Genomic DNA, 57,671 nt, shown 5'->3' with positions numbered 1-57,671 from the left:
GTATCGAGTTAAGCTCTGGTGTGCAACAAGTGAATTCAGCCTTACAACAGATTAATGTGTCCACCACCCAAAATGCAGCGGGAAGCGAGCAACTAGCCGCAGGTGCCAAAGAGCTATCAAGCCAATCTACGCACCTCATGAAACTCATGTCCTACTTTAAAGTTGATGAAAAGATGAGTACAGCTAAAAAAGAAGTGTCAGCTGAGGACCTCATTAATTTAGATGAAAAGGTAATGAATCAAGAAGTTATGACTACTAAAACTAGTAAATCACAAACACCTACTATTGACCTTGAAGTAGAAGAATTAGAAAACTACGAACAGTTTTAAGATAGTCTTATATTCTCTTTAGAGCTCGTTTCATTTTATATGAAACGAGCTTTTTTTTGCGCTATACAAAAATAAATACAAGACTCATTTCCTTTATTTTTCATGAAATTTTAAATCATTTTAATATTATTTCATATTATTTGTTCACTCTTTGTGAACATTTATTAAACATTTAGCGTTTAACTTTTAGAACTAATAATTAAACATTAAAATATTCGTCATGATTTTATATCATTCTCATCCAGGTTACTATTAAATGCAAAGTTGTCGCAGCTGAATTTAATTAGATTAAGATCCCTTCTCTCTCAATAATTATTTATAACAACTGAAATTTCCAAATACTTTTAATCTTATGTCATGAAAAACGCATACTCTTTTTTTAACAGATTTATTATCATAACCATATTAGCCGTATTTACAAGCCCTATATTTGCACAAGAAAACCAAAATACAAAATCAGCCAGTTCTTTTGGTTTTTATACCGATCCACACTACCAATTCTTGAATACTCTTTTTCAGGAAATATTACAAGAAGGCCCACTTACCGTATTCTTGCCTACTAAAGATGCATTCGAAAACCTAAGTCAAGATCAAAAAGACTTGTACTTTCAACATCCCTATACCGAACTCATCGACCTACTCAAAGGACATATGGTTTCAGGTGTATATAACTCGAATAATTTAACTGATGGCACGAGTTTAAATGCGATCAACGAAAATCCACTCACCATTTCACATGAAGATCATAACATTTATGTGAACGATTCAAAAGTGGTTAGAGCTAATGTTTATTTAGGACGTTCAATAATTCACTTTATCGACCAAGTCATCCTTCCAACAACTACAGTTTACGATATCATTAAAGATAGTGAAGCGCATAACACTTTAGAGACAGCTATCAATGCAGCCGAACTAGATGGTGCTTTAATGGGCGAAGGTATGTTTACTGTGTTTGCTCCTACCGATGATGCTTTTAGCGCATTGCCAGCAGGAACAGTAGAAGCTCTATTGGAAGACCCAACAGGTGATTTAGCGCAAATTCTTCTTTACCATGTGGTAGGTTCAAAAGCCTTAAGCACAGACCTAAGTGATGGTCAGATGGTGGAAACACTGCAAGGTCAGGAAGTTGAAGTGGGTATTTTTAAAGGAAAAGTAACCATCAACGGTGCTGAAGTTGTAATGAAAGACATCGTTACTGATAATGGGGTGGTTCATGTGATTGATGCGGTAATCCTTCCTCCTGTAAACACATCGGTAGACAATGGTTTTGCACAAACTCAATTTACAGTTGCTCCAAACCCTGCTTCAACAACAACTCAGGTGACGTTTAACTCATCATACATTGATATGATAAACTTTAATATTTATGATGCCACTGGTAAAGTAGTGATGCAGAAATATAATTATTCATCAGGTGAGTATGTTGATGTTAGCTCACTGAGCAAAGGACTTTACTTTATCGTCATTAAAAACGAAAATATAAGTAAAACACAAAAACTGATGATTAGATAGTATCTATTTATAAAACCGACGGGAGTGTAAATTAAACTCTGTCTGATTCGATTTAATAATAGGTTCGAATACAAGGCTTACGAAGTAGTTTACTTTTTATACAGGCTTTAGGTAATAACAGAAAGCCCGCTACAAATTAATTGCAGCGGGCTTTTTTATGTTGTTTCGTAATCTTAAAACTTCATTGAAACACCTAACTTGGTTCCAAAAGTATTACCGCCACCAAACTCAAGGTTAACACCCCATTTGTTGCTCCAGTAATATCTACCTCCAATTTGAATACCTAATTGTAATGCGCTACCACCGTAATCGCCAACGCCTAAACCAGCATTAGCTCCTGCATACACATCCCAATCTGGTGTAATCTCTAATAAACGGTTAAAATGATAATCTCCTCTAAAATTAAATGTAATATACGAGTATTCGTCTAGTACAAAATTGACTTCAGGACCTATAGTTACATCATCATGCACAGCAAAGTCAACACCTGCATACAAAGGTATACCATGCGAATTAAAACCTAATCCCATATTTAATTGCTTGTCACCCTTAGATAATGGAGCTCCAAAACCTTGAGCGCTAACCATACCGCATACAAATGCAAGTACAACCAATACTTTTACTTTTTTCATATTCATAGTTTTTGTGATTATTTTAAAATCAAATTACAATTTAAATAATAAACGCTAGATAACGTAAATGATTATTCATTTTTGAAATATTCCACGAAATTAAAAAACAATTGAAAAAATCGGGGTATTTCCTAAAAAAAAATGCCTTCATTCATTTTTAAACCCACAATATGCATTCGAAAACCTATTACACATTTAAATCGCTTCAAAACAAGTCACCTCGTTGCTTTACCTCAACTCGCCAGAACGATGCGATGCCTCGTTTCAATAAAACCTTGTTTTTTTGCCCTTTCAATGATCATTACGATATTCGAAAACATAATCCGGTTAACCTACAATACACAACACCGTATAAAAAAAATAGTTTGTATCCTTTTAAAAGTATACTTTTGCCAAAAATTAAATTATGGCATCTCAAGATTATACTCAGCTATTAGAAAAACTACAAGAAAACAAAAAGTGGCCTTTGTTATATATGTTTAAGTTTATTGCTCCTAACGAAGAGGGGAAAGTAAAAGAGGTAGTTGCTTTACTTCCTAAGCATGGCAAGGTTTCGTATAAACACACCAAAAATTTAAAGTTTGTTTCTATCACCTGTAAAGTCAGCATGAAAAGCGCGCAAAGTATTATTGATGTTACGGCTGCAGTAAACAATATTGAAGGCATTATGTCCTTATAGAGTACTAGGTATTTTTTAGTTTATCCAATAATATATACATCCTAAAATAGATTCAGCGAATTACATTTTGACATTTATTCACCTTATTTAGTTACAATTCACAATACAAAGTGCGGTTTTTAATAATTAATTAATACTTTTACATCACACCCCGTTATTAATTAAAAGAATACTTTGAATAATTTTTACTCGCAAACACATTTAAAGCGAGAAGCTTTTTACAAAGGATTCTAATACTAGAATGATGTAAATGTTTTAACTATGGATGAAAAACCAAAGTATTGGCAGGACGTAGACAAAGATTGGAAGTTTTATTACGATGAAGGTAAATCGTATTTCAACACATGTCAAAAATTAATTAAAAAGCGTGGTAGTTTCGACAATGAGTTTATCTATAACCTTTCGGTTTTAGCTGGCGAACGATTAGCCTTGGGAATGTTACTAAGCTACGACTATATACCCGCTGCCACTTCATTATCGGGAATGCTAAGAGAAGGAGAAGAGCATTACAAACTCGACGCAGAGATTTTACAAGGAGCACGGTTTTTAAATAAGTTTCAAACCTTTTGTTCTTTAGAAGTTATTCCGTTTACACCCCCTAACGATTCTGAACTAGAAAAAATCGTTGATTATATCGGAATAATTGAAGGTTTCTGTGACCAAAATATAAACAAGGCTGTACCCGCATAAGTAGCCTTTAAGAAAACGCCAAATGCTGCGTAAATATGTGTTTGACGTTTTCTTATGAATATTGGATCAGGGATTTCATCTCTAAAACACTGACTTCATCTTCTTGCCTTGATGCCAAAAACCGAAGCAAATATAATCAAGGCTGTACTATCTTTCACGACTGAAAATGTTTTAACTCACTCTTATCGTTCCTCAAAAGCCTCAAACAAAAAACAATTCTTTATCTTCATTTTAAGTTGTTTTTCTGACTCATTGGCTAATGCCGCAGTAACGCCATTCAAACTTTTAACAAATACCTGTTTTAACTTTTTTATAGCATACATGTAATAAATCAGCTATTTATTTGCGCTAAAAATATTTACTTTTGCCGCAAATTAATTCTGATGGATTTACTAAGCTTTGCAGATTACGCAGGAACATGCGCTTTTGCTATTAGTGGCACCATATCGGCCACCCAAAAAAAATTAGACTTATTTGGCGCTACTTTTATTGGCTTTGTAACAGCCATAGGTGGCGGAACCATTCGTGATTTAATGCTCGGTAACACTCCTGTTACCTGGATTTTGGACAGCAAGTATTTTATACTCATTCTGGCCTCTATCCTATTTACACTGGTCTTTTATAAATACATACTTAAACTGAAGCAAACCTTATTTTTGTTTGATACTATTGGTATTGGCGTATTCACCATCATTGGTATTGAAAAGGCTTTATTCTTTGGTATTAATGCGCCTATTTCTATGGTGATGGGTCTTTCGTCGGCGGTTATTGGTGGTGTAATTAGAGACACCCTATGCAATGATGTTCCGCTTATATTCCATAAAGAGATTTATGCCACGGCTTGTATTATTGGTGGCTCGGTGTACCTAGTGCTTCAACATTTTAATGTAGAAACTCACTTTTCGCAGATAGCCACTATTTCTTCTATCATCATCATCCGATTACTAGCTATTAAATACAATTTAAGTCTGCCTAAAATCACTAATGCGCAGGAGTGAAAAAAGGAGAAACCGAAGAAGGGAACAAAAGGGCATTTTTCAATGAACAGTTAACAATTTACTATAAGCAATAGAGCATGAAGTCGTGACATAGAGCAAAACTGCAGAAACATAAAGATGTCGATCAAGCGCCAAAGGCGCGCAACATTTTATACTCCACCCCAAAAACAGCACATTTGCAAAAGAGCTGTTTTTACTCTCTTTACAATATGTTTATGATCAAAATCTCTTTTATGTAATATTTGTATTCTGTTTATACCTTGATGAAACAAAGTATAAACAGAATATTGAAGCATACATTTACTAAAATATTTTATTTTAAAAATAGCTCAATTACAGGTACCTCAACATTGGGTTTACGAACCGGAAGTTTAATTTTAACCCCGGTATCTCCTTCTTTAGCTTCATCCAGCCAAGCACCCTCTTTAGCTGTTACTTTTAATTCCGAAGCATCGTTTAACAATTGAGCATATTCAATTTTCCCTGCTAAACCGGGTAAGTAAATCGTTTTAAAAGGCCACTCCAATACATGAACATATAAACGATTAGTTTTGGGATTGTAGGTTAATATAGCCCTCACCTATCACGAAGACTACAATGACATGTTTCTACATGGACTATACTAATAATACAATTTTAATAATCCCCAATATTTTAATAAAACGAGTAAGATTATTGATGCAATAATAACTGATAAGGTATGCCATTTTCTAAACGACGATAAATTATTTCTTACCCATAAAATGGAAAAGATGATCGATAGTGCTATCAAGATTATTAAAATGACAAACGGCATTAATACTTTAGTCTGCGTCAATAAATCAGTTATAAATAAGGTTGAAATACCACTTTGAAATACGGATTCGGGCAAGGTAAACAACAACAGCACAAGAACTAAACTTATTGTACTTACTAAAATTACCAACAAGCGGATACGGTACTTTTTAATGCTACTGTCAGCACTTTTTAAAGACGCTAATTTGCCCTTATTGAAAGCAAATAATACGGGTCGTATTATAAAAGTACTTAAGAAAGACAAAAACATAAATAGTACCAGTACTTTTATGAAATGACTATTGCGAATAGTTAACCTCTGCATGCCTTTGGCATTTTTAGCAGCCACTTCATCTAACATTAACTTTAACTCTGCCTTAGGGTACCAAGTCCCTTTTGTCATTACGCCAGCTATAGATTTGGTGTTATTAATATCTTCAAGAGGGTTCTTCTTCAGTAATAACAAATCAGCATCCTTTCCTTTTTCAACAGTTCCTAACCTTGATTCATAGCCTACCATTTCAGCACACTTTCTTGTTGCAGACAAAAGAATTTGATACGGTGTTATACCAGCATCTTGCCAAATTACCAATTCTTCGTGCAGACTAAAACCTGCAATGATATATGGATTACTGGCATCTGTTCCTACAACAATATTGGCATTGTTATCTGCTAAAGTTTTAAGTAATTTGGTTTTTTGTACAAAATGTGCATCATAAGGTCTACCACTTTTCCACCATGCAACTGCATCCGGAGAGGCATATTTAATCTCACTGGGAGGATTGTGTTTTAAGGAATCCATCATTCCTAAATTTTTCAGCACCACTAAGGTAGGACAGTTCCAAGTACCACTTTTTAGTGTTTGTGTTATAATCTGCTCATCAGCATAATACTTTTCATACCCATCCAAGTGCTCAATGGAGCTTTGCCCTGAAGATAATACATGCTTGATATCAATAGCTTTAGGAACATGCCCCACAACTGACATGTCGAGCTCATTGGCTACCCTGATAATTTCATCATATACTTCCTTTGACAGTTTCCAATACACTTTAATAGCATCATAACCATCCTTTTTCATTTGAGATAAAGCATCAAATACCTGGGCTTTATCTCCGATAACATATGATCCGGGCCAGTAAGGCTTTACACCATCAATAATTGGGCTGGTAGTATACAACTCAGGTCCAATTAAACGCTTTTCCTTTATTTTTTTTCGAAGTTTCAAATGACTTGGAGCTCCAAACATATTTCTAACAAAAGTTACTCCGTTAGCCACATACAATATCCTATCATTTTCGTTGTTATAGTGCACATGCATATCGCATAATCCAGGTATCAGATATTGTTCTTTTCCTTCTATTATATGGGTATTTTCTGGAATGGTCATTTCCTCAAAAATCCCAATAGCTGCAATTTTGCCATCCTTTACTAATACGGAATGACCATGTAAAATGGAATCATTAAACATAGTTATAACATTTACATCCTTAAAAACGGTGGTGACATTTTCTGCAGATTTATTGCAGGATGAAAAGAGGAGCATAATGGCCAAACAAGATAGTTCAGCAGCTTTTATTATTCTAAATATTATATTCATAATTAGTGTAGTTAGTGAGGAGTGTAAAAGTAAACTGATTGTTACTGTTCAGCATAAAGAATAAAGACACAAGCATAAAAATGTGAGCATTTTACAATTTTCATACATTCTAGTTTATGGTAAACAATGATAAAAAAAGGTGCTATATTCTTTAAACTAGTTTAACAATAAGAATAATTCAGAACTTAATAATTATAAGTATCAATGAATAAACTCTTGTCTTTTGTCTTTATACTTTTGTCTTACTACTGAATAGTTACAACTGATTTATTATAGTCAGTAATCTTACTGATTTATAGCTCCGTTTTGAGAAGGGTATTTTTTCATATTTCGGAATACAAACCAAAGGATGGCTGATAGGATAAGAAGTACCATGCCGAAGAATGGTACTATAAAACTAACTTTTAAACCACCAGCGAGATAGTTCGGATTAATGCTTTCACTTCCCTTACTTTGAATAATGTCAAAAGCGGCTATAAGGCCAACCATTTGTCCGCTTATACCAATCAAAAATGCCAGACTGCCAAAAAACAGAATGCTTTCGTTTGTCTTTTTAAGTTTTTGAGGATTTTTATTAGAGCGGTACAAAATAACAAAGCGTACAGCTAAGACAATGACTGTTAACCACAAAAGGTAAACAAGGGCCATAAAAGCTGGGCCACCTTCATAAAAAAGTCTAGTTAAACTGGCTATACCGTCATGAAACATATTCATAATATTAAGTTTTTAGAAATTAACGATAGAACAATAGTAAAGATTCATGACAAGCTATAAGAATGAATTATGGAAACAACGCAAATGGCATCCTCAACAACAAATTTAAAACAATAAATAGCATTTTAGTTATTCAGGGTGTGTTTCGTGTTGTTGACATAAAATAGACTGCCGATGTAATAACAAAGCTAATTTCGTTCTATATTTGTTAATCGATTCAAAGTGTAAGCTATTAAATATTTCGTATTGCCGGTTTGTCACCGCCATGACATCGTCTGGTGAGCATTAAAACAAGATTGTTTAGTCGTAAAATTGCGATTTGTTTGAGAGCCTGACATAGGAAGGTTCGAGTTTTAGCGATTTAGACTAAAGAAGCGTAGTTTTAATAGTGAGCTAGGCGCAGTCTTGATTTTTTTTGCTTGCGTTTTTTGTATCAAGACAAAAAATGAAGTCAGGGTTTTAGGGATGAAATCCCTGAAGTATTAGGCATTTACAAAAGTAGTTCACCCCCTTGATTGGAATTTGTTTCTTATGACTATCAACAAAAACATAAAATCTAATATAAAAGAATTTCCATATTGGGAAATCATTTATTGGTCGCTAGCATCATTATTCATGTTTTTTGTTTTCAGTAACAGGCATTACGATATTCAAATTCGTACTAATGTATCTATTTTACTCTTGCTGATTAGTTTTGCCAATGCAAGGATTACCAATAAAGTTTTAATTCCTAGGTTTTTATTTAAGGGCAAAAGAGTGTTGTTTATGTACCTACTCTTTACTCTATTTATTATATCCTTATGGCTTATTAGCATTGCGCTCTTTTTAATCACTTTTTACAGCAATGTAGCCTTTACAAATATCATTTTACCTTCTTTCGAAGATGTTATTATTCTCCTGACAGGCACCTATTTAATAGCGCTGCTGTCCTCTGTTTTTTATTTTACGAAAGAATCTTTTCAATCGAAAGAGGAAAAATTAATTATTGAGAAAGAAAAAAATATACTCGAATTAAAATTCAAAGAAGTTCAACTACAATTGCTTAAAGAGCAAATTCATCCACATTTTATTTTTAATATGATGAACAACCTTTATGCCTTAGTTAATGAGAGCACTGCGCTTTCGAGGGAGGTAATTGTTCGTTTATCCGAATTACTGGAGTATATGCTTTACGAATGCAATACAGAACGGGTAGAATTAAAAAATGAAATACAATTCATCAATAATTACATTGAACTGGAAAGAATTAGACACGACGAAAGTTTTAATGTCAGCTTTGATTTCCCTGAAGATAAGGACGAGATAAAAATTGCTCCTTTGGTATTATTCCCTTTTGTTGAAAATGCCTTTAAGCACGGGTTAAAACAAGCTGACAATGATTTTATTAATATAGAATTAGAGATTACCACATCCTTAATTATATTCAGTGTAAAAAACAGTGTTCACAGTATTATTAATGGAATTGAAATCAAGAAAAGTAAAGGCCTGGGCTTAAAAAACGTTCGTGAAAGATTAGAATTAGTGTACCAAAATCATCAGGAATTACAAATATCATCAGGCGATAAGTTTTTTGAAGCCAAACTAAAAATTTTAAGGTAATGTCCGGAAAAGTAAAATATAAATGCATCATAATTGACGATGAACCGTTAGCGATAAAAGTGATTCAGGAACACCTGGAAAATTTCGCTAATCAGTTAGAATGTATAGGATCATATACCAAGCCAATGGAGGCAATAACGACTTTAAATAATGGAAGTGTCGATATTTTATTTTTAGATATCAATATGCCTTCTATAGATGGAATTGAATTTTTAAAAGCATTGGCAGTTAAGCCTTACGTAATTTTTACAACTGCCTACAGAGAGTTTGCTGTTGAAGCTTTTGAACTGGACGCCCTCGATTATCTTGTAAAGCCTATTTCTACCGGCAGATTTTTAAAAACGATAAATAAATTTCTGGCAATGAAACAGACTCAGTTTCAAAAACCAAAAGAGTTTATTCATATTAAGGCGGATAAAAAGAATTATAAAATTGCCACAGAAACCATACTTTATATTGAAGGTCTGGATAACTACATTAAAATTAAAACGACGACAAATAGCCTTATTTGTTACGATTCCTTATCGAGCATTGAAAAAGAATTACCACCACAGTTATTTCAACGTATCCACCGTTCTTTCATTATTAATATCAACAAAATTGACCATTACACATCATCGTATATTATGCTGGATGACCGGCAATTTACTATTGGTAGAAATTACAAAGAGCATGTATTAAACCATCTGGATAAACCATAAACACTTTATAGTATCGTATAATTTAAAACAAATGGTGGTTCTAAATAGGCAAACAAGTGCTATTTATTGGTTGAGTTGGCTTTAGCAGTAATAAAAAAGAGGCTACTGAAGAAGGCATTTTTAACTTTACAAAAGCCTCTTTTAAATTTCGTTTTAACTCTACACTAAAGCTAATTTTTAGATATCAGTTGCTTTTCTTCTATTAGGTTTAGCGTGTAATTTAATACGGTATCTATGTTACTTAAATAATGTTGGATATTAGTTGTCACATGATGATCGGGAATAATGCCTTTTTTGTTGCTTAAACTAGTAACAGTGGTTTTAACCTCTCGTGTGGCAACTCGTAAAAATGCGTTTGTATTGTCGAAGTTATAGAATTTACTAAAATCGTTACAAGTATACGTAGCTCCCGTTTCTTCGCCCACAATAATTCCCCAATCGTTTTCTTTAACCAAAGAGCAAAAATGACCAGTGGTTGACAAACACTTTCCATTTACCAATATGTATGGTTTATTTTTAAATCTATTGGCCTTGGATTGAATAGGCTTTTTTAATTTACGGTACCACCAAGCTATATCCTTATCAAAATAAGTATAAGGCTTATCGGCAATATACCCCAGCAGATAAGAACTACAAAAAGGATCGCCCCCACCATTATCTCTTACATCAATTATTAAGTTTTGAATTTGATTTTCATGGATGTTCTGAAAACAACTATCCACAAACGATTTAAAAATAGGAAGCTGTTTTTTATAATACTCAAAAGAACGAATGGTTAGTGTAGTAGTACTGTTTTCCAAATCGGTATCAAAACAAAGAGGCTTGTCACCCTTATCTAAAAAGGTTTTTGTTGGATGAAATTCCGTTGCCTGTGCCAGATGTATTTCTCCCATTTCTTCTTTATGTTTTACCTTAACGGTGAATGAGGTGGGGAAATTAAAATACATGGCACAAAACTGCGTGAAAAAATCATTGGCAATTTCTGCTTGAATGGCTCTATTGCATCCTTCACTTGGCAGATGCGTAAATATTGCCTTTTGTAGTGTAGCTATATCAACACCATTTATGCTTAGTATTTCATCACCAGCCTCCAGCTTATCCGCGTTAGTTTTAGCATCCATGATGTACAATTTTTCCTTATGGAACCGTACATTCATCGGAAAACGCATTGCTTTTGGAAGGTTTTGTAGTTGACCAGTCCAAACAGCAGAGTGCCCACATTGAACGGCTGCTACTACTTTTTCGCAAATCCATATAAAACGCCCTAAACTTATTGAATCATTAATTTTATTGTATTGATCCTCAATCAGTATACTTAAAGAATCTTCGCTAATAAAAGCATAAGGTTTAGGATGTTTCTCTACCAAAAGCTCAACCATTTGTTTGTAATCTTCCTGGTAAGCCTGCAAGGGAAAAACCGTGGTAATAGTTGCCGTTGAACTAAAATCATTTGCTTTTTTAGAGCAAGATAGTAGTGTAAATACGCCTAGAAATGTAATAAGTAAGAGTTTCATAATGTATAATTTGATTTTAAAATTAAGTTCTTGTTATCTTTCGATACGTGTAATTGATGGTATCAAACTTCCTTCTTCTCATTCTTTAAAAGAGTATAATTGCACTTTCCCTTCTTGCCAAGTGCAAGCAACCTAAATTTTAGAGGAGTGATATTAAATATCTGTTTAAAAGAAAATTATTTAATAAATTATTAGACATAGCTACGCCACGCTGACTGATGAACCATAGCTTCAGTCAAGACAAAATTTGTAATAAAATGTCTTAAGAATTATAGATAAGTATTAAGTCTGCTTCTCTATCTTTTTTTCTATCAATAGCGAGAATATAAACCATAATAAGAGCGAGAATAAATAAATCAGTATTCCGTATATGATAACGATCATAGTAGCTTTTATTCCCCCAAATACATTTTGAGCTGTAATCTCTATACCTTTTGCAGTTATATCTTCAATAATATCAAACATGGACATGAACCCAATTAAACTGCCAAAAACTCCCATTGTTAAAGTGAATAAACCTATGTCTTTCCCATATCTAAGCTTACGTAGGCATACTTCCTTATCTATTTTTTTAGAGATGTAAGCAACAACAAAATAGTAAATAAGCCAGGCAGTCGTTATTACTAACAAAATTGTTAATAAGCCCATAAACTCTAGTCCTCCCTTGATAAATAGCTCTTGCATATATTCATTTTTTCATGGTTTAAAACTACTGCCAAAGTATGCGTGACGAGGGAAAAAACCAAGGTTGAATCCGCTTCTAAAATGGTTATTTATCACCTCTAGCTAGTAATTTTAATATATTTGCCCAAATTAGACAGAAATAGTAGAAAAGAATGAATAAATATTTAAAAAAACCTGCTTACCATATTGCTTATTGGATTTTTGTCGTACTTGTTTTAAGTCGAGCATTTGCATTATCATGGGGAAATAGTTCTGCAGCATTTTACTTTGTGTGTATGCTACTCCCAATTGTTTTAGGAACCTCCTATTTTTTTAATTATTTCCTTGTTCCAAAATATTACCTCACTAAAAGATACAAACGTTTTGCTTTATATACTTTTTCTACGGCTGTTGTATCGGTATACCTCGAAGTATTAGTATTGACTTTTTCGTATATATTTCTGGTAAACCTTAATTATAACGACCTAAACCCTAATGCTGCTAAAATAGGGCTTTTGCCAGTTGTATTGTATTTACTAGTATTAATAGGTTCGTTTCTCTTAATGATGAGTCAAATATCTGAAAACCGACAAGTCATTCAACAACTTTTGGAGGAAAAAGAAAAAATGAAAAAATCGTTTCTTGAAATAATGAGCAAGCGTAAAATGACCAAAATAGCCTACAACGACATTATTTACATTGAAAGTGCCTCCAATTACATTAAGGTTGTTACAGTTAATGATACTATAGAAAGTAAGGAAAAAATTAGCACTCTGGCCAACCGCTTACCCGATATGTTTTTAAGAATACACCGCTCTTTTATCATCAATACTGAAAGAATTAAAGAATGTTCTTCCGACAGCATTGTTGTTGATACGGTTAGGTTAAACATTGGACGGAGCTATAAAAAAAGTGTGAAGGAGAGTTTAAATGGATCAATCTTAACAAGTGCATCAGTTAAGTGATTAGTTAATAGAAGAAAATACCAACACAAATTAATAAGTTTAAAACTTGAATAATGCCGAAAATTAAACTAAACTGGCATTTATTAAAAAAACATGAAACACCTCTAAAAACTACTCTTACACAACAAGATAAGTATTCAGAGAGTTTCATTTAACCATAAAATATAAACAGATGAATAAACTAATCATTGGATTTCTTTTAATTGCCTTTACTTCGTGCTCATCAGACAAACTAAGTAAGTTATCTATAAATTGTATTTGCAGGGTTTCGGAGCATTCTGTGTCGAGTACAGATGAGAAGGACGATAATATTAAAGAGTTTTCGTTTACTAATAGTCCGTTATTTAATCACGGAATTGATAAACAAGGATTTGCCCTCAGTTCAGCCATTTTAATTAATAACGAATACGAAATTGATTCTACCTCGGTAATTAAAATTAGCTTAATAAACGATAAAGAAGGAAAAAAGAAGACTTTTGAATACTCGTTTACCTCAAAAGAGATTGAAGAAAAATCTACTAAGTATTTTCAGATAGAAGCCTTAATAAATGAGTTTGTTAGTAATATGTATGCTAAAAACTACTCTGTATGTAAAACGCTAACCAACTTTGAAACTAAAGATGAAGAGTTTCATGAATTGATGAGTAAAGTATCTGAAGGATTGGATGAAGGATATATTGATACAAGAATTTTGAATTATTCAGTTGGGAGATTGGGTTATGAAATTCATGGAGGAATCTGGACCAAAAGCAAAAAACTGAATTTGTTCCGTATGCAGTTTGAAGCCATCAATGATGATGTGAAAATATCGTTTTTTAATTTTTAAAATGAGCTACAGTTCTCTGTCCTAAATTCGCCCACTATTCATCATTTCAGTATAATATGCTGAAATGAGTAGGCACCTATCAAAAACTTTAAAAAACAGCGGGCAGAGAACTTCAACCATCATCCAGCCAATTATCTAGGGAACTTATAAATATTTAATTATATTTGAAATTGACATAAACTAAATCATTTAATCCAACCATGACTATCCTATCGCCTATTAAATCAAAAAACACCTTGTTATTATTTTTCTTAATCGCTATTTCAATTAAGAGTTTTAGCCAACAAGAAGTTAAACTTTTTTATAATGCCCAATGGGAAATTACAAATCCCGAATTCGCAAGCTACATACGTAAAGCAAGTTACGACCTTAATAACTTTAAACTAGATGGTAAGGTAATAGATTCCGATACTCAAGGTAACATAATAGGAGAAGGAGAATATACTAAGGGCAAACGTAACGGTTATTTTAAATGGTATTATAAAAACGGACAAGTAAAAAAAGAAGGTGAAATTGTAAATAATAGGATGACTGGAACTTGGCGGTATTATTATTGGTCTGGGCAGCTTAAGCAAGTTATCTTAATAAAAAAAGGAAATATTAATAATAATTTTGTAGTAACTGATTTTTATGACAAATCGGGAGAACCATTAATAAGCAATGGAACAGGAAAGTGGATGGTTGATTCAGTTAAGTATAACCTGTTTAGCCATGATTGTATCTGCAGATTACATGGTACATTTAAAGACAGTGTAATGCATGGTACATGGAAAGCTGTTAGAATTAGTGATGGAAAGCTTATTCATAGTGAACAATACAGAAAAGGAAAATACATAAGCGGAATAAATAATTCAGGGTTTTCTAATGATTATGGAGTCCCAACCAGTGCCCTTTTACCAAAGTCACCATTTAATAACCATAGTCATTTTACAAAAGCGGAAAAATTTATTTTAGATGAAATAGCTTTTCCCACGACCTTAGTCGAAAATGATGTTGAAACGATATTCAGTACTGTAACAGGGGTAAAAGTTGAAATAAAGAATCGCCCTGCTGGCTTCAAATATGGCGATTACCAGTTAATGTCCTTTATCGGTCAGAATCTCAATTATCCAATTGGCGCACTTTCCAAAGGCATATCAGGTAAAGTTTACGTCTCCTTCACAATAGATTCAAATGGACAAACTAAAGACTATGTTGTCATACGAGGAGTAGAAGAATCATTAGATAAAGAGGCATTAAGAGTAGTTAAGCTAACCAAGGATTGGCTACCTAAAATTACCAACGGAGAACCTGTGGAATCTAAATTAACCATTCCTGTAAATTTTGTAAGAAAGTAGTTTAATATATTGACGCTTAATAGATTCTTACAAAGAATCATTGCTAAGCCCCAAATTAAAAATGTTAGTGTTAGTTGAGAATTGTCTTCTGCATTCTCTTTTGGGTGTAAATTCCGACGCAAACCGGTTGTGTATATAAAATGTAAGTGATGCACTAGGGTGTCGGGCCTTGCTCTATGGCCTTTGCGCTATATCTCTAGTGTCTTATTCCTTTTTTCATATTACATGCTGCTTATAAAATTATGCGGATAATCCGATAAACGTTTCTGATACGATAAAACAGACTCTTTTTTTATCACTCCATTTTCTATATTAATGGCCTGTTGAATGGTATTATTTTTCATCCATCCTTCTTTCCCTTCCAGTACCGATGGCAAATGAACAATTAATGCTGCCGAAATTGATCTTGAAGCACTTTCCCATAAATAACTTGGCGTATGATCTACGGCATAATAGTCTATATTATCAATCTGAATCATAGGTTCTTTAAAGGTAGTTGGCTTTGCAAAATAAAATCCCATACCTTCATCGCAACTCACATCTATAATCAAGCATCCAGGTTTTAATACGTCTTTTTCCTCTTCCGTAACAAAGTTCAATGGATGATCTGTATCCTGAAAAACGCCATTTATAATAATTTCAGATTCACTCATTAAATTTGCTAAAGGACGTACCGTTCCATCATGTTCTTCAATAACCAGCCTGGCTTCTTTTTCTTTACCTTCGCGCAAGCGTACATAATGAACATCTAATATCTCTTCTCTTACTTCATGATCAGGTCGCTGAACACAGATGGTTATATCTCTAAATCCATGTGCTTTAAGTGCATAAATGGCTCCTCTACTCACTGCTCCAAAACTAAAAATAATAACCTTGCGCTGATTACCGTAATGCCCATCAATACCCTTTAACTGCAATGCATGTATTACTCCACAATAACCCGCCATCTCATTATTCTTATAAAAAGTATGCCTTCCTATTTGTCCACTTGGTGCCCATACAAACATATCTTCAAAGGCAATAAGCGTTAACTTCCTATCTATAGCTGTTTGAGTAATATCAGTTTGCTGTGCACAATGTGGGTAGCCCCAAATCAATCCTCCTGCGCGTAATTCTTCTAAATCCGACAAAACGGGTTTAGCCATAATCACCGAACCAACATCTCTTAATAACTCTTGACGTGTTGCCACCCCACCAGATTGCGATTCAAAATATTGATCGCTTAAGCCAAACGGTTTACCATACCCTTCTTCAAAAATTAATTGTTTTCGAATATCTTCAGATAATCGCTCAAAATGTTCGGGGTGAATAGGTACTCTTCTTTCATCCTCTTTTCTTGACGTTCCAACAACTCCTAAAATCAGTTTTTTCATAACTAAGCCCTCTTGTTAATAGTGATATTAAACAATACTAGTAATGGCCAAACAACCTGTAATCCAATAAAAAACTATTCTCTAGGTGTTTGCTTATGACAACTAAGCTACAAAAATGAAGTCCTGATTGATTGAAATCAAAAGCGGTAAAAACCAGTATAAAGATAGTCTAATTAAACCAGTAAGTATGTATTAAATCAGGATAATAAAATGAATCAGAATAGCTCACTTACTACCCAATAATATTTATATTTAAACAAAAACCTTCCTCTGTTGACATACAGTTGTCACTCTACTACCCTATTTTTGAATTGAAACATAAAACAAACTAAAATGAAAGACAATCAAATTAACTATGTAGAGTTTAAAGCTCAAGACCTAGAAAGTATAAAAACCTTTTACAGCGCAGCATTTAACTGGAATTTTACCGATTATGGTCCATCCTACATAGCTTTTTCCGAAAGTGGCTTAGAAGGTGGCTTTGCCCAAAGCGATGATAAAATAAACAATGGCGCTTTAGTGGTTCTGTTCCATAGCAAACTTGAAGAAATTAAGGACAAAATAATGGCCTGCAAAGGAATCATTTCGCAAGATATTATTTCATTTCCTGGAGGTCGCAGGTTTCACTTTATAGACCCTGCAGGTAATGAACTTGGAGTTTGGTCAGATAAGTAGATCGTTATTGGGGATTGATTATTAGAAAGCACTTCCCTTAATGATGACACATTATTGATAAAACCAGGTACTAAGGTTTATTTTTATAAGATATGAAGGGGTTAAACTCCCTTCATAAAAGTCATCATCAAACTCAAATGCAGAGAACTACCTAAGGGATATGCCGAGCAGATTGACTCACCAAAATTAGAATTCTTTACCTAACATAAACGACAGAATAGGTCGACATTTATCATTACAGGCTGGGTAAAATTCTTTATTTACTTTATCTTCTGACTTGGTTGATTTACCCCACCAGAATTCTGCTATGGCCAAAGGCTTCATATCGTTTTCGAATGCGTATTGTAATAATTTTGGTGCTGCGCACTCACCTGCTCCTGCTGCAGGATTTCTATTGGCATAGACTTTAAAAATATCACGCATTTTTTTCACTTCCCCGTCCTTATTCTGAAATCTATAATTATCAAATAATTCTTCCTGTAATTTTACAGATTTATGTTTACGTAACTCCTTTATTTTATTGGCCTTAAGAATTGATTCTTCCGTATTTATATTTATTAGGTCCTTAATCTCTAAACCCATTTCAGATAGTTTGCTCATCCCTTTATTGATGAAAAAATCATTTGATGCCACATCGAAAACCGAAGGAACAAAGATATTAGGGTGAGATTCATCCTGAATTTTTCCTGAAAAAGTAGACAGAAAACCAAGATCTCCATATTTGTTTTTCACAACTAAAACACCAAACATTTTACCTTTGGCATTTCCTTCTTTATGCTCACAAAAACCAAAATTATGTTTCCATATGGATTGATGCTTCAACAAGTAAGCTTGAATTTGTAAAGCTGCAATCTTGCATATATCAGGAGTAACAAGTTCAAAAGGGTTATTTAACGTGTGCGGAACTAACTCTGAATGGATATTATCTATAAAAGGAATAAAACACTGCTCTTTCATTAATTGCAAATATAAACGAATCTATGAATTAAACCTTAGCTACATTCACTAAGCATCTATAGTATAGAAGTGAGTATTTCCTACTTCTCCATTATCATTTTTTTCGATACAGAAATATTTCTAAATTGTAATGAATTTGCTTATCCGTTGGCCGTAGCCTTGCACTTATAGTAGCTGTGAACGTATACTTATAAGGATAGCAGGGTGAAAAGAAATATAAGTTTCAATCAGAAATAATACTTGATGAATCAACTCTTTTTATATAATGGATTTGTTCCCCCTTGTGGCATTTATTGTGGAGTATGCCCAGTTTTTGTCCGCGATAAAAACCTTTGTTTAGGTGCTGAAACCAGTTGCAAAACAAAAAAGTGTAAAAGCATTTATGTATGCTGCATTGATAAAAAGAAGCTTGATTACTGTTATCAATGCAAAACTTATCCTTGTAGTAGATTTAAAAAATTCGCAAATACTTGGTTAAAACACGGGCAGGATTTATATAAAAATCAAGAATTACTCAAAGCTAAAGGTAAAAATCACTTTTTAATAGTAATGAATGCTTAAGACGATTTATATACTTTATTAAAACTTTTACTTATATAGTTTAATCCAATCTATAGAAAGCTCAAAATAACCTGATTGCCTATCTGAAATCAGCAAACCTATTTGTGCAATATCATCCGACTTAAGAACTGGTTTATCATCTAAGGTATAACCTCTAAAAGTAGGCTTAAAGTCGTTAAATGAAATATTATACTCCTTCCATTTATCTTTTTCGGTTTTTATTTTTGCCTGATATGCATAGCCATCAAAGTTTTTGTTAGTTCTAAAACGCAAGCTATACATACTACCATCTCCTTTTAAGCGAATAGATACTCCTTTAAAATCGCCTTGTTTTATAGAATCAATATTACTACGAACCGATGCAAAACCACCATTATTCTCGAGTGAAACAAAACCCTTAAAAGTGGCAGATCCATCACTATTCAATTGAATACTACTTTCCGACAATCCGCCCATTACACCATCATTAATCACTCGCCATTGCCCTGATTTATTTTCCGACTCAAAGTCGTAAACCGTGTATTGATCGTTAAAAGTTAAGAGTGCCATAAATATTAAAATTGTCGTTTTCATCCTTATAAATTTATATTCAACTATCCGATGTTACTCCCGAATAAAATTAATCATCTACCTAATTATAAATAGGCTAATCAGATTTGCATGCCACTTTCATGTATTAAAATCTAGTTTATCCTTCTTGTAACACCTGGATTTTTTTCATAACCATATTAGCCTCTGCAGCCATTTCATCACTAGCTCTTCTATTAATTCGAGATAATCTAAATGCTTCCTTGGTTAACTTTTGATACTGATTGTGTAGCTGCTCGACTTTCGTTTTCTTTTTAAAAAATTTAAACATGTTACTTTATTTTAAAAGATTATTAATTTACTGATTACTATACTTGTGTTATTAATATTACACTTTGTTTATCTTTTCATATATATAATTAAACATTTATTCTAGCAAAAGGTTTACTAAGTACGATGGATTTATAATTTTTTTAATAAGAACAATATGGATTTAGTAACACAAACCGTTTTAGGAGCAGCAGTAGGCGAAGCTGTTTTAGGCAAAAAGGCAGGTAACAAAGCCATTGTATGGGGCGCTGTTGGAGGACTAATTCCAGATTTAGATGTATTGATTACCCCTCTTTTTAGTGAAGTAGATGCTCTGTTTGTTCATCGTGGTTTTACGCACTCTATCCTATTTGCTTTTTTGTTAGCACCCATATTGGGTTGGTTGATTTATCGACTTCATCATAAAAGTGTAAATGCTAGCAGAAAAGATTGGAGCTGGTTAATATTTTGGGCCGCCTTCACACATCCATTACTAGATTATTTTACCACGTATGGCACGGGCGCTTTCCTTCCTTTTTCAGGTTATCGCGTTGAATTAGGTACTATTGGTATAGTAGATATATTTTATACTATTCCTTTTATAATAGCATTAATGGTTATTCCTTTTTTTAAGCGAACTTCTCTTTTTAGACGCAATATGATAATATCCGTACTTTACCTTACTACCTTTTATTTGGCAGGTACAGTGGTGAATAAACTGCATATAAATACCATCTTTAAAAAGGCCTTTGTTCAGCAACAGTTTGATGTAAAAAGCTTTAAAACATCTCCATTACCATTGAGTAATTTTTTATGGATGGGAATCGCAGAAATTGATACTGGATATCATGTAGCTTTGTATTCAAATTTTGATGCTCAAATACCGCAGAAGTTTATTTATATTCCTAAAAACAAACACAAACTGCAATCTTTTGAAAACGAAAAGGATATAAAGAAGTTAATTCGATTTACGAAGGGTTTCTATCATATAAATGAAGATGAAAATGGACTTTATTTAGCCGACTTACGATTTGGAAAAATGGGCATAAGCGAAAATGCCGACTTTATCTTTAAATTCTATATAAAAAATATGGATGGAAATCTGCTCATATTACAAAGTAAAAAAGCTAAAAAAATGGAAGCTTCTGCCTTTACTGATTTTATCAATCGAATAAAAGGTATTTAATGAGCCCGAAAGTAGGATTGATTTATATGCGATTTCTGCATATATTTAAACGGAGGATACAACATAACAATAAGTTTATCCTCTAAATTTCTATTTTACACCAAGCAGTATTAATATAGAAGACAATAACATGGCAACAACTCAAACTTTAAAAAAAGTAGGATTTTCAGTTTATCTTATCTTGGCAGTACTACTCACTCTTTTTGTATTTAAAGCAAATGACGAAACACAGCCAATTAAAGAACTATTTCAATTTGAATATTTGTTACCAGCACTTATGTACTCTTTAAGTACTGTATTACTATGTTATCTTATTTTCAGATTGTTTTCAATTTATGTGCACAGATACGTTTCATTTACTTTATCCATCCTCATTGGAGTTCCGCTAGGTTTATTTTTTATACAACAGTTTTTTATCATGATAACAAGAATGAGTATTTAGATTCTCATTGATGATGAATAATGGGCATGCAAAAAGAAAACAATTCTAGTCATAGAATAATAGTTGACCTAGATATCACGTCTATTCGAATGCAGAATAATTAAGATTGCGAATGTAATTGTAATTCAGATACAAAGAAAGCATTCATAACCAGACTCCTTTGAAATTTGAAGAAACTAAAAATAGTAAATAACGCTTTATAAGTGAACCACCTCGGGCAAGCCTCGAGGTATTAAACCTTTTGGCTGCACCAATAAAAACCTATCAAGAATTATCATCCTCAATAGGTTTTATCATTTTATTCATCCTATTCTATAAATACTCAGCTCTAGTTACTAAAAACTAGGCTATTATCCTCATGGTCAATCATTATCTTTTTATTTTTATCAACTGCATCTGCTAATATTCTTTTTGATAACTCATTTAATACTTGCTTTTGAAGCACTCGTTTGATAGGTCGAGCTCCAAACAATGGGTCGAAACCAGCGCTGGCAATAAATGAAATAGCTTCGGTACTGATATCTATTTGTACTTGTTTTGAGGCAAGCGTTTTCTTAATGCCGTTAAACTGAAGGGCTACAATTTCTTCAATCTCTTTTCTACTAAGTGGTGTAAACATGATGATATCATCTATCCTATTCAAAAACTCTGGCCTTATGGTACTTCGTAAAAGCTCAAATACTTCTTTCTTGGTTTTCTCTATTACTTCTTCCGAATTACTTTCTGATACAGCATCAAAATTCTTTTGTATCAAGTGACTACCCGCATTTGAGGTCATGATAATGATAGTATTTTTAAAATCCACTACTCTACCTTTGTTATCAGTTAAACGCCCATCATCGAGCACTTGCAACAATACGTTAAAAACATCAGGATGCGCCTTTTCTATTTCATCCAATAACACCACCGAATATGGTTTGCGACGCACCGCCTCAGTCAACTGACCTCCTTCATCATAACCCACATACCCTGGAGGTGCTCCTATCAATCTTGAAACTGAATGTCTTTCCTGAAATTCAGACATATCAATACGCGTCATCTTATTCTCATCATCAAATAAATAGGTAGCTAAAGCCTTGGCCAGTTCCGTTTTACCAACACCCGACATACCCAAAAATATAAACGAACCCACAGGTCGCTTTTCATCTTGTAAACCAGCTCTACTCCTTCTTATCGCATCCGAAACGGCTTCAATGGCTTCTTCCTGACCAACTACTCTTTTATGTAATTCACTTTCTAGATTCAACAATTTTTCCTTCTCGCTTTTGAGCATTTTAGTAATTGGAATGCCTGTCCATCGACTGACTACCCCAGCAACATCTTCTGAATCTACCTCCTCTTTAATTAAAGCATTCTCTAGTTGACGATCTTTTAGTTCCTGCTTGAGTTCTTCGATGCGCTCTTCAGCTACCTTTATTTTACCGTAACGTAACTCAGCCACCAAATCGAATAAACCTTCGCGTTCCGCTTTTTCCGCTTCAAATTTATAGTGCTCAATATCTGTCTTCTGTTTTTGAATATCATCCACAATAGATTTCTCCTCTTGCCACTTTGCACGAAAATCACTTTGTAAATCCTTCAATTCCGATAATTCTTTCACCAAATTTTGAAGCTTCAACCCGTCACCTTCTCTTTTGATAGCTTCGCGTTCAATCTCCAACTGCTTCACCTTACGGTCTAACTCATCCAACTCCTCAGGAACTGAATTCATCTCCAATCGTAACTTAGCTGCTGCTTCATCAATGAGGTCAATAGCCTTGTCTGGTAAAAACCTATCAGAAATATATTTAGTGGATAAATTAACCGCTGCAATGATGGCATCATCTTTAATTCTAACCTTATGGTGATTTTCGTAACGTTCTTTTAATCCGCGTAATATAGATATGGCACTAATGGTATCTGGTTCATTCACCATCACCTGTTGAAAGCGTCTTTCTAAAGCTTTATCCTTCTCAAAATATTTTTGATATTCACTTAAGGTTGTAGCACCCACGGCTCTCAATTCACCACGTGCTAAAGCAGGCTTTAATATATTGGCTGCATCCATGGCACCTTCTCCTTTTCCTGCACCAACTAAGGTATGTATCTCATCAATAAACATGACGATATCGCCATCGCTTGAAGTCACCTCTTTTACCACAGCTTTTAAGCGTTCTTCAAACTCTCCTTTATATTTAGCTCCAGCTATCAATGCACCCATATCTAAAGAGTAAATCAATTTAGATTTTAAGTTCTCTGGTACATCTCCATTTACAATTCGAATGGCTATTCCTTCCCCAATAGCGGTTTTTCCAACACCTGGCTCTCCAATTAGTATCGGATTATTTTTAGTACGTCTCGATAATATTTGAAGTACCCTCCTTATTTCTTCGTCTCTTCCAATCACAGGATCTAGCTTGCCCGAGCGCGCTCTTTCATTCAGATTAACCGCATATCTGTTTAAGGCATTGTAATTATCCTCCGCTGATGGAGAGTCTACCTTAGCTCCTTTTCTTAATTCCTGAATGGCCGCTTTTAAAGCCTGTTCTGTCACGCCTGCATCTTTTAATAAATTAGATACAGCATCTTTCACTTTAAGTATTCCAAGCATCAAATGCTCAACACTAACAAACTCATCGTTAAATTCTCTCAAATAGTCCTTAGCCTTCATTAATAGCTCATTAGCACTTTTTGACAAGTATGGCTCACCACCAGAAACTTTGGGATAACCTTCAACAATAGCTTTAAGTGGAACTTCTATATTTTGTGCAGATAACTTATTTAATAAATGTGGTATCACATTTTTATCTACCTGAAGAATTCCCATTAAAATATGTCCAGGTTCAATGGCTTGATGATTGAGACCCGTGGCAATTTCAATCGCCTTTTGAATGGCCTCCTGCGATTTAATTGTATATTCCTTTAAATTCATTTTTATTTTCTTTTTGAAAAATTCATTATAAACGTAACAAAACATTTGCCAGCCCGTAAACCACGCCATTTTGACCTTGTTTTGAAAATAATATATGCCATTTTTTCACCTAGTAATCCAGTAGTTTTTTAGGGTATAAGCTTTGATAAAAGAAAGCATTAATTATATTTGTTATCCGCTTATCGAAAAAAGAGGTAATTCCAAAACAACACTATTTGCCCTTGAATCCAATAACAAAGGCATTAAAAACAGATTTGACAAAATGAAAAACGTATTATTAAGTGTATTCTTTGCCATTTTAATTGTAGCCTGTGTTGCAAAAGAAGCGAAGGATAAAAAGAAAGAAAAAGCAGCTTGTTGCGAAACTTCTGAGAAAAGCACTTGTTGCGAAGAAAAGAAAACAACAGAATCTTGTTGTTCCGATCCATCGGATACTACAGCGTTAGCGATTTCGGTAGATGATCTTTTGGCTAGCCCTGAAAAGTATATAGACAAAAAAGTAGAGTTAACAGGACTTGTAATGCACACCTGTAAACAAACTGGTAAAAAAATGTTTATTGCAGGAAGCAACGATTCAATTTACATTAGAATAGAGGCAAGCGAAGAAATAAGTACTTTTGAGCCAAGTTTAGAAGGAAATAAAATTGCTGCTACAGGAATTGTAACCCTTGCTAAAAAGGAGCCACACATGCATGCTGAAGGTGAACCTTGTACTGCAGAGCAGAAAAACGACTACACCCTTACGTGTCAGAATTTTAAAACACTGTAAGAAATTAGCAATACAATATTTTGAAACCGGCCTTACAGCCGGTTTCTTTGTTTATAGACAATCTCAATTCAATTACATTAAAGTCTTTAAGCCATAGTTCCTGTATCGAATTAGTTTATTTTAACTGAAATTACAACTTCCTTAGTTCAATTTCTTCATATATTAGAGTTTTACAATGTTTAGCTTTTGAGAAAACAACCTACATACTTTAGTTATAGTCGTTATCATGTAATACCATTGATAATAACAATACAACTATTCCTGCTATGTTCGGCTGCTTCTGCACAAAACATTACAAACCCAACTGATACCTTAAGTAGTCCTGCATCTATTCAAAAATATTTAAAGCAACAGGCCGATAGTAGTTACGTATACAAAAAACTATACGAATGGCTTGTTACTTCTAAAAGTTCCAATGTTTCAAAACATGATTTAACCTTAGCTTTTGATAGAGCTAACCAACAGCAGAACAATAAAATTATTCGGGAGGTGAAAATTAAACAGGTTTCGCCCTTTGCTAAAAATATACTTGATACTGTTGGAGTTACGACCAACAACTTAGAAAAGAACCTAAATAAGCTCCGATTCGAAACCCAAACCAGTATCATTAAAAACAACCTAACCTTTAAAAATGGAGAGTTTTCTAAATATCAAAAAATTAGAGATAGTGAACGTATTTTACGTTCGTTGAATTTTATTACCGATGCTTTAATCATTGCTGAACCAGATAAAACAGATTCTACTTTAGTAGATATTTTGGTAATTACTCAGGATAGCTATCCATATGGTGTAAATACATCTTTATCTGCAACTAATGCAAGATTAGGAATATACAGTACGAACGTACTAGGTTTTGGATTAGAACTTGAACACAGTTTGAGTACAGTACCTACCGATAACCGAGATTTTGGATTTTATGAACATATCCGGTGGGAAAATATATATGGTTCATTTATCACCCTAGATGCAGAATGGAGTGATTTAAATAGGGCACATTATATAAATGTAGGGGCGCACAAGGATTTTTTTATCCCTGAAATAAAATATGCCGGAGGTTTTCATGTCAAAAAGAACCATAAAATTCACGATCCTGAATTTGAAGATGTTTATGATGATAATTACGATTATCTAATTCAGGATTTTTGGCTTGGTAAATCGATACTCATCAATGCTGAAAACTTTTTTGATAGATCGAATCTAACATTTATGGGGCAGACCATGATCTCCAATTATAATAACCTGAGCGATTCAATGATGCAAATGCCACATTACAAACCTAATTTGTATGTATTTGGCTCTGTATCCTTTTCTAAAAGAGATTTCTATAAAAACGAGCTGATATATAATTATGGAAGAACCGAGGATGTTCCTTATGGATTTAATGGCGCATTGAGTTTTGGATATAATCACAATAACGCAAAAAACAGACCGTATTTAGGTGCTCATTTTTCATTAGGAAAGGCGCTTATTCCAAATAAAGGCTTTCTGTACTTTGGTGGTGAATACCAGACATACTTATATAATGGGCATCCTGAAGATTCTAGAATAAAATTACAAACCAAGTACATTTCGTCCTTAAAAAATGTGGGTAGGCACCGATGGAGGTCGTTTGTATCATTGAACTATGTAATTGGCATGCACCATAGCAGACCAAACTATCTATTTATCAATGAAGCTAATGAAGGTATCAGAGCCTTAAGGAATTTTAATTTAAGAGGAACAACGAAACTGGTTTTCAACTCTGAGAATATTCTGTTTTCAAGTAAAGAATTGTTGGGGTTTAAAATGGCATTTTTCACTTTTTATGATATGGCTTGGCTATCCACCAATGATCAATTATTAGAAAGCAAACCCTATTTTTCTTTGGGAGGTGGAATCAGAATCAGAAACGACCATCTAGTATTTAACACTATACAGCTACAATTGGCGTTCTTTCCAAGAATACCACCAGAAGGAAGCCCTACTGATTTTAATCTTTCTGGAGAAAAAATTGGTCAGTTTAATCAATTTGGTCCTCGTAAACCATATGTAGATATTTACAAATAGAAAGGGCTACCAATCATGGCAGCCCTTTCAAATAATCTATTTAACCCTTATAAAAAATCGTTAAAGTAAGTAGTCACTTTTTGCATTAAATGAACACGATCTGCACCTCTTACATTATGCTCGTGTCGAGGATATACAAAATAATCGACTTGCTTTCTGTTTTTTATACATTGCTCAATAAAAACCATGCTATGCTGCCAAACTACAGTAGGATCAATAGCACCATGAATCACTAACAGACGACCTTCAATAGTCTGCGTACGATCATTTAGGTTGGTCATGGCATAACCTTCTTTATTTTCTTCGGGAGAATCCATATAACGCTCACCATACATTATTTCGTAGTATTTCCAATCGGTAACTGGTCCTCCTGAAACGCCAACTTTAAATACTTCAGGATACTTTTCCATAAGATTAATAGTCATAAAACCACCAAAACTCCAACCATGCACTCCTATCCTATCCGCATCAACATATGGCAAAGACTTTAAATACTTCACACCTTCCATTTGATCCGCAGTTTCCGCTTCACCTAACTGACGATGAATCACTTTCTCGAAATCACAACCTCTATCGGGTGTACCGCGATTATCCATGGTAAAGGCAATATATCCTTGCTGTGCCATATACAACTGCCACATACGAGCAGATCCTAACCAACTATTTTTTACCATTTGAGCATGTGGTCCACCGTAAACATAAACAACCACAGGGTATTTTTTAGAAGCATCAAAATTTGGAGGTAAAATCATACGACTATATAAATCAGTTTCTCCATCAACTGATTTTATTGTATCCATAACTATCTTACCTACTTCGTAACCCTTAAATGGATTTTCAGCCACATGCAATAAACGTGTATCTTTCTTTTTTACATCCAACACCTGAATTACACGTGGAGTAGATACATTTGAGTACATATCAATCACTTTATTGCCTGACTTACTAACAGTAATCGTGTGCACACCTTCCTCTGATGTTAATCTTTTCATCTTACCACTACTTAACGATACTTTATATAAGTTTCGGTTTAATACACCTTCGTCTTTTGTGGCAGTAATAAAGATATTTTTACCTGTCGTATCAAAACCATGTACCGATGTAACCACCCATTCCCCTTTGGTTAGCTGTTTAAGCAATCCTTTATTTATATCATAAATATATAAATGATTAAAGCCATCTCTTTCGCTCTGCCAAATAAACTGAGCACTTTTATTTGGAATAAATAAAGCGGGGTTTTCAGGTTCAACCCATCTATCGCTTTTTTCTTCGAATAACTCTTTTACAAAAGTTCCCTTTTTTGAATCATACATTTTTAATTGCATATGATCCTGACCTCTATTCAATTCGGCTATTAAGATATTTTGATTATCCGCACTCCAGGCGATATTTGTCAAGTACTTTTCTTTGGGTTCGCCCGTATTCATATAAACCAAAGATTGGTCTGTAATATTATAAACACCCAGCGTTACCTCATGACTCTTCATACCAGCCATTGGGTATTTAGTATTTTCCACTTCAGCAACTCTTTTATTTACGTTCACCAAAGGATAATCTGTCACCATAGATTCATCCATTCTGTAAAAAGCAACAGAAGTGCCATCTGGCGACCAGAATATGCCTTTTTGAATGCCAAATTCATTTCTATGAACAGACTGTCCTAAAACAATACCATCTTCTGATCCTTCCTCAATCAAAACAGCTTGCTGATCTTTACTTAATATGTAAAGGTTATCATCTTTAATAAAAATAGCTGCGGAAGATTCAAGGTTGAAATCGATATGTTTTGCTCCTTCCGGAAATTCCAAAGTATAATCAATCTTTTTACTTGAAACATTATAAACCACAATAGCCTGGCCATTATTAAACCAAAGTTTTTCGCTATTAATCCAATTAACACTCCATAACGAGGTAAGTGTTTTTAATTCCTTTTTAGATAAACTCTCATTAATATCCTGAATGGTGATTAAAAGATCTCGTTGCTCTTCACCAGTAACTATAAATAAGCTATCTGAAGTATTTAAAACCAGATCATCCGAATTCCCTAAAAACTTAATGTTTTTGTAACTTGGAATAAATTTTCTATAATTTTTACCCCCAGAAATGACATCTTCCAGACTTAATTTGTTATTGCTTTGTGCGCTAACTGATACAATATGCAGCAGCAGAATAAATGATAAGATTACTCTTTTCATAAGTTTATTTAATATTAGTAATTATTGATTAGGCACTAAATATGAACGATTTTTTTAAGAAAAAGAATAATAATTGGCAGGTTGCACATATTTTGTAGTGTTTTTTAATAAAAATAGCTATTTTAGACAGCAAATTAAGGGCATTTAATTACTGTATAAAGAATAATATATTGTAGTTTTATACCGTTAGAGTAACAGACCGTAATTTTCGAAATAATATTAGCACACTCAAAAAAATAAACGCGCCACTCATGAAAAAAGGACTTGTTTTAACCTTCATCATTATTTTAGCAGTAAATGTTTTCACACCTTCATTGGTTAATTCTCAAGAGGAAAAAACACAAGATTGTTCAAGCTTGATTACTTCACCATTTATTCCTAATGGACAACCTCTTAGAGCTTTTTTAACAGGTGACGAAGTGGCCGAATTTCATACTACATTTTTAAATGGAAGCATGTATAGATTAGCTGCTTGCTCTGGAAGAAACGAGCCTATCATTTTTTCGGTATACGATACCAACAGAAACCTATTGTTCTCCAACGACGAGCATAATAAAACTAATACTTGGGATTTTAAAATAACAGGTTCTGTAGAGTGTATTATTGAAGCTAAATTAGATACAAAACAAGCTACTTCAGGCATGGCATTGATGTATATCGGATTCAAAAGCATGCAAGAGAACTAAACCTACATAAGTTATAACGCGATATAGGTTATTTTTAATTAAACTAAAACAAAATGAGTGAGGGAATATTAAAAGCTTTAATACAACTTTTTGCTTTAATAGCTTTTCCTCAAAAAGACAACGAATCCAGACGTAAAATAGTAAGAGACTTCCTGGACCAGCAGCTTAATCAGCAGATGGTTGAAGAATATCTTAGTATATACGAATCGTATTATCAAGAGCACGTCTCCAAGTTAGCCAAACTGCAACAGCACGACAATACTCGTTCTAGTTTAACGTCTAATTCAGTTAAAGCTTTACGCATATCTAATGCCATCAACAAAGAGCTAACCCACTACCAAAAGCTCATTGTTATCATTCAGCTCATCGAATTTTTGAAATCAGGAGTTGAAATAAGCCATTTCGAAAAGGACTTTGTAAGCACTATTGCCCAAACGTTTCATATTAAAGATAGCGAATATGCTTTAATGGAAAGTTTCGTTATTGGTGATGCATCTTCTGAACTAGATGACACTAACGTCTTGGTCATCAATAACCAGGAAAAGAATGCCTATAAGAACACCAGACACCTATATTGGGAGCATGTTAAGGATGAAATATCTATTCTTAGAATTCGATCAGGAAGCTTATATTTATTAAAAATAGGCAACCATATTGACATCAACATTAATGGTCAATTATTAAGTTCAGATAGAATTCATGTATTAACACCTGGCTGCTCCATACGGAACAACCGCATTAACCCAATTTACTATACCGACATTGTTGGGACCTTTGCCAGCGATAATATTTCCACTCCAATTTCATTTTCAGTAGAAGCTATTTCCTATCAATTTAAAAATAAAGCCTATGGTGTACAACCATTAAGCTTTCATAGCGAATCTGGCAAACTGGTTGGAATAATGGGTTCAAGTGGAGCTGGTAAAACTACCTTAACCAACATATTAAGCGGTATATACAAACCATACACTGGCAAAGTACTGGTTAACGGTATTGATATACATGAAGAATCTGATAAAACCGAAGGTTTAATTGGTTATGTTTCTCAGGATGACCTTTTGATGGAAAACCTTACGGTATATCAAAACTTATTATATAATGCCAAACTATGCTTTGGTGATTACAGTGACTTTAAAATAAAAAAACGTGTCCTCGACCTCTTGTCCTCATTAGGCTTGGGTGACATTAAGGATATGAAAGTAGGCTCCCCACTTAATAAAAAGATTAGTGGAGGTCAAAGAAAAAGACTCAACATTGCACTTGAGTTAATGAGAGAACCTGCAATTCTTTTCTTGGATGAACCAACATCTGGATTATCTTCGAGGGATTCTGCTAACATTATGGACTTACTAAAAGAGCTTGCGCAAAAAGGAAAGCTTGTATTTGTAGTAATCCATCAGCCATCTAGCGAAATATTTAAAATGTTTAATCAGCTAGTTGTGTTAGATTCGGGAGGTTATTTAATTTATGATGGAGATCCTGTTGAAAGTATCAACTATTTTAAATCTAATATAAAACAGGCCAATAGAGAAGAAAGCGAATGTAACACATGTGGTAATGTTAATCCTGAGCAAGTTTTAAATATAGTAAGCTCTCAGGTGATTGACGAGTACGGTTCTTTTACCAAAAACCGAAAGATTGATCCCAAAGAGTGGAACAAACGATTTATTAACAACAAAGAAAAAACGAATTCGTCACAAGAAAAGATAAATGGCGATTTACCAAAAATCAACTTTAAAATACCTAACCGACTAAAACAGTTTATGGTATTTATTAAGAGAGATTTTCTTTCGAAATTATCTAATCGTCAGTATCTATTAATAAACCTATTAGAGACTCCTGTTTTAGCCTTATTATTATCTTCTATTATAAAATATTATAATGTTGATGCAGTTAACAATCAAGGTTATATTTTTCAGAACAATCCTAATATTGTGGTTTACATCATCATGAGCGTAATCATTGCACTCTTTGTTGGTTTAACCGTTAGTGCAGAGGAAATAATCAGTGATAGAAAGATATTAAAACGTGAAGAATTCCTTAACCTAAGTAGGTTTAGTTACTTAATATCTAAGGTATTTATACTCACGGCAATTAGTGCTATTCAAACTTTATTACTTGTTGCTATAGGTAATAGCATAATTGAAATTAAAGGTTTATTTTTTGAATATTGGCTGATATTATTTAGTGTATCTGTTTTTGCAAACCTCCTAGGTTTAAATATTTCGGATAGTGCAAAACAAGCGGTTAACATCTATATATTAATTCCATTTTTAATAATTCCGCAAATTATTTTATCAGGAGTTTTTATTAGCTACGATCATTTAAACCCTAAATATTCAAGTCCTAATAAGATTCCTTGGTATGGTGAAATTATAACTGCCAGGTGGGCTTTTGAGGCACTTACGGTGCATCAGTTTAAGAATAATAAATACGAAAAGGAGTTTTATCTTTATGATAAAATTAAAAGTGAAGCTTTTTTTAAAAAGGAATACTGGATTCCAGCACTTCAAGCTAAATTAGATTACAGTAAAAAAAGATGGCAAAATGACGATAGTCCTGGAAAACTTGCAGAAGCACTCTCCCTGTTATCTTCTGAAATCAGCAAAGAAGAGAATAGTGGCTTGTTAAAGACTGACACCCCATTTATTACTCATCTTAATACTAAGGATTTTAACGAACAGATATATACCGTTGTAAAAGCATATTTACAGACAAAAAAGACGGCTTATAGAAAATTATTTAACAATACGGATGATAAGCTTGACTTAAAGAAAAAGGAGTTTACAACAGACGTTGAAAGTCGGGAAAATTTCAATCAGCTTAAGCAAGATTATCACAATTTAGAGTTGGAGAGTTTTATGAAAAACACCAACAATATTTTAAAAGAGAAGATAATAGAATACAATGGAGCTCTTGTGCAGAAAGTAGATCCTATTTTCAAAGAACCACAAAAGAGCTGGGTTAAAGCTCATTTTTTAAGTCCATATAAGCGGTTTGGCTCTATTTACATGGATACCATCTGGGCTAACCTAATCGTTATCTGGAGCTTTAATCTATTACTATTTGCATCACTTCAAAGCGAACTTCTGAAGAAGTTATCCAACGTACTATCAGAGTTTTATAAGCGCATAAAAAAAGAGTAATACATCAAACATTACACTTGATATATTACTCTTTAAATATCGTCTAAAAAAACAGCTCAGCTATTCTTCCATTTCAATCATTTTAAAAGGAATATTTATGATGGATTGGTAATCCTCTCCAGCTTCAAACATATCCTCGTCATCCTCTTCATAATACCAATTCACTTCCACCTTATGCCCTTTTTTAAATAACAATTCTAGTTTTTTAAAAATATCGAGTATACACTTGGACGAACTTGTATTGAAGTATTCCAATTGAACATTTACAGCAGTTTCATCTTTACCAGCCCCATCATACTCCTCTAACCAATCGATTAAGGGCTTATAAAATTCTATTGAGTTCTCTGGTATTGATCTACCTTTAATTTCAATTACTCCTTTTTCTCCATCAAACCTAACATATGGTGTTTTTGGAGTTCCTTCTCTTACTATTGTTTCCATATTGGTAATACTATATGGTGTTTTTAACTAATATAAACGTCTAATGAAAAAAATATATGACTGTCGTTATACTTATAAAAGTAATACTCTAGTTTATTCCCTGTTTTTCTAACAATATCAAGCATGCCTAATCCGCCACCTCCTTTATCTGAAAATTCTCCATTACTCATGATATCCAGATACAACATACGAATCTCTTTATCGGTAAGGGAGTTTACTTGATCAATTCGGTCTTTAATAACACTTATTTTGCTTTTATCAACAAAGTTTCCTGTTGATATCCTGTAAAAGGAACCATCCTTACTTAGTATTATTACGCCAAAATTATGATTTTGAACCAGATCGAGGTCAGCTGGTGGTTTATCCACATGATGGTACAAATTCTGAAGGCATTCAACAAATACGTTATACACCTTTTTCCTAATCTTATTTTTTTCATTTTTAAGATTAAGACTTTTCTCAATTGTACCCAATGCTTCTGTTATCAGATCAGGAGTAATACTTCCATTGAAGTTTAGAACAACTTCTCCCTCCAATTTTTCGTTATACCACTCCTTTAAATCAAATGCCATTGCTTATTATAAAATTGCTTCACACAAATATATAAAAATTGACTATTCTTCAAACCTATTCAAACATCAATTTTTATAATAATTAAACTCAATACATGAATATATGCATTTTATTTTAAAACACAGTACTTTCTTAGATTCCTCCTCCTTCTACAAACAAGACATCACGAGGTTTAAACTGTACTAATTTTGAACCTGGCGCCACGTTATTAGTTACCCAAACATTACCTCCAATAACAGAGCCCTTGCCAATTACAACACGACCTAATATGGATGCCTGAGAGTAAATTACCACATCATCTTCAACAATGGGATGACGAGGAATACCTTTTATCGGATTACCATCTTCATCAATGGGAAAACTTTTAGCTCCTAAAGTTACTCCCTGAAATATTTTTACATTTTTACCAATGATTGAAGTTGCACCAATTACTACACCAGTACCGTGATCTATAGTAAAAGACTCGTCAATTTGAGCCTCAGGATTAATATCGATACCTGTCTCTGAATGTGCCATTTCTGAAATCATTCGCGGAATAATAGGTATACCTAACTTAAATAGTGTATGTGCAAAACGATAACTGGAAATTGCCCGAATAGCTGGATAACAAAATATTACCTCGCCATTACTTTTCGCTGCTGGATCCCCAAGGAATGCCGCTTGTACATCAGTAGTCAAAACCCTACGTAACTCGGGCAATGATGAGATAAACTTCTTGGTCAATTCAAAGGCTGCTGTTTTATGCTCACTTAGTTTCTCAGCATTGTTAGTTTCACATTGAAAGCATAAGCCTGCTAAAACCTGCAAATTCAACAACTCAAATAAACGTTCTGTGTTAACGCCCAAATAATAATGTATACTTTCCTTTCTTACAGGAGAATCTCCAAAATAACCTGGAAAAATAATTTCTCGGGCTAAATTGACTATTTCTGCCAACTTATCGCTCGATGGCATTGGATGTTCAAAAAAATGAGTGTGACATACCGCCTTGTATGACTCTTCACTAGAAAGCTGCTTAATGGTTTCTTGCAGTACTTCTGGATATTTGAAAGTGGTCATATATTTATCTTTTTATATTCTTCTATTAATGCTTTGGCATTTATCAAACGCTCCGCCCCTTTTCCTTCTACGATACGATAGTTAAAGCCATAATTATCTAATTCGTGTTGGTACGAATGAAACAGCAAACTTCTTATATTCTCATTTTCTCTTACTCCATCTGCTTCCCATTCTAAATCATCCTTACACAACAAGTACAAATCAACTGGTCGCTTTTTATATGCTGCTTCGAACCAACTTGGCATTTTTTTATATACATGTAAAAACCAAACTTTAGATACAATCAAATACGTATCGAAGAAATAATTCATTTCTAATTTTTCACACTGATCATACTGTTGAAGCTGGTACTGAACGATATTTACAACATCCTCATAATTATAAGGCCTGTTCAGCTTCTCAACATATGAACGGGCAATTTCTTCAACATACTCGCCATTATATTCCTTAGCCAACTGTTTAGCTAAGGTTGATTTCCCTACAGATTCTGGTCCGGTTAAAACAATCTTCATAAAAATACTTAAGCAACAGAAGTCTGTTTTTTATAATCTTGCAACCAACTAAAATAGCCCCAGACTGCAATTATTGTATAAATAAAAAATAGAATAGCAGTTACATATAAACCTTTGTAAACATACATTCCCATTGCCACAAAGTCAACTACTACCCATACAATCCACTGATCAATCATTTTTTTAGCTAGCATCCACGTAGCCACAAAACTAGCGGCAGTGGTAAACGCATCCCAATATGGCAAATCGGAAGCTTCAACATTAAGCAATGGAGGAATGTTTATTAACAAATAAGCCAACACTCCATACAGAATAACAAATGCAAAAAACAATTTTCCTGCCATTACATTATTTACTTTTATAATGGTAGTTTTAGTCCGACATTCTTCATCCTGCCTACTTTTCCACATTATCCAGCCTGAAATACTTACTACCAAGTAATAGACTTGCAAAGCCATATCTGCATATAATCTAGCATCATAAAAAACAGCCATATAAAAAGCCGATGTAATAATTCCCATCGGCCATAACCATATTTTTTGATTTACTGAAAAGTAAAGATAAACTAGGGCAGCAATAAAACCCACCCATTCTATCCATGAAAACTGTATATCAAACATTATTTTATCAAATCAAAATATTCGTTCTCCGTCGATAATAACTCAATAGCTTTATTATAAACCTCGGTTGTTGAGTTAATCGATTGAAAATACTCACTCGACGTCCATAAATTACGCGCTATTAAAGCTTTTATTTGCGCTTTAAGCAAAGGCATTGAATTCTCATGTAAATCCTCCACATCAGATTTAATATCTGCCTTCTTTCCTTCTTTAATCAGCTTCTCGATAATGTTATCATCCACAACAAAACCCTTTTGGTATGCATCATAATCAGGATAGTTTTTTACCAACTTATTACGATTATCATCCACATAACTGAGTATGTAACGGTTTAAAATACCATATGCCACCAAGTCTCTATAATAATCGGAATAACCACTAGTATCCGCAGGAACAAATAAATCGGGCATTACGCCTCCTCCTCCATAAACCAAACGTTGCTTTGTTTTGGTGTAATATTTATCCGCTTTATCTAAGTGAATGCTGTCTTTATTTAAAATCTCTCCATTATCATACCTTTGAAGCAACTCTTTTTGGTATGCTTCTATCCCATCGCTGTATGGCTTTTGAATACATCTTCCGGAAGGTGTATAATATTTGGCAATTGTTAATCTCATCATTGAGCCATCTTGTAGGTTTAAAGGACGCTGCACAAGGCCTTTCCCGAAACTACGCCTACCTAATACTAAACCTCTATCCCAATCTTGCACCGCACCTGAAACAATTTCGCTGGCCGAAGCAGAACCTTCATTTATTAATACGATTACCTTACCTTCTTCAAATAATCCTTTACTAGATGATTTATATTCTCTTCTCGGATTAGTTAATCCTTCTGTATACACGATTAGTTTACCATCTGGCAATAGTTGATCAGATACTTCAATAGCAGCATTTAAATATCCTCCTGGATTACCTCGCAAATCAAGAATCAAGTTACTCATTCCTTCATTTCCTAGTTTCTTTAAAGCAGTCTCTACTTCGGTATGTGTGGTAGCTGAAAATTGGTTTATTTTAATATAACCAATCTCAGGAGTGGCCATGTAAGATGCCTCTACACTATGAATTGGAATTTTATCTCGTGTTACCGTAAAGTTGATTAAATCCTTTACGTTTCTTCTTAAAATAGCGATGTCAACCTTAGTTCCTTTTTTTCCCTTAAGCTTAGTAAATACATCGGTATTTTTCAAACCGATTCCTGCCACGTTCTCACCATCTATTTCTAATATTCTATCTCCTGCTTGTATACCTACTTTCTCAGAAGGTCCACCCGAGATAGGTGAAACAACCATTAAAGTGTCCTGAAAAATATTAAATTGAATACCAATACCCTCAAAACTGCCGTCTAAAGGTTCGTTCATTTTAGCGACTTCTTCCTTAGTAATATATTGTGAGTGCGGATCTAGCTTACTCAACATCCCCACAATGGCATCTTCAACCAACTTTTCGTCATCAATCGAATCTACATAAAATGTAGAAATCAGCTTATAAGCTAACTGAAGCTTCTGCATGTCCTTATCAAACTTTTGCGCATTTATTGATAATGAACCAACAAAAATCATTATTAGAACAGCCCATATATATTTAGGAAACATACCTTCTATTTTATTCATGTTTTAATTATTTACTATCATTAGTCACAAAAAGTAATCAAGTAAATCAGATCATTAAATTTACTTGCTCACCTTAAAATTTAAAAATGTAACGTGTGAAAATTTATGTGAGTAACAAATATAAAAACAAAACAATGATTAGCTTACTATTTAAAACAAAAAAAGGCTGGAAAAGTTCCAGCCTCGTTTATATTATTCCCACTCAATTGTTGCAGGTGGTTTTGAACTTATATCGTAAACAACTCGGTTAACTCCCTTAACCTTGTTGATAATATCGTTAGATACTTTTGCTAAAAACTCATATGGTAAATGTACCCAGTCAGCCGTCATACCATCCGTTGAAGAAACAGCTCTAAGCGCTACCACTTTTTCGTAAGTACGCTCATCTCCCATTACACCCACAGAATTAACTGGCAGTAACATCACACCAGCTTGCCATACTTCGTCATATAAATCATTATCCTTTAATCCTTGGATAAAGATATGATCTACCTCCTGAAGAATATCCACTTTTTCTTGCGTGATATCTCCTAAAATACGAATAGCCAAACCTGGCCCTGGAAAAGGGTGACGTCCTAATAAAGATGGAGAAATACCCATAGCTTTACCTACACGACGTACTTCATCTTTAAACAATAGATTTAACGGCTCCACTACCTTAAGATCCATATCATCAGGTAATCCACCTACATTATGATGAGATTTAATAGTTGCTGAAGGTCCATTAACAGAAATAGACTCAATAACATCAGGATATATAGTTCCTTGACCTAACCATTTAACGCCATCAATTTTGCCCGCCTCTTTATCGAAAGTTTCAATGAAAACACGACCAATAATCTTACGTTTAGTTTCTGGTTCTGAAACACCTGCTAATTCGTCTAAGAATGCTTTTTTAGCATCAACTCCAATTACGTTAAGTCCCATATGTTTGTATGAGTCAAGTACATTTTCATACTCATTTTTACGTAACAAACCATTATCAACAAAAATACAGGTAAGATTTTCGCCAATAGCTTTGTGCAATAAAACACCAGCTACAGTTGAATCAACTCCTCCAGATAATCCTAAAACTACTTTATCATTTCCTAACTTAGCTTTCAATCCTGCTACTGTTGACTCTACAAACGAACTAGGTGTCCAATCTTGCGAACAGCCACAAATAGAAACAATAAAGTTATGCAGAATAGTTGCTCCATCCGTTGAATGATAAACCTCTGGGTGAAATTGCATCGCAAACGTAGTTTCACCTTCAATTTTATAAGCTGCAACTTTTACATCTTCCGTACTTGCAATAATTTTATACGAATCTGGTAAATTAACAATGGTATCACCATGTGACATCCACACTTGTGAATCATCCGGTACACCAGTCATTAATTCATTCTCTTTGTCGATAAAACATAGGTTAGCTCTACCGTATTCGCGAGTATTAGAAGCTTTTACTTCACCTCCGTATGTTTGAGCAAGATATTGCGCACCAAAACAAACACCTAATAAAGGTAATTTACCTTTGATGGCATCTAAATTTGGCTTTGGTGCTTTTTCATCCCTTACACTATAAGGGCTTCCTGAAAGAATTACACCTTTAACAGATTCATCCATTACAGGAATAGAATGATAAGGGTGTATCTCACAATACACGTTGATTTCTCTTACCCTACGGGCAATTAATTGGGTATACTGCGACCCAAAATCAAGAATAATTATTTTCTCTTGCATTAAACAGAGGCTTAATGGGTTTATAACTATAAAATTTGCGCAAAGATAGTTATTAAAATTAATAATAAAGAAGAATATTTAAGGTATACTGACCACATCGCCTTCATTTGCTACAAATGAATTTGAAAACTCTTGTTTTGCTTCATCTAATAGCAATGAAACATCTTTATAACGAGATGAAAAATGACCAATTAAAAGCTTACCTGCATTGGCTTTTTGAGCAATTAGAGCAGCCTGTTCGGCAGTAGAGTGATAAGTTTTTTTTGCCAATTTTGTATTATCTTTAGCAAAGGTAGCTTCGTGATATAATACATCCACATTTTTAATCTGATCCACTATACGCTCTGTATACTTAGTATCAGTACAAAAAGCATAAGAAAAGGTTTGTGGAGGATCTAAGGTGATATCTTCATTCGAAAACTTCTTTCCATCTTCATCAACAAAGTCGCCACCTTTTTTAATAGAAACCATTTCTTTTATGGATGGTTTATGTACAAAAACAAACTCCTTCTTCAACTTTCTTTCTTCTGGTTTTTGCCTGAATAAAAAACCAACTGTCGGAATTCGATGCCTTAATGGAATGGTTTCAACCTCCATGTTTTTATCAGCATAAATGACTTGCTGATCCTTAGGATTAAAGGCTTCAAAAATAACTTGATAAGGTAGATCTTTACAGAAATAATCTAACTGCGGTCGAAGTATTTTTTCTAAATCGGGATGTGCATGGATGTATAAGGGAATATTTCTACCTAACAAGCCTAATGTTGAAATAAGACCTATTAATCCAAAACAATGATCTCCATGCAAATGGGAAATAAAAATGTGATCAATTTTGGTGAATTTAATTTTGTACTTCCTTAACTGGCGCTGAGTTCCTTCACCACAATCGATTAAAAAAAACCGCTCAGATACATTGAGCAACTGAGCGGTTGGATATCTTTTTGAAGTAGGTAATGCAGAGCTACTTCCTAAGATGGTAACTGAAAATAATTTAGACATTGCTATTCAATAGCTTTCCTCATTAGTTCAACACCATCATCGGTATTTGGTGCAATGGTTAAAACAGAATCTAGCTGCGATACCGAAATTAATCGTTCTACCGCAGGCTGTAATCCCGCTAAAACAAATGCACCATCCGCATTTTTGCATAACCTATTAGCTACCAGAATAGCACTCAATCCAGATGAATCACAATAACTTGACTTACTCAAGTCCAAGAGAATATTTTTTTCTCCATTTCCAGATAATAAAACAAGCTCAGATTTTAATGACGGCGCAACGTGCGTGTCCAACTTCTCTTTCAAAATCTGAATTAGCGTAAAGTCATCTAATTTATCTATTTTAAAGTCCATCGATTAAAAAGATTTTTATTGAATACTATTCTTAAAAGTTAACTTAGTTTTTTTCGTCAGCTTCCATTTGGTCTTTCAACGCTTGTAAGCTTGAAATATCACCCAATGTAGTCTTTTCTAAGTTATCTTTCAACTTCTTCACACCTTTTTTAGTTGTTTTTGCAACTTCAGCTTTCTCTGAAGATTCAGCCGCTTTTTTCACATCTTCGAAAGTTCTTGAATGCGAAAGAATTATACGCTTAGATGCTTTATTAAACTCAATTACTTTGAAATCTAATTTTTCATCTACTTTAGCATTAGAGCTATCCTCTTTAGTCAAATGACGTGGAGTAGCGAACCCTTCAACACCATAAGGAAGTGCAATTACAGCTCCTTTGTCGAATAATTCAACGATAGTTCCTTCGTGTACTGAATCTACAGTAAATAGAGTTTCAAATACATCCCAAGGGTTCTCCTCTAACTGCTTATGTCCTAAGCTTAATCTTCTGTTTTCTTTGTCAATCTCAAGAACAACAACCTCTACCTCTTCACCAATTGCAGTGAATTCAGCTGGATGCTTGATTTTCTTAGTCCAAGAAAGATCAGAAATATGGATAAGTCCGTCAATTCCTTCTTCGATTTCAACAAATACACCAAAGTTTGTAAAGTTTCTAACTTTAGCTTTATGCTTAGAACCTACAGCGTAAGCTGTTTCAATTTTCTCCCATGGATCAGCTTTTAATTGCTTAATACCTAGAGACATTTTACGCTCTTCGCGGTCTAAAGTAAGAACAGTAGCATCTACTTCATCACCCACTTTTAAGAAGTCTTGAGCGCTTCTTAAGTGCTGCGACCATGACATTTCTGAAACGTGAATTAAACCTTCTACTCCTGGAGCGATTTCAACAAACGCACCGTAGTCAGCCATCACTACTACTTTACCCTTAACAGTATCACTTACTTTAAGCTCTGCATCTAACGAATCCCAAGGATGAGCCGTTAATTGTTTTAAACCTAAAGCAATACGTTTTTTCTCGTCATCAAAATCAAGAATTACAACATTTAATTTTTGATCTAATTGTACGATTTCTTCTGGATGAGTTACGCGACCCCACGATAAGTCTGTGATGTGGATAAGTCCATCAACACCACCAAGGTCGATAAATACACCGTAAGAAGTAATGTTTTTAACAGTTCCCTCAAGAACTTGTCCTTTTTCAAGCTTAGAAATAATATCTTTTTTCTGTTGCTCAAGCTCAGCTTCGATAAGCGCTTTGTGAGAAACAACAACGTTTTTAAATTCTGGGTTGATTTTAACCACTTTAAATTCCATTGTTTTTCCAACATACATATCGTAGTCACGGATAGGTTTCACATCAATTTGTGAACCTGGAAGGAAAGCCTCAATACCGAATACGTCTACAATCATACCACCTTTAGTACGACACTTGATGTATCCTTTGATAACTTCGTCATTTTCTAAAGCTGCATTTACACGATCCCAAGAACGTAATGCACGTGCTTTTTTGTGAGAAAGTACCAACTGACCTTTTTTGTCTTCTTGGCTCTCTACATAAACTTCTACTGTATCACCAATAGCTAGTTCTGGGTTGTAACGAAATTCGTTTCTTGAGATGATACCATCTGATTTGAAACCAATATTAATTACAACTTCTCTTTTTGTTAAAGCAATAACTTCTCCTTCGATTACTTCTTTTTCAGAAATAGTAGAAAGAGTTTTGTCATACATTTCTTCAAGATCTTGTTTTGAACCTGTATTTCCAAAAACTTCACCTTGCTCAAACTCATCCCAATCAAAACTTGCATCCGAAGTGTTAGCGTTTGACACTACTGCTTCATTTTTTACCTCAGGAGTTTCGTTTACTTCCTGAGCATTTTCGTTTACTTCACTCATTTAAAAATCAATTAATTACTAGTAGTTAGACATTATATTTGTAAAATTCCGTGCAAAAGTACGAATATTTTATCAGAAAATCTTTAGATAAAGTATTATTTTTTAACCGAATGATAGCTTTAGTAGTTCGTTATTAACATAGTCATTTACAAAAACACGCGCTCATAACTAGCTATTTATTACAAAAATTACACCATTGATAAACCTTTAAGGTGTATATTAAAAAACGCCTTCATTAAAATAATATGTCTATTTTCATATTTGTTAATAATTAAATTCTTTACATTTGAGTACGTATTTCATTATTCCGTATCATATACTTATATAATAATATACGTTCACATCAAATAATATAATTAATACAAACTGTATAAGCTACATTGAAAATACGTTTGTTTGGAAATTTGAACTATTAAAGCCTAAAAAATGAAGATCTCTATTGTTGGAACAGGATACGTAGGACTTGTGTCTGGAACTTGCTTTGCCGATGTTGGAGTTAATGTTACTTGCGTTGACATTGACGAAAAGAAAATAGAAAACCTTAAGAATGGGGTCATTCCAATATATGAGCCTGGATTAGAATCAATGGTTCATAATAATATTGAGAAGGGTCGATTATTTTTCACATCTAACTTAAAAGATTCTTTAGAGCAAACAGATGTTATTTTTATAGCGGTAGGAACACCTCCCGACGAGGATGGAAGTGCAGATTTGAAATATGTACTTGAAGTTGCTCGACAAATTGGTCGTTATATCGATCACTACACCGTGATTGTAACAAAAAGCACCGTACCTATTGGTACAGCTAAAAAAGTAAAAGCTGCCGTTACTGATGAGCTTGAAAAAAGAGGTGTTAATATCGATTTCGATGTTGCCTCTAATCCTGAGTTTTTAAAAGAAGGAAATGCCATTCAAGACTTTTTAAAACCAGATAGAATTGTAGTAGGTACTGAATCGGAACGCGCCGAAAAAATGATGAGCCGATTGTATAAGCCCTTCTTATTAAATGGCCACCCAATTATATTTATGGATATTCCTTCGTCTGAGATGACTAAATATGCAGCTAACTCAATGTTGGCTACTAAAATTAGTTTCATGAACGATATGGCTAACCTTTGTGAGATTGTTGGCGCCGACATAACCTCGGTTAGAAAAGGTATTGGCTCTGATGGCAGAATAGGAAATAAATTCATCTATGCTGGTGCAGGTTATGGAGGATCATGTTTTCCTAAAGATGTAAAAGCAGTTATAAAAACAGCCGATGACCATGGATATAAACTAAGACTACTGCAAGCCGTTGAAGATGTAAACAACGACCAAAAACATGTATTAGTTGCTAAAATAAAAGAACATTTCGGAACTAATCTAAACGGAATGACTTTCGCGCTTTGGGGATTATCATTCAAGCCTAAAACAGATGATATGCGCGAAGCGCCTGCATTGGTTCTCATTGAAGAGTTAAATAAACTAGGTGCCAAAGTTAAAGCGTACGATCCTGTAGCCATGGAGGAAGCCCAAAGAATGATAGGTGATACTATCGAATATGGAGACGATCCGTACGATGTACTTATTGATGCTGACGCACTGGTTGTTATTACAGAATGGCCTGAGTTCCGAATTCCGAATTTTAAAGTCATTGAGAAACTGCTTAAAAACAAGGTTATTTTTGATGGACGTAATATATATGACCCTGCTGAAATTGTGGAAAATGGTTTTTCGTATTACAGCATTGGACGTGGAGTTATGCAACCATAAGGAAAAATAATTATTTTATCAACGAGCTCACCCATTGTATGGATGAGCTTTTTTTTTAATTTCGCCTGTTAAAGTTGAAACATCGTTTTATGAAAAGAATTTTAATCACTGGAGGTGCAGGATTTATTGGTTCTCACCTATGCGAACGCCTTTTAAACGAAGGAAATGAGGTAATCTGTTTAGATAATTACTTTACAGGAAGTAAGCAAAACATCGTACACTTACTCGACAACCCATACTTTGAATTGATTAGACACGATGTTACTCATCCATATTTTATTGAAGTGGATGAAATTTACAATATGGCATGCCCTGCTTCGCCTATTCACTACCAGTTTAATTCTATTAAAACCATAAAAACATCCGTTATGGGAGCCATTAATATGTTAGGGCTCGCCAAACGAATTCACGCCAAAATTTTACAAGCCTCTACTTCTGAGGTGTACGGGGATCCAGAAGTTCATCCTCAAAAAGAAGATTATTGGGGGAATGTAAATCCAATTGGTATTAGATCTTGTTACGATGAAGGTAAAAGATGTGCAGAAAGCTTATTCTTTAATTATCATCAACAAAACAATGTAGACATTAAAGTAATAAGGATTTTCAACACCTACGGACCACGCATGAATCCGAATGATGGAAGGGTGGTTTCCAACTTTATTGTACAAGCTTTAAAAGGAGAAGATATTACTATTTTTGGTGATGGAAAACAAACACGTAGCTTCCAATACGTTGATGATTTAGTGGAGGGTACCATCAGAATGATGAATTCGAGAAATGACTTTTTAGGACCAGTTAACGTTGGAAACCCTAATGAATTTACAATGCTCGAATTAGCTCAACAAGTAATAGAATTAACAGGTGCTAAATCTAAGTTAACGTTTATGCCTTTACCAGCAGATGACCCAACACAAAGGCAACCCAATATTGAATTAGCTAAAAAAGAATTAAACAATTGGGAACCTAAAGTTCAATTGAAGGAAGGCTTAGTAAAAACCATTGAATATTTCGATAACGTACTTAAATCAGGAAATCACAGATAGCGAGTATTTGAGTTTGCTTCGCAAAAAACTAGGGCATTCGGCCGTAATTTTGCTTAAAACAATACTAACAGCTTAAAAAATTAAACTATTCTTTAATAAACCATCAAAAGTTTGTTAATAAGTTTAAAATTAATTTAGATGCCAAATAGTTTATTACTTTTGCAGCAAACTTAATTCTAACATTTTCTATAGATAATTAAATGGCTAATATTTTAATCACTGGTGGAAACGGTCAACTTGGTCAGTGCTTGGCTTCTTTTCAAGCACTATATCCAGAGCATGATTATACCATTACTGATGTTGATGATTTAAACATTTGTAATGGTGATGAGATAATTGAATTCACTAAAGAGGGTAAATTTGACTATTTAATAAATTGCGCTGCCTATACAGCTGTAGATAAGGCAGAACACGAACAGGTGGCAGCTAAAAAGATCAATGCTGATGCTGTTAAAAATATTGGCGTAGCTGCAAAGCTGAATAATTTTAAAGTAATTCATATTTCAACGGATTATGTTTTTGATGGCAGAGCATTTAAACCATACAGTGAAGATGCAGTCACCATTCCTGAATCATTTTACGGACAATCTAAATTATTAGGAGAAAAGTTCCTTTTAGAAGAACAGCCCGATTCAATGGTTATTAGAACCGCTTGGTTGTACTCTGAGTTTGGCAATAACTTTGTAAAAACCATGCTTAAACTGGGGCAAGAAAGAGAGGAATTAAAAATTGTTGCCGACCAAATTGGGTCTCCAACCTATGCTAAAGATTTAGCGGAAGTAGTGTTAGAAGTTATTACTAAAATTGAAAAGGATTCATTTCCATTTGAGCCAGGTATTTACCATTACTCAAACGAGGGAGTTTGCAGCTGGTACGATTTTACTATAAACATACATGAGTTGGCAGGCATCGATTGCAACATCTCTCCTATCGAGTCAAAAGAATACCCTACGGCTGCGCCAAGACCACATTATAGCGTGCTTGGTAAAAACAAAATTAAAGAAAATTACAAAATTAATATACCCTACTGGAGAACAAGCCTTGAAAAGTGCCTTAAGGTCCTAGTGGCTAAACAATAAAATCTTAATTATATAATAAAATGGAAAACCAAGATGTTTTAACATTGGTTACTGAAAAAGCAAACCAATGGCTTTCTGGAAATTACGATGAAGACACAAAAAAGCAAATTACAGAACTTCTGAACAAAGAAGATAAATCTGATTTAATTGATGCTTTTTATAAAGATTTAGAGTTTGGAACAGGTGGCTTAAGAGGTATCATGGGACCAGGTTCTAACAGAATGAACATTTATACTGTTGGTGCTGCAACACAAGGTTTAGCCAATTATCTAAATCAACAATTTTCTGATTTAGATGAGATAAAAGTGTGTATTGGTCACGATTGTAGAAACAACAGCGTAGAGTTTGCTCAAATTTCTGCTGATATTCTTTCTGCCAATGGCATTAAAGCGCTATTATTTGATGCCCTTCGTCCAACACCAGAAGTTTCTTTTGTAATTCGTGAGTTAGGTTGCCAAAGTGGTATCATTATTACTGCATCGCACAACCCAAAAGAATACAACGGTTATAAAGCATATTGGAACGATGGTGGTCAAATGATTGCACCGCACGACACCAATACCATTAATGAGGTTAAAAAAATCACTTCTGTCGACGAAATTAAATTTGAAGGAAACAAAGATTTAATTGAGGTTCTTGGCGAGGAGATGGACAATAAATATTTAGCAAAAGTAAAATCTATTTCTTTAGATACTGGTGCTATTGAAAGAAACAAGGATTTAAAAATTGTATATACTCCAATTCACGGAACAGGTGTAAAATTAATTCCTGATGCACTTAAAGCTTATGGTTTTACTAACATCATCAATATTCCTGAACAAGATGTGGTAAGTGGAGATTTCCCAACAGTGGTATCTCCTAACCCAGAAGAGCCAGCAGCTTTGCAAATGGCTGTAGATAAAGCTACAGAAATTGATGCTGATTTAGTGATGGCTTCTGACCCAGATGCTGACCGTTTAGGTATAGCATGCAAAAACGAAAAAGGAGAGTTTATTCTTTTAAACGGTAACCAAACTGCGTTATTATTAACTTGGTACATGGTAATGCGTTGGAAAGAAAACAATTTACTTACAGGTAAAGAGTTTATTGTAAAAACCATTGTTACCAGTGAATTATTAAAAGAAATTGCCGTTAAAAACGACATTGAATATTTTGATGTATATACTGGATTCAAATGGATTGCTGACAAAATTAAAGCTTACGAAGGCAAGAAAAAATACATTTGTGGTGGCGAAGAAAGCTATGGTTTCTTACCAGGAGATTATGTAAGAGATAAAGATGCGGTTGCTTCTTGTGCTATGTTTGCTGAAATTGCTGCATGGGCTAAAGATAACGGTGTTACTTTATTTGAGCAATTACAAAATATTTACCTAGAGTACGGATACTCTAAAGAAAAGATGATTTACATCGTTCGTAAGGGTAAATCAGGAGCAGATGAAATTCAGCAAATCATGAAAGATATGCGTGAGAATCCTCCAGTTGAATTAGCGGGTTCTAAAGTTTCTATCGTTAAAGATTACGCTGTATTAAAAGCCTTTAATAAACTTGAGGGAACTGATAGCGTTATCGATTTACCAGAAACATCAAATGTACTACAGTTCTTTACCGAAGATGGTTCTAAAATTAGTGTTCGTCCTTCTGGAACTGAGCCTAAAATTAAATTCTACTTTGAAGTACGTGGAGAAATGAACTCTCGTGATGAGTATTATGCTGCTGATGCAAAAGCTGACGAAAAAATAAATGCTATCGTTAAAGATTTAAAAATCGACTAATAATAACATTTGTTAATGATATTAAGAGGCTTTCCTATACAGGTTAGCCTCTTTTTTTTATTCCCTTGATAAAACTATTACATTTAATAAATTATTTTTGCTACAAAAGACGATTATCAACTTCTATAACTAAATAATTAATAACATGAGAAAATTAATTCAACTAACATGCATCGCTCTTATTTTAGGAGCAACAGCTTTAACCGCGCAAAAAACCAGCATTCAATTAAAGCTTAAAAAAGGAGATGTATACACCCAACAAACTGAAATGAACAATACGATGAACCAACAAATGATGGGGCAAAGTATTAATATGGATCAAAAAATGACTATGATTCATAACTTAACCGTTGTTGATGTTTTAAATACAGGAAATTTTGTAGTAGAACAAGCTTACGTGCAAGTAAAAATGGATATGGATATGAATGGTCAAAAGACAACTTTTGATACAGAGAACACAGAAAACACAAACCCTGCACTTGCACCATTAAACAAAATGAAAGAAGCTAAAATCCGTTTTGAAGTTTCTCCTAATGGTACTATTTCAAACATTACAGGACTCAGTGAAATGATGAATTCTATTTCTAGTAATAACCCTCAAGTTGGTGGTATGATTAAAAATATGGCTAACGAAAGTACATTGGCTGCAGCCTTCTCGTACCTTCCAAAAGAAAAAGTAGCAAAAGGTGACAGCTATACTAATTCTATAAAATTAAACGAAATGTTTGATATGGAGATAGCCAGCAAGTATACGGTTTCAGCAATTAATGGAAATGTAGTAAACTTAAATCTGGCCTCTGATATTAGCTTTGCCCCTGAAGAACCCATTACTCAGAATGGTATGAAAATGGACATTAAAGCAACTGGTAACCAAAATGGTACTTTTGAAATAAATAAAAAGGATGGTATGGCAACATCTTCGAGCATCAAACAATTGATGGATATGACTATGAGTATGAAAAACCCTCAAAATGGAGAAGACATTAACATACCTATGAAACTAAATAGCACAATATCCACAACCATAACTAAAAACTAATTCCTTCTGAACGTTGTCAATACTTCATACAACTTCGAAATTTGAATTTATATCTGAAACAACAGCCCGCGAAAACTATCCTTTCGTGGGCTTTTTCATTCAAAATACTCATCTTTAAAATTTACCAGATATAATTTTTCCGTACACCTTGTAAAAGCTGTGTAAAGCCATCTATAATAATCTCTGTTAATATTTTCATCAGGAACAAAGCCTGGATCTACAAAAACGTTTTTCCATTGCCCACCTTGCGCTTTATGACAAGTCATGGCATAAGCAAACTTTACCTGCAAGGCATTATAATACTCATTATTTTTAACCGCCTCATATTGCTTTCTTTTGGGAGATAATTCCGCATAGTCTTCCATTACCTCATAAAAAAACGTTTCTTGCTCCTTTTGCGACAAACCAGGCGTATCCAAACTCAAAGCATCCATCATCAGTTTAACATCCACCTCTAACTCTCTATAGTCCACTAACCTAATCACACAGTTAACAAATCTCCGTCCATATAGCTCCTCATAACCTCTAATCCTAACTACCTCAGCAATATCACCATTGGCAATAAAATCAACCTCTTTATTATTCTTTAACCAATGGTAGTTATTCTTTACCACCAATAAAATATCGCCAACCGTTAATTCCTCCTCTTTATACAGAACACTAGCTCTAATGCCTTTATTATATAAGTTGGTTCTTTTGTTCGATCTATTAACGATCAATGTCTCATCCATACCAACGGTATCATACGATACATTAATAGCTTCTATCAGCTCCTCTCCTGTCAATCTATTCACATCTGAATAATGCTCTACATCCAACTTAGGTAAATCATCAAAAATATCGCTAGATTCAATATCAAACCTTAAATCAGACGAGCAAGATAGTATTCCACTTTCATCAGACTGTCGAACCACATCAGAAAGGAAGCATTCCGTTACTGTAGTTGAATAATATGCTAAAGTATCTTTATCTAAAGCAGGACTTTCAGAATTGCCTACTGGAGGAAGCTGAGCTGAGTCGCCAATTAATACCAAACGACAGTTATTTCCTTCAAAAACAAAATTTAATAAATCCTCCAATAAGTTTCCTGTTCCAAAACTAGAGTACTCTCCTGAGAAACCAGCTATCATAGAAGCTTCATCCACAAAGAAAATAGTGTCTGGTTTAAGATTCTTACTAATATTAAAAGCACCAAAGCCATCATTGGCCGATTTTTGTCTATAAATAATTTTATGCACGGTATGTGCAGGATGTTTGGCATAACCCGAGAATACTTTAGCAGCCCTTCCCGTTGGAGCCATTAAAATTTGTTTAAAATTAAGCTCGGCTATGGCCTGAACAAAAGAACTCACTAACGAGGTTTTACCAGTACCTGCATATCCTTTTATCAACAACACAGGTTGATCTTTTTCATCCAATATAAACTCAGAAAATTTTTCGATAGCCTGCTCCTGAGATGCGGTTGGAACGTGCCCAAACTTCCCTTTTATTATGTCAACTATATGTTTATTTATCATTATTTTTATAAAATAAGCAAATGAAAATCCAAAATTTGATTTTTTTTTTAAATTTGTGCATTCAAACTAATACAAAAATCCATTAATAATGAAAACAGTAATTCAAATTGTACTTGTTATCCTAATAATCGGCCTTGGTTACCTATGTGTTGATAGTATTCAAAGACCTATTAAATTTAACAAAGAACATAAGTTACGTAGCGATGCAGTTATTGAAAACTTAAAAGACATTAGAACTGCACAGGTTGCCTATAAATCACTTTATGACAAATTTACTGGTAGTTTTGATACTTTGATCGATTTCGTTAAGCATGATTCATTAAAGTTGGTTAAAAAAGAAGGTAGTCTTTCTGATAGTTTATTAGAAGAAGGTTGGACTGAAGAAAAAGCCCTAAAGGTAGGATTAATTAAGCGTGATACTATTTTAGTAAGCGTACTTGATTCATTATTCGGAAAAGAGTATTACATCGACTCATTACGTTATATCCCATATACTGAGGATGAAGTTTTTGCTATGGGTGCTGGTATTGTTGAAACTGGATCAGGTGTAAAAGTACAAGTATTTGAAGCTAAAGTTCACAACAACGTTTACCTTAACGGTCTTGAGCAACAAGAAATTGACAACCTAAGTGACAAAACTTTAAAATTAGAAAGATATCCTGGAATTAAAGTTGGTTCGCTTACAGAAACAAATAACAATGGTGGTAACTGGGAATAATTTGTTTAGTTTATGAACAAACTTTCTGTTATCGACCCTAGTTTCGATATAAATATTACAACATCATATTTTTTATCCATCCAGTTGCAACTGGATGGATTTTCTTTTTGTGTACTCGACCCTGTCAGTAATGAATACATCCTATTTGAGCATCGTCCGCTAAACTTTAATGAAAATATATTAACAGTCTTAGAAAGCGAACTTGCCAGTAATGACTTATTAGTTTACCCCTACCAAAAGGTATTTGTTTTATATAATACTTTAGAGTATTCGCTGATTCCACAAGCTTTATATAACGAAGAGATGAAAAGCGAGTACTTACAATTTTGCTTTTCTAAACAAGAAGATAATCAACAAGTATTTAGCAATAAGGTTAAGATGGCAGATTCGGTTTGTTGTTTCTCTGCACCTGTTGAACTAACTCAAATTTTAGATAAGTACTATAAAAACATAAAATACTTTTGTCAAGCTACTTCATTTATCGAAACAGCTTTACTAAGTACTTCTGCCAATCAGTCTGCAAACCACGTACATATTAATATTCAACCATCTTACTTTGATATAATTGTTACTTCTGCCAACAATTTAAGAATGCACAACTCATTTAAATATCAAAACAGCAAAGAGTTTTTATATTTTGCTTTATTTGTATTTGAGCAGCTAAAGTTAGATACGAGACAAACCAAAGTTTTTGTAAGTGGCAACATTAATCGATCGAGCGAACTATACTCTTTGCTTAAAACATATATCAAACAAATAGAAATTAAAAACGAGTCGAACCATTTTAAGTTTGCAAGCGTTTTTAAAAATATTCCATTTCAAAATCATTTAAACTTATTTAATATACCTTTATGCGTATAGTAAGCGGCTCATTAAAAGGCAGACGATTCTCTCCTCCCAAAAGCTTTAAGGCACGACCAACAACTGATTTTGCCAAAGAAAATCTTTTCAACATTTTAAACAATACCATTGATTACGACGATTTAAAAATTTTGGACATATTTGGAGGAACAGGTAGTATTAGCTACGAATTTGCTTCCAGAGGTGTACCTGATGTCACCTGCATTGAAATGAACTTTAATCATTATAAGTTTATAAAAAAAACTGTGAGTGAGCTTGACTTGGAAGATACTGTAAAAGTAATACGTGGTGATGCTTTTAAATTTGTAGAGAAAACTGGCGAAAAGTTTGACCTCATTTTTGCAGATCCTCCATACGACCTTGTTGGTTCAGAAAAAATTCCAGACCTGGTTATCAAAAATGAATTATTAAATGAAGGTGGTCTTCTAATCTTTGAACATTCAGGCAAAGAATCATTCAATAGTCACCCCAACTTTATTGAGAATAGAGCAAACGGAAAAGTAATATTTACTTTCTTTAAGGCATAAAAAAAGAGGAGTGGTTGCTAAACTATCTCCTCTTTTTATTTTTATTAAAATTCAATTACGATCTTGGATGAAATTGAATCATTGTATTTTTTAAATACTCTTTATCTAAGTGAGTATAAATTTCAGTTGTAATAATAGATTCGTGACCTAACATTTCTTGCACAGCACGTAAGTTAGCACCACCATCAATTAAATGCGTAGCAAACGAATGACGGAAAGTATGTGGACTCACATTTTTCTCCATACCAATCTTTGCAACTAAATTTTTGATAATAGTAAAGATCATTACACGAGATAATTTTTTACCTCTTCTGTTTAAGAATAAGATATCTTCACTATCCACATGAATTTTTAAATTTCTTCTGTACTCACTCAAGTAAAGGTTAATCTCTTTAATAGCCTTAGTACTGATCGGTACCAAACGCTCTTTATTTCCTTTTCCTTCAATTTTAATAAAACCAGACTCAAAAAATAAGTTTGAAATCTTAAGCTCAATTAATTCAGAAACTCTTAAACCACAACTATACAAAGTTTCTAAAATGGCTTTATTTCTTTGCCCTTCTGGTTTTTTAGTATCAATAGCATTAATGATGCTATCAATTTCTTCTACCGATAAAATTTCTGGTAATTTTCTTCCAATTTTAGGTGACTCAAGTAAAGCCGTTGGGTCTCTATCAATTTTTTCTTCAATCAATAAAAACTTATAAAAAGATTTGATTCCGCTAATAATTCTAGCTTGAGTACGAGGACTAATGCCCTTTTCAGTCACCCACTCCATCATTTCCTTTAGGTTAGCTAAAGTTACGCCTTCTGGTCCTACTTCATAATTCTTTTCCTTTAAGAAGTGAACCAACTTGGTTAAATCGGTTACATAGGCATGTATCGAATTATCGGACAGACCTTTCTCAACCTTCAGATACCCTCTGAATTCTTCAATTTCTGATTCCCAAATCATACTAATAGTATTAAATTAATGTATAATGCAATATCTAGTAAATATAGATATATAAATTTATAGAGTCAAGTTTAATTTCATGTTTTTTATGTAAAAAAAACAATGATTCACAATAAAATTCAACCATGCATAACAATAGTTTAAATTAACTATGAATAACACCCATATAATTGTATATATGAACCTTACAACAAAACAAGCCATTTAACAAGAGTCATTACCTGTCATATAAAAAAAATAGTGAACACTATTCCACCTTATCATTTTATGACTTTTCCAAGTTGTTTTATCAAATCATAAACTTCAATTTATCACTTATCACAACTTGCTCTATTTAATAATAACATTACTTAAGGCATATATTTAATGATGAAAAATAGTTTTCATTCCCACCAAGGTTTAATCATTACTACATTTCCTATTCTCATAAATGTTAAGTTAAAAAATGTGAATGTTTCTAAACATTCCTCTATTAACACAAAGCTGCCACCAAAGCTACATACCTCTAATAATGTAACACTTAAGCACTGCATATCTTAAAATAATTAGCATGAACCATATCTAGACTAACTACAAATAATTATAAATGTCATGGTTTTTAATATTTGGGCTTAATTTGAGTTTAATTTCAAATAAGTTTTCAATACCTTTGTTGCCTGTTAAAAACAAGGACAAGAGGGGAAGAAGTACGAACAGTACAATTTAATTTAAATAATGAAGCTTTTAGTTTTAAATGGTCCTAACCTTAATCTTCTCGGCAAGAGAGAGATAAGTATTTACGGAGATCAAACATTTGAAAGTTATTTTTCTGAATTAGTAAGTAGATTTAGTGATATAGAACTACTATATTTTCAATCTAACAGTGAAGGAGCACTAGTAGACAAACTTCATGAAGTAGGATTTAGCTATGATGGCGTTGTTTTTAATGCTGGAGCTTACACGCATACTTCAGTTGCCCTTGCCGATGCCATTTCTGGCATTAATACTCCCGTTATCGAAGTACATATTTCTAATACACATAAACGAGAGTCTTTTAGACATCATTCTTTTTTATCTCCTGTTTGCATAGGTACTATTGCAGGTTTTGGCTTGGATTCGTACCGATTAGGAATTGAGGCTTTTATTAATAAAAAGAAATAAAGATATTTTTTGCCCAGTAAGAAAATTTGAAATAAATAATTAGTTGATGAAAAAATTTACAAAAATTGTCGCTACCGTGTCAGACATGAAGTGTGACGAAGAGTACGTAAGAAAGCTGATTAAGTCAGGCGTAAACGTAGTGAGATTGAACACTGCTCACATGGATTACGAAGGACTTTGCAGAGTAGTTAGCACAGTTCGCTCTATCTCTGAAAAGGTGGCACTTTTAGTAGACACTAAAGGTCCTGAAATTCGTACTACTGCTACTGAAGATGGAAACAAAATTTTAGTAGCCAAAGGCGATACTTTAATGGTGAAAGGATCACCAGAAACAAAATCAACAGCAGAGTGTATTTGTGTATCATACGAAGACTTTGTAAAAGATATGTCAGTAGGTGGCGATATCTTAATTGATGATGGAGAGACAGCGCTTAAAGTGGTTGAGAAAAATGACGATCACTTATTATGTACTGTTGAAAATGATGGTGAAATCGGTGGTAAGAAAAGTGTTAACGTTCCTGGAGTCCGTATCAACTTACCTTCTCTTACAGAGAAAGATATTACATTTATCGGATACGCTGCAGAGCAAGGAATCGACTTTATCGCTCACTCATTTGTAAGACATGCAGGTGATGTTGCTGATGTTCAAGCTGAATTAGATCGTCTTGAGTGTCCTGCAAAAATCATTGCTAAAATTGAGAACCAAGAAGGTGTTGATAATATCGACGAGATTATCGAATGTGTTTATGGTGTAATGATTGCTCGTGGTGACATGGGTATTGAAATTGCTCAGGAAAAAATTCCTGGAATCCAGCGTTCATTAATCAGAAAGTGTGTTGTTCGCAAGAAGCCAGTTATTGTAGCTACTCAAATGCTACACACAATGATTAAGAATCCTCGTCCAACACGTGCTGAGGTAACTGATGTTGCAAATGCAATTTACTATCGTACTGATGCTATCATGTTAAGTGGTGAAACTGCTTATGGTGATTATGGTGTTGAAGCGGTTCAAACAATGGCTTCTATCGCTGGTGAAGTAGAAGATGCTAAAGATAACCGTAACGATATTCCAGTATCAGACATGTCAAAAAGTAGAACTGCTTATTTAGCAGATACTGCCGTTAAAGCTTCTGATGATTTAAATATTAAAGCGATTCTTACTGATAGCTTTTCTGGAAGAACTGCTCGCTATTTAGCTGCTTTCCGCGGTAGAACTCCTATTTACGCATTATCTTACAATGCTAGAACAGCAAGAGAGTTAAGTCTTTCTTATGGTGTTTCTCCACGTATTATGGAAAAAGGTGGTTCTAAAGAAGAGATTTTAATTAAAACTTTGAACAAACTTAAGAAAAAAGATATTCTTACAGATCAAGACCAAGTTGCATACTTAGGTAGTAGCTTTGGAATTGGTAACGGAACTTCTTTCCTTGAGATTGTAACAGTTGAAAATCTTCTTAAAAAAACAACTGAAGCTCTAGGTAAATAATTTACCCAAGAGAAAATTATATAAAGGCTAAACTCAATATTTGGGTTTAGCCTTTTTTTGTGCCCTAATACCAGCAACCAGCATGCAAGTGCTATCTTCTTTCACTTAGTGCAAAATAAAGCTCTTTAAACAACTTATTGATTGCATTGCACATATTCAAACAACATCAATCATAAACTAACCTATAACTTATATAAGACATATTACAAAGTGACAGATCGATTAACAAAAAGGTTTCGACTAGAATTTTAATTCATCTCTTTTTTAATTGAAAATTGTTTTAAACAAATGGTCTGTATTTCTAACACTAATCTTTCCTATTTTATTCTACAGCAATAAAACTTATACCTAGGAGAAAAATGAAAACCGTTCATATTAAAAATATGATCTTTTCAAGATTATTTAATCGCCAATAAGTGTCCTTACTAACAGAAAAAAAATCAAGAATAATTATCCTATTCTTACCTCAATTGATTCCTTCATTAATCCTCTTAAAAAAAAGATAAAAAAAATGCACTTTTTTATCACACCATAAACAACTGTATTGCAGACTAGTATTGACGCACACCCTTTCGTACGCAACGAAAAGAATACAAAAAAAACGCTCACCTATTGCATAATGAAAAAGAAGCTCTATCTTTGCATCGCTTTCAGAAAAAATGATACCATTTGGTCTGGT

At 33.7% G+C, this 57,671-nt stretch carries 51 protein-coding genes (1 of these 51 running past the window's edge); 27 read left to right on the top strand and 24 right to left on the bottom strand.

From position 1 onward, the window contains the following. A protein-coding gene (locus A8L32_RS03105) for a methyl-accepting chemotaxis protein (RefSeq protein ID WP_066627679.1) crosses the window boundary here: on the top strand, positions 1–329 show its end. Its footprint begins 1,765 nt before the window's first position; the window shows 329 of its 2,094 coding nt (coding positions 1,766–2,094); its start codon lies off the left edge, out of view; its stop codon occupies positions 327–329. Positions 330–686: 357 nt separating this feature from the next. Continuing rightward, the gene (locus A8L32_RS03100; protein WP_066627677.1) at positions 687–1,841 is read left to right on the top strand and encodes a fasciclin domain-containing protein; all 1,155 of its coding nucleotides are present in this window, start codon (positions 687–689) and stop codon (positions 1,839–1,841) included. A 173-nt stretch (positions 1,842–2,014) separates the two neighbouring features. On the opposite strand, the gene A8L32_RS03095 is transcribed toward A8L32_RS03100, so the two are convergent. After that, positions 2,015–2,473: a hypothetical protein gene (locus A8L32_RS03095; RefSeq protein ID WP_066627709.1), complete on the bottom strand. Its 459-nt coding sequence runs from the start codon at positions 2,471–2,473 to the stop codon at positions 2,015–2,017. Positions 2,474–2,879: 406 nt separating this feature from the next. On the opposite strand from A8L32_RS03095, the gene A8L32_RS03090 reads away from it, so the two are divergent. The 3 genes from A8L32_RS03090 to A8L32_RS03080 all read left to right on the top strand — a co-directional run bounded on the left by A8L32_RS03090 (position 2,880) and on the right by A8L32_RS03080 (position 4,840). After that, complete coding sequence (locus A8L32_RS03090; protein WP_066627675.1) at positions 2,880–3,152, top strand: DUF493 family protein; 273 nt, start codon at positions 2,880–2,882, stop codon at positions 3,150–3,152. A gap of 261 nt (positions 3,153–3,413) precedes the next feature. Beyond that, positions 3,414–3,842, top strand: a complete 429-nt coding sequence (locus A8L32_RS03085; RefSeq protein WP_066627674.1) for a hypothetical protein — start codon at positions 3,414–3,416, stop codon at positions 3,840–3,842. 383 nt (positions 3,843–4,225) lie between these two features. Continuing rightward, on the top strand, positions 4,226–4,840 hold the full coding sequence (locus A8L32_RS03080; RefSeq protein WP_066627671.1) for a trimeric intracellular cation channel family protein: 615 nt from the start codon (positions 4,226–4,228) through the stop codon (positions 4,838–4,840). 313 nt (positions 4,841–5,153) lie between these two features. Here the strand turns inward: A8L32_RS03080 and A8L32_RS03075 are convergent, their stop codons facing one another. From A8L32_RS03075 to A8L32_RS03060, 3 genes are all read right to left on the bottom strand, one after another. Next, complete coding sequence (locus tag A8L32_RS03075) at positions 5,154–5,420, bottom strand: hypothetical protein (protein ID WP_066627668.1); 267 nt, start codon at positions 5,418–5,420, stop codon at positions 5,154–5,156. Between the two features lie 42 nt (positions 5,421–5,462). Next, positions 5,463–7,214 carry an amidohydrolase family protein gene (locus A8L32_RS03070; protein WP_083631156.1) on the bottom strand — a complete coding sequence of 584 codons (1,752 nt, stop codon included), beginning with the start codon at positions 7,212–7,214 and terminating at the stop codon, positions 5,463–5,465. Positions 7,215–7,499: 285 nt separating this feature from the next. Further along, positions 7,500–7,928: a MotA/TolQ/ExbB proton channel family protein gene (locus tag A8L32_RS03060; RefSeq protein WP_066627652.1), complete on the bottom strand. Its 429-nt coding sequence runs from the start codon at positions 7,926–7,928 to the stop codon at positions 7,500–7,502. Positions 7,929–8,459: 531 nt separating this feature from the next. Between A8L32_RS03060 and A8L32_RS03055 the strand changes: the two genes are divergently transcribed. Further along, the gene (locus A8L32_RS03055; RefSeq protein WP_066627649.1) at positions 8,460–9,527 is read left to right on the top strand and encodes a sensor histidine kinase; all 1,068 of its coding nucleotides are present in this window, start codon (positions 8,460–8,462) and stop codon (positions 9,525–9,527) included. After that, a complete protein-coding gene (locus tag A8L32_RS03050) occupies positions 9,527–10,228 on the top strand; it encodes a LytR/AlgR family response regulator transcription factor (protein WP_066627645.1) in 702 nt (233 codons plus the stop codon). Before A8L32_RS03055 ends, A8L32_RS03050 begins: the two co-directional genes overlap by 1 nt. A gap of 170 nt (positions 10,229–10,398) precedes the next feature. On the opposite strand, the gene A8L32_RS03045 is transcribed toward A8L32_RS03050, so the two are convergent. After that, a complete protein-coding gene (locus A8L32_RS03045; protein WP_066627642.1) occupies positions 10,399–11,742 on the bottom strand; it encodes a S41 family peptidase in 1,344 nt (447 codons plus the stop codon). Positions 11,743–12,024: 282 nt separating this feature from the next. After that, positions 12,025–12,426, bottom strand: a complete 402-nt coding sequence (locus tag A8L32_RS03040; RefSeq protein ID WP_066627639.1) for a MotA/TolQ/ExbB proton channel family protein — start codon at positions 12,424–12,426, stop codon at positions 12,025–12,027. Positions 12,427–12,578: 152 nt separating this feature from the next. Here A8L32_RS03040 and A8L32_RS03035 point away from each other — a divergent pair, with 152 nt between their 5' ends. From A8L32_RS03035 to A8L32_RS03025, 3 genes are all read left to right on the top strand, one after another. Next, entirely contained in the window at positions 12,579–13,370 is a 792-nt protein-coding gene (locus A8L32_RS03035) for a LytR/AlgR family response regulator transcription factor (protein WP_066627637.1), read from the top strand. A 172-nt stretch (positions 13,371–13,542) separates the two neighbouring features. Then, a complete protein-coding gene (locus A8L32_RS03030) occupies positions 13,543–14,196 on the top strand; it encodes a hypothetical protein (RefSeq protein WP_066627633.1) in 654 nt (217 codons plus the stop codon). 200 nt (positions 14,197–14,396) lie between these two features. Further along, a complete protein-coding gene (locus A8L32_RS03025) occupies positions 14,397–15,533 on the top strand; it encodes an energy transducer TonB (protein ID WP_066627630.1) in 1,137 nt (378 codons plus the stop codon). Positions 15,534–15,754: 221 nt separating this feature from the next. Here A8L32_RS03025 and A8L32_RS03020 read toward each other — a convergent pair whose 3' ends face one another. Then, positions 15,755–16,906, bottom strand: coding sequence for a N(5)-(carboxyethyl)ornithine synthase (locus tag A8L32_RS03020; protein ID WP_066627627.1), 1,152 nt, complete (start codon positions 16,904–16,906; stop codon positions 15,755–15,757). A 333-nt stretch (positions 16,907–17,239) separates the two neighbouring features. Between A8L32_RS03020 and A8L32_RS03015 the strand changes: the two genes are divergently transcribed. After that, positions 17,240–17,581 carry a VOC family protein gene (locus tag A8L32_RS03015; RefSeq protein ID WP_066627619.1) on the top strand — a complete coding sequence of 114 codons (342 nt, stop codon included), beginning with the start codon at positions 17,240–17,242 and terminating at the stop codon, positions 17,579–17,581. A 186-nt stretch (positions 17,582–17,767) separates the two neighbouring features. Here A8L32_RS03015 and A8L32_RS03010 read toward each other — a convergent pair whose 3' ends face one another. Next, positions 17,768–18,538, bottom strand: a complete 771-nt coding sequence (locus A8L32_RS03010) for a hypothetical protein (RefSeq protein ID WP_066627618.1) — start codon at positions 18,536–18,538, stop codon at positions 17,768–17,770. 243 nt (positions 18,539–18,781) lie between these two features. On the opposite strand from A8L32_RS03010, the gene A8L32_RS03005 reads away from it, so the two are divergent. Further along, positions 18,782–19,099, top strand: coding sequence for a DUF3795 domain-containing protein (locus A8L32_RS03005; RefSeq protein WP_071797437.1), 318 nt, complete (start codon positions 18,782–18,784; stop codon positions 19,097–19,099). A gap of 27 nt (positions 19,100–19,126) precedes the next feature. Here the strand turns inward: A8L32_RS03005 and A8L32_RS03000 are convergent, their stop codons facing one another. Together A8L32_RS03000 and A8L32_RS23375 are read right to left on the bottom strand one after the other, a co-directional pair. Then, positions 19,127–19,672 (bottom strand): CIA30 family protein, encoded by a 546-nt coding sequence (locus tag A8L32_RS03000; protein ID WP_083631155.1) that lies wholly within the window; start codon positions 19,670–19,672, stop codon positions 19,127–19,129. 115 nt (positions 19,673–19,787) lie between these two features. Continuing rightward, positions 19,788–19,958 (bottom strand): Lacal_2735 family protein, encoded by a 171-nt coding sequence (locus A8L32_RS23375; RefSeq protein WP_143525003.1) that lies wholly within the window; start codon positions 19,956–19,958, stop codon positions 19,788–19,790. Between the two features lie 156 nt (positions 19,959–20,114). On the opposite strand from A8L32_RS23375, the gene A8L32_RS02995 reads away from it, so the two are divergent. Next, on the top strand, positions 20,115–21,122 hold the full coding sequence (locus A8L32_RS02995; RefSeq protein ID WP_066627612.1) for a metal-dependent hydrolase: 1,008 nt from the start codon (positions 20,115–20,117) through the stop codon (positions 21,120–21,122). A 770-nt stretch (positions 21,123–21,892) separates the two neighbouring features. Here A8L32_RS02995 and clpB read toward each other — a convergent pair. Beyond that, positions 21,893–24,475 carry an ATP-dependent chaperone ClpB gene (clpB, locus tag A8L32_RS02985; protein WP_066627705.1) on the bottom strand — a complete coding sequence of 861 codons (2,583 nt, stop codon included), beginning with the start codon at positions 24,473–24,475 and terminating at the stop codon, positions 21,893–21,895. 262 nt (positions 24,476–24,737) lie between these two features. Between clpB and A8L32_RS02980 the strand changes: the two genes are divergently transcribed. Beyond that, positions 24,738–25,244 carry a hypothetical protein gene (locus A8L32_RS02980; RefSeq protein ID WP_075590023.1) on the top strand — a complete coding sequence of 169 codons (507 nt, stop codon included), beginning with the start codon at positions 24,738–24,740 and terminating at the stop codon, positions 25,242–25,244. 237 nt (positions 25,245–25,481) lie between these two features. Further along, entirely contained in the window at positions 25,482–27,290 is a 1,809-nt protein-coding gene (locus A8L32_RS02975) for a hypothetical protein (RefSeq protein WP_075590022.1), read from the top strand. 47 nt (positions 27,291–27,337) lie between these two features. Here A8L32_RS02975 and A8L32_RS02970 read toward each other — a convergent pair whose 3' ends face one another. After that, positions 27,338–29,485, bottom strand: coding sequence for a S9 family peptidase (locus A8L32_RS02970; protein WP_066627600.1), 2,148 nt, complete (start codon positions 29,483–29,485; stop codon positions 27,338–27,340). A 251-nt stretch (positions 29,486–29,736) separates the two neighbouring features. Between A8L32_RS02970 and A8L32_RS02965 the strand changes: the two genes are divergently transcribed. Both A8L32_RS02965 and A8L32_RS02960 read left to right on the top strand, forming a co-directional pair. Next, positions 29,737–30,171, top strand: a complete 435-nt coding sequence (locus A8L32_RS02965; protein ID WP_066627598.1) for a hypothetical protein — start codon at positions 29,737–29,739, stop codon at positions 30,169–30,171. Between the two features lie 53 nt (positions 30,172–30,224). Then, positions 30,225–33,317 carry an ATP-binding cassette domain-containing protein gene (locus A8L32_RS02960; protein WP_066627595.1) on the top strand — a complete coding sequence of 1,031 codons (3,093 nt, stop codon included), beginning with the start codon at positions 30,225–30,227 and terminating at the stop codon, positions 33,315–33,317. 60 nt (positions 33,318–33,377) lie between these two features. On the opposite strand, the gene A8L32_RS02955 is transcribed toward A8L32_RS02960, so the two are convergent. The 10 genes from A8L32_RS02955 to rpsA all read right to left on the bottom strand — a co-directional run bounded on the left by A8L32_RS02955 (position 33,378) and on the right by rpsA (position 43,100). Beyond that, entirely contained in the window at positions 33,378–33,758 is a 381-nt protein-coding gene (locus tag A8L32_RS02955; RefSeq protein ID WP_066627593.1) for a DUF1987 domain-containing protein, read from the bottom strand. A gap of 23 nt (positions 33,759–33,781) precedes the next feature. Beyond that, positions 33,782–34,330 carry a SiaB family protein kinase gene (locus tag A8L32_RS02950; protein ID WP_066627591.1) on the bottom strand — a complete coding sequence of 183 codons (549 nt, stop codon included), beginning with the start codon at positions 34,328–34,330 and terminating at the stop codon, positions 33,782–33,784. 133 nt (positions 34,331–34,463) lie between these two features. Then, positions 34,464–35,390, bottom strand: a complete 927-nt coding sequence (locus A8L32_RS02945; RefSeq protein WP_066627588.1) for a serine O-acetyltransferase — start codon at positions 35,388–35,390, stop codon at positions 34,464–34,466. Further along, positions 35,387–35,902 carry an AAA family ATPase gene (locus tag A8L32_RS02940; RefSeq protein WP_066627586.1) on the bottom strand — a complete coding sequence of 172 codons (516 nt, stop codon included), beginning with the start codon at positions 35,900–35,902 and terminating at the stop codon, positions 35,387–35,389. Before A8L32_RS02940 ends, A8L32_RS02945 begins: the two co-directional genes overlap by 4 nt. A gap of 8 nt (positions 35,903–35,910) precedes the next feature. After that, positions 35,911–36,522: a nicotinamide riboside transporter PnuC gene (gene pnuC, locus A8L32_RS02935; protein ID WP_066627584.1), complete on the bottom strand. Its 612-nt coding sequence runs from the start codon at positions 36,520–36,522 to the stop codon at positions 35,911–35,913. Continuing rightward, a complete protein-coding gene (locus tag A8L32_RS02930; protein WP_066627581.1) occupies positions 36,522–38,132 on the bottom strand; it encodes a S41 family peptidase in 1,611 nt (536 codons plus the stop codon). The genes pnuC and A8L32_RS02930 overlap by 1 nt, the downstream gene beginning before the upstream one ends. 192 nt (positions 38,133–38,324) lie before the next feature. Continuing rightward, positions 38,325–39,854, bottom strand: a complete 1,530-nt coding sequence (gene guaA, locus A8L32_RS02925; protein WP_066627578.1) for a glutamine-hydrolyzing GMP synthase — start codon at positions 39,852–39,854, stop codon at positions 38,325–38,327. Between the two features lie 78 nt (positions 39,855–39,932). After that, positions 39,933–40,853: a ribonuclease Z gene (locus tag A8L32_RS02920; protein ID WP_066627575.1), complete on the bottom strand. Its 921-nt coding sequence runs from the start codon at positions 40,851–40,853 to the stop codon at positions 39,933–39,935. 2 nt (positions 40,854–40,855) lie between these two features. Beyond that, positions 40,856–41,206, bottom strand: coding sequence for an STAS domain-containing protein (locus tag A8L32_RS02915; protein WP_066627573.1), 351 nt, complete (start codon positions 41,204–41,206; stop codon positions 40,856–40,858). Between the two features lie 43 nt (positions 41,207–41,249). Continuing rightward, the gene (gene rpsA / locus A8L32_RS02910) at positions 41,250–43,100 is read right to left on the bottom strand and encodes a 30S ribosomal protein S1 (RefSeq protein WP_083631154.1); all 1,851 of its coding nucleotides are present in this window, start codon (positions 43,098–43,100) and stop codon (positions 41,250–41,252) included. Between the two features lie 426 nt (positions 43,101–43,526). On the opposite strand from rpsA, the gene A8L32_RS02905 reads away from it, so the two are divergent. From A8L32_RS02905 to A8L32_RS02885, 5 genes are all read left to right on the top strand, one after another. Next, positions 43,527–44,855, top strand: coding sequence for a UDP-glucose dehydrogenase family protein (locus A8L32_RS02905; protein WP_066627570.1), 1,329 nt, complete (start codon positions 43,527–43,529; stop codon positions 44,853–44,855). Between the two features lie 89 nt (positions 44,856–44,944). Then, positions 44,945–45,898 carry a UDP-glucuronic acid decarboxylase family protein gene (locus tag A8L32_RS02900; RefSeq protein ID WP_066627568.1) on the top strand — a complete coding sequence of 318 codons (954 nt, stop codon included), beginning with the start codon at positions 44,945–44,947 and terminating at the stop codon, positions 45,896–45,898. A gap of 200 nt (positions 45,899–46,098) precedes the next feature. Next, entirely contained in the window at positions 46,099–46,977 is an 879-nt protein-coding gene (rfbD, locus tag A8L32_RS02895; protein ID WP_066627565.1) for a dTDP-4-dehydrorhamnose reductase, read from the top strand. A 20-nt stretch (positions 46,978–46,997) separates the two neighbouring features. Next, positions 46,998–48,749 (top strand): phospho-sugar mutase, encoded by a 1,752-nt coding sequence (locus A8L32_RS02890; RefSeq protein ID WP_066627562.1) that lies wholly within the window; start codon positions 46,998–47,000, stop codon positions 48,747–48,749. 145 nt (positions 48,750–48,894) lie between these two features. Further along, positions 48,895–49,788 carry a DUF6263 family protein gene (locus A8L32_RS02885; protein ID WP_066627559.1) on the top strand — a complete coding sequence of 298 codons (894 nt, stop codon included), beginning with the start codon at positions 48,895–48,897 and terminating at the stop codon, positions 49,786–49,788. 95 nt (positions 49,789–49,883) lie between these two features. Here the strand turns inward: A8L32_RS02885 and A8L32_RS02880 are convergent, their stop codons facing one another. Continuing rightward, on the bottom strand, positions 49,884–51,305 hold the full coding sequence (locus A8L32_RS02880) for an ATP-dependent DNA helicase (RefSeq protein ID WP_066627556.1): 1,422 nt from the start codon (positions 51,303–51,305) through the stop codon (positions 49,884–49,886). Positions 51,306–51,393: 88 nt separating this feature from the next. Between A8L32_RS02880 and A8L32_RS02875 the strand changes: the two genes are divergently transcribed. The 3 genes from A8L32_RS02875 to A8L32_RS02865 are packed head-to-tail and all read left to right on the top strand — an operon-like array spanning position 51,394 to position 53,411. After that, positions 51,394–52,023, top strand: a complete 630-nt coding sequence (locus tag A8L32_RS02875) for a hypothetical protein (RefSeq protein WP_066627553.1) — start codon at positions 51,394–51,396, stop codon at positions 52,021–52,023. A gap of 12 nt (positions 52,024–52,035) precedes the next feature. Next, complete coding sequence (locus tag A8L32_RS02870) at positions 52,036–52,884, top strand: DUF3822 family protein (RefSeq protein ID WP_066627541.1); 849 nt, start codon at positions 52,036–52,038, stop codon at positions 52,882–52,884. Then, complete coding sequence (locus A8L32_RS02865; RefSeq protein ID WP_066627540.1) at positions 52,875–53,411, top strand: RsmD family RNA methyltransferase; 537 nt, start codon at positions 52,875–52,877, stop codon at positions 53,409–53,411. The genes A8L32_RS02870 and A8L32_RS02865 overlap by 10 nt, the downstream gene beginning before the upstream one ends. A gap of 55 nt (positions 53,412–53,466) precedes the next feature. Here the strand turns inward: A8L32_RS02865 and xerD are convergent, their stop codons facing one another. Beyond that, positions 53,467–54,366, bottom strand: a complete 900-nt coding sequence (xerD, locus tag A8L32_RS02860; protein ID WP_066627533.1) for a site-specific tyrosine recombinase XerD — start codon at positions 54,364–54,366, stop codon at positions 53,467–53,469. Between the two features lie 714 nt (positions 54,367–55,080). Here xerD and aroQ point away from each other — a divergent pair. Both aroQ and pyk read left to right on the top strand, forming a co-directional pair. Further along, positions 55,081–55,506, top strand: a complete 426-nt coding sequence (aroQ, locus tag A8L32_RS02855; protein ID WP_198931720.1) for a type II 3-dehydroquinate dehydratase — start codon at positions 55,081–55,083, stop codon at positions 55,504–55,506. Between the two features lie 46 nt (positions 55,507–55,552). Next, positions 55,553–56,992: a pyruvate kinase gene (pyk, locus tag A8L32_RS02850; protein ID WP_066627530.1), complete on the top strand. Its 1,440-nt coding sequence runs from the start codon at positions 55,553–55,555 to the stop codon at positions 56,990–56,992. Positions 56,993–57,671 lie beyond the last annotated feature (679 nt).

Source organism: Labilibacter marinus (assembly GCF_001659685.2).
In the GTDB taxonomy this organism is placed as follows: domain Bacteria; phylum Bacteroidota; class Bacteroidia; order Bacteroidales; family Marinilabiliaceae; genus Saccharicrinis; species Saccharicrinis marinus.
Note: the sequence above shows the minus strand (reverse complement) of the source record. Positions and strands in the feature narration are given on the sequence as shown.

Coding starts and splice junctions, on each gene's coding strand:
- pnuC (WP_066627584.1), bottom strand. CDS start 36,522: ATGTTTGATATACAGTTTTCATGGATAGAATGGGTGGGTTTTATTGCT.
- A8L32_RS03060 (WP_066627652.1), bottom strand. CDS start 7,928: ATGAATATGTTTCATGACGGTATAGCCAGTTTAACTAGACTTTTTTAT.
- A8L32_RS02875 (WP_066627553.1), top strand. CDS start 51,394: ATGAAAACAGTAATTCAAATTGTACTTGTTATCCTAATAATCGGCCTT.
- A8L32_RS02920 (WP_066627575.1), bottom strand. CDS start 40,853: ATGTCTAAATTATTTTCAGTTACCATCTTAGGAAGTAGCTCTGCATTA.
- A8L32_RS03095 (WP_066627709.1), bottom strand. CDS start 2,473: ATGAAAAAAGTAAAAGTATTGGTTGTACTTGCATTTGTATGCGGTATG.
- A8L32_RS03045 (WP_066627642.1), bottom strand. CDS start 11,742: ATGAAACTCTTACTTATTACATTTCTAGGCGTATTTACACTACTATCT.
- A8L32_RS02870 (WP_066627541.1), top strand. CDS start 52,036: ATGAACAAACTTTCTGTTATCGACCCTAGTTTCGATATAAATATTACA.
- A8L32_RS03030 (WP_066627633.1), top strand. CDS start 13,543: ATGAATAAACTAATCATTGGATTTCTTTTAATTGCCTTTACTTCGTGC.
- A8L32_RS02940 (WP_066627586.1), bottom strand. CDS start 35,902: ATGAAGATTGTTTTAACCGGACCAGAATCTGTAGGGAAATCAACCTTA.
- A8L32_RS02970 (WP_066627600.1), bottom strand. CDS start 29,485: ATGAAAAGAGTAATCTTATCATTTATTCTGCTGCTGCATATTGTATCA.
- A8L32_RS03055 (WP_066627649.1), top strand. CDS start 8,460: ATGACTATCAACAAAAACATAAAATCTAATATAAAAGAATTTCCATAT.
- A8L32_RS03020 (WP_066627627.1), bottom strand. CDS start 16,906: ATGAAAAAACTGATTTTAGGAGTTGTTGGAACGTCAAGAAAAGAGGAT.
- A8L32_RS02980 (WP_075590023.1), top strand. CDS start 24,738: ATGAAAAACGTATTATTAAGTGTATTCTTTGCCATTTTAATTGTAGCC.
- A8L32_RS02905 (WP_066627570.1), top strand. CDS start 43,527: ATGAAGATCTCTATTGTTGGAACAGGATACGTAGGACTTGTGTCTGGA.
- A8L32_RS03100 (WP_066627677.1), top strand. CDS start 687: ATGAAAAACGCATACTCTTTTTTTAACAGATTTATTATCATAACCATA.
- A8L32_RS02995 (WP_066627612.1), top strand. CDS start 20,115: ATGGATTTAGTAACACAAACCGTTTTAGGAGCAGCAGTAGGCGAAGCT.
- A8L32_RS02885 (WP_066627559.1), top strand. CDS start 48,895: ATGAGAAAATTAATTCAACTAACATGCATCGCTCTTATTTTAGGAGCA.
- A8L32_RS02930 (WP_066627581.1), bottom strand. CDS start 38,132: ATGAATAAAATAGAAGGTATGTTTCCTAAATATATATGGGCTGTTCTA.
- A8L32_RS03050 (WP_066627645.1), top strand. CDS start 9,527: ATGTCCGGAAAAGTAAAATATAAATGCATCATAATTGACGATGAACCG.
- rfbD (WP_066627565.1), top strand. CDS start 46,099: ATGGCTAATATTTTAATCACTGGTGGAAACGGTCAACTTGGTCAGTGC.
- A8L32_RS03035 (WP_066627637.1), top strand. CDS start 12,579: ATGAATAAATATTTAAAAAAACCTGCTTACCATATTGCTTATTGGATT.
- guaA (WP_066627578.1), bottom strand. CDS start 39,854: ATGCAAGAGAAAATAATTATTCTTGATTTTGGGTCGCAGTATACCCAA.
- A8L32_RS02915 (WP_066627573.1), bottom strand. CDS start 41,206: ATGGACTTTAAAATAGATAAATTAGATGACTTTACGCTAATTCAGATT.
- A8L32_RS02955 (WP_066627593.1), bottom strand. CDS start 33,758: ATGGAAACAATAGTAAGAGAAGGAACTCCAAAAACACCATATGTTAGG.
- A8L32_RS03010 (WP_066627618.1), bottom strand. CDS start 18,538: ATGAAAGAGCAGTGTTTTATTCCTTTTATAGATAATATCCATTCAGAG.
- A8L32_RS03005 (WP_071797437.1), top strand. CDS start 18,782: ATGAATCAACTCTTTTTATATAATGGATTTGTTCCCCCTTGTGGCATT.
- A8L32_RS02900 (WP_066627568.1), top strand. CDS start 44,945: ATGAAAAGAATTTTAATCACTGGAGGTGCAGGATTTATTGGTTCTCAC.
- A8L32_RS02965 (WP_066627598.1), top strand. CDS start 29,737: ATGAAAAAAGGACTTGTTTTAACCTTCATCATTATTTTAGCAGTAAAT.
- A8L32_RS02960 (WP_066627595.1), top strand. CDS start 30,225: ATGAGTGAGGGAATATTAAAAGCTTTAATACAACTTTTTGCTTTAATA.
- A8L32_RS03090 (WP_066627675.1), top strand. CDS start 2,880: ATGGCATCTCAAGATTATACTCAGCTATTAGAAAAACTACAAGAAAAC.
- A8L32_RS03015 (WP_066627619.1), top strand. CDS start 17,240: ATGAAAGACAATCAAATTAACTATGTAGAGTTTAAAGCTCAAGACCTA.
- A8L32_RS03040 (WP_066627639.1), bottom strand. CDS start 12,426: ATGCAAGAGCTATTTATCAAGGGAGGACTAGAGTTTATGGGCTTATTA.
- A8L32_RS03085 (WP_066627674.1), top strand. CDS start 3,414: ATGGATGAAAAACCAAAGTATTGGCAGGACGTAGACAAAGATTGGAAG.
- rpsA (WP_083631154.1), bottom strand. CDS start 43,100: ATGAGTGAAGTAAACGAAAATGCTCAGGAAGTAAACGAAACTCCTGAG.
- A8L32_RS02865 (WP_066627540.1), top strand. CDS start 52,875: ATGCGTATAGTAAGCGGCTCATTAAAAGGCAGACGATTCTCTCCTCCC.
- A8L32_RS03025 (WP_066627630.1), top strand. CDS start 14,397: ATGACTATCCTATCGCCTATTAAATCAAAAAACACCTTGTTATTATTT.
- clpB (WP_066627705.1), bottom strand. CDS start 24,475: ATGAATTTAAAGGAATATACAATTAAATCGCAGGAGGCCATTCAAAAG.
- A8L32_RS03080 (WP_066627671.1), top strand. CDS start 4,226: ATGGATTTACTAAGCTTTGCAGATTACGCAGGAACATGCGCTTTTGCT.
- A8L32_RS23375 (WP_143525003.1), bottom strand. CDS start 19,958: ATGTTTAAATTTTTTAAAAAGAAAACGAAAGTCGAGCAGCTACACAAT.
- xerD (WP_066627533.1), bottom strand. CDS start 54,366: ATGATTTGGGAATCAGAAATTGAAGAATTCAGAGGGTATCTGAAGGTT.
- A8L32_RS02890 (WP_066627562.1), top strand. CDS start 46,998: ATGGAAAACCAAGATGTTTTAACATTGGTTACTGAAAAAGCAAACCAA.
- A8L32_RS03070 (WP_083631156.1), bottom strand. CDS start 7,214: ATGAATATAATATTTAGAATAATAAAAGCTGCTGAACTATCTTGTTTG.
- aroQ (WP_198931720.1), top strand. CDS start 55,081: ATGAAGCTTTTAGTTTTAAATGGTCCTAACCTTAATCTTCTCGGCAAG.
- A8L32_RS02945 (WP_066627588.1), bottom strand. CDS start 35,390: ATGACCACTTTCAAATATCCAGAAGTACTGCAAGAAACCATTAAGCAG.
- A8L32_RS02880 (WP_066627556.1), bottom strand. CDS start 51,305: ATGATAAATAAACATATAGTTGACATAATAAAAGGGAAGTTTGGGCAC.
- pyk (WP_066627530.1), top strand. CDS start 55,553: ATGAAAAAATTTACAAAAATTGTCGCTACCGTGTCAGACATGAAGTGT.
- A8L32_RS02950 (WP_066627591.1), bottom strand. CDS start 34,330: ATGGCATTTGATTTAAAGGAGTGGTATAACGAAAAATTGGAGGGAGAA.
- A8L32_RS03000 (WP_083631155.1), bottom strand. CDS start 19,672: ATGAAAACGACAATTTTAATATTTATGGCACTCTTAACTTTTAACGAT.